Here is a 57,671-nt window from a genome sequence, read left to right as displayed (position 1 = left end):
GCATATGCATCGCGAGCACGACTACCCGTTAAAATCAGATCAGGAGCAGTAGTACTGAGTTTTTCGTAGTTTGGTTCAAACAGGCCACCTTCGTTGATGTACTCATTTTCGTTGGTGTATTTCTCTAGAAATTTAGGTAAGTGGACGTTTGTTTGTGGTAGGCCAACAACAGGTACGCCAAGAGCATCAACAATATCAAGTGTTTCCATGTTCATCACAACCACTTTTTGTGGATGAGCAGGGATCTCAGTGGTGCCTTGAGCATGTTCGATAGTGAGAGTTTGTTTCTCTGTGGATTGCGTTGTTGAGGTATCTTGTGCGTTATCACAACCTGCGATAACCAGAGAAGACAGCAATAAGAACAGTGGGCTTAATGATTTTTTAAACATTCTCTTTCCCATATTGTTGCGATATGAAATAGCACAGTTTACTAGCTGTGACCTAATAATGAGCTTCACAAAGGAAACAATGATTATACCAAAAAACTAAAGAGTAATGATACTAATTCACATTCTCACAATAATAAAGGATTAACTTATATTATTGTGCTGAATCTTTGCATCAGATCATGTGAAGAGAAGAATGGACAAATTTTGTAACGCGAAACAATGCTAAAGATTTTTTGCTTAATTTGTGAAGAGGGTCAATACGCTAGGTCAATCAGAGACAATTATGAGTCAGTAAAAAATATCGTTAGTGAGTATCATTGCGTATACTTTATTCAATCAGAAACAATCTTAATTGCTAAATTTTACTTTAATTCTGTACTGACATCTTAATCAATGCACATGAGAAAGTAGCATTATCTCTAGGGCAGAGTGTGGCCAATTTGAGAGGGTTTTATGCAAAAGAAATATATTTATCTATTTTGTTCTGCTGGCATGTCAACATCTCTGTTAGTGACAAAAATGCGTGCACAAGCAGAAAAATATGATGTACCCGTTATTATTGAAGCTTTTCCAGAAACATTAGCAGAGCAAAAAGGCCAAGAAGCGGATGTCGTTTTATTGGGGCCACAAATTGGTTGGATGCTCGCTGATATTCAAAAATTATTACCCAATAAACCTGTCGAAGTCATTGATTCATTGTTATATGGGAAAGTGGATGGATTAGGTGTATTAAAAGCAGCAGTAGCCGCCATTAAGAAAGCATCAGCAACAACTAATTAATTTTTTTATTGTTATTTTTATTTATTCCAGTCAAAGAGTGAATTTTTCAGCTAGCCGAGCAATTAGCGGCATTTTAAGGGTATTTTTCTATGAGTAAGGTCATTGGTTCACTTGAAAAGGTACTCCTTCCTTTTGCGGTTAAAATTGGAAAGCAACCTCATGTTAATGCGATAAAAAATGGTTTTATCCGTTTAATGCCATTAACACTCGCCGGGGCAATGTTTGTACTTATCAATAATGTTTTTCTCAGTTTTGGTGAGGGCTCCTTTTTTTACTCTCTTGGTATTCGTTTAGATGCTTCAACAATTGAAACACTTAATGGTTTCAAAGCCATAGGTGGTAATGTTTATAACGGTACGTTGGGAATAATGTCATTGATGGCGCCGTTCTTTATTGGTATGGCGCTGGCGGAAGAGAGAAAAGTCGATCCTATTGCGGCAGGATTACTTTCTATCGCCGCCTTTATGACGGTAACACCTTATGACGCTGGTGGCGCTTATGCTGTGGGGGCGAACTGGTTAGGAGGTGCCAATATTATCTCAGGGATTATTATTGGCCTAGTGGTTGCCGAAATGTTTACCTTTATAGTGCGTCGTAATTGGGTTATCCGTTTGCCCGATAGTGTACCTGCCTCCGTTTCGCGCTCTTTTTCTGCCTTAATTCCTGGTTTTATTATTTTATCAATTATGGGAATTATCTCTTGGGGATTAGCGCATTACGGTACACATTTCCATCAAATCATTTTAGATTCTATTTCAACGCCATTGGCTTCGTTAGGATCGGTTGTTGGGTGGGCTTACGTTATTTTTACCTCTTTGCTGTGGTTCTTTGGTATTCATGGTTCACTGGCGCTAGCGGCACTTGATAGCGGTATTATGACCCCTTGGGCATTAGAAAACGTCTCTATTTATACCGAGTATGGTTCAGTTGAAGCGGCACTTGCAGCAGGCAAAACGTTCCATCTTTGGGCAAAACCGATGCTAGATTCGTTTATCTTCTTAGGAGGAACAGGGGCGACATTAGGTCTGATATTAGCTATCTTTATTGCATCGCGTCGAGCAGATCACCGTCAAGTGGCGAAGTTAGCATTACCTGCGGGTCTATTCCAAATTAATGAACCTATTATTTTTGGTTTACCTGTGATTATGAATCCAGTGATGTTTATTCCTTTTATTCTTATTCAGCCAATCCTTGCTGCTATTACCGTAACCGCTTATTACCTTGGGATTATTCCGCCGGTCACAAATATTGCACCTTGGACGATGCCAACAGGGTTAGGGGCATTTTTTAATACCAATGGCAGTATTGCTGCACTGTTATTAGCACTCTTTAACTTAGCTGTTGCAACACTGATTTATCTGCCTTTTGTGATTATTTCTAATAAAGCACAAACCGAAATTGATAAAGAAGAAAGTGAAGAAGATATTGCTAATGCATTGAAATTTTAACGAATAGACAATGGCTGTGCAGCGCTTATTTTGCACAGCTAAGCACCAAAGAGGGGAAATGATGTTAGATATTGAGAATTGCGTTGATAGCTCAGCGACAGATGATGAATTTGAAGAAATTATCATGGGGTTAATTATTAATTCAGGGCAAGCACGAAGTATCGCTTATGCAGCGTTACAAAAAGCGAAGCAAGGTGATTTTGCACAAGCCAAGAAAATGATGGAACAATCTCGAGTAGCATTAAATGAAGCTCATAAAATACAGACCCGCTTAATTGGTGATGATCAAGGATTGGGTAAAACGAAAGTGAGCTTGGTTCTGGTGCATGCTCAAGATCATTTAATGACATCTATGTTAGCCAGAGAGCTTGTCACAGAGCTTATCGAGTTACATGAAAAAATAAAGTAAGGCGAATGATGATGCACTCATTAAAAGCGCAAGCTGAAATACGCATGGTATATGAAAACCAATTATTTAATGGTAAGAATTTTCATGTGTTTATTTATAACAAAACAGAAAGCGTCAGTGGGTTGCATCAGCATGATTATTATGAATTTACTATTGTTTTAACAGGGCGCTATTATCAAGAAATTAACGGTAAAAAGGTGTTATTAGAGCGTGGTGATTTTGTCTTTATTCCTATTGGCTCGCATCATCAAAGTTTTTATGACTTTGGTGTAACTCGTATTTTAAATGTGGGAATAAGCAAAGCTTTTTTTGATAAACATTATCTTCCTTTATTGCCCGCTTATTTTGTTGCTTCTCAAGTTTATGCATTAAAAAATGAGTTTCTTTCTTATATTGAATCCGTGATTAGCTCATTAAATTTCAGACATACAGAATTTAATGAATTTATTGAAATTGTCACCTTTAATGTGGTGAATAGATTACGACATTATAGAGATGATGGTATTGAAGATGATATTCCCTTATGGCTAAAAGACGCCATTGATGGAATGCATGATAAAAGCCGATTTGGGGAGAATGCATTGGCAAATATGGTGCAATTATCAGGAAAATCGCAAGAGTATTTAACTCGAGCAACTCGCCGTTATTATGATAAAACGCCGATGCAAATTATTCATGATATTCGAATTAATTTTGCTAAAAAACAATTAGAAATCACGAATTACTCCGTTACCGATATTGCTTTTGATGCGGGTTATAGTAGCCCGAGCTTATTTATTAAGACTTTTAAGAAGATAACATCGCTGACACCAAATAGTTATAGAAAGAATTTATACAGTATTAAAGAGACTAACTAATTTATAATTAAGCGTAAAAAGTAATCAATAATATCAATTGATTTTTATTAAATAGAGAGAGAAAGAAGAAAATAACGTTATTTTCTTTAGGGATTTTTACGCCTTAATTTTGCCATTAATAGACAAATAACAGCATGATTGTGCTGTATGGGAGTATTTTATGAGTCATAAGTTAAAAGTGGTCACCATTGGTGGAGGAAGTAGTTATACACCTGAATTATTAGAAGGATTTATTAAACGTTATCATGAATTGCCGATCACGGAATTATGGTTGGTTGATGTTGAAGAAGGCAAAGAAAAACTGGATATTATTTTTGCGCTTTGCCAGCGTATGATAAAAAAAGCGGGTATCCCTTTAACCATTTATAAAACACTTGATCGTCGTGAGGCATTAAAAGAGGCTGATTTCGTCACTACACAGTTGCGAGTTGGTCAATTAAAAGCAAGAGAATTGGATGAAGCCATTCCGTTAAGCCATGGTTATTTAGGCCAAGAAACCAATGGTGCCGGTGGGCTATTTAAAGGATTACGTACTATTCCGGTTATTTTTGACATTATTAAAGATGTTGAAGAAATTTGCCCTAATGCGTGGATCATAAACTTTACTAACCCTGCAGGTATGGTGACGGAAGCGGTTTATCGCCATACCAATTTTAAGAAGTTTATTGGTGTTTGTAATATTCCTATCGGTATGAAAATGTTTATTACTGATGTGCTTAAGCTAACGGAGCAAGATACGCTTTCTATAGATCTGTTTGGCTTAAATCATATGGTGTTTATTAAAGATGTGATTGTTAACGGTCAATCTCGTTTCCCTGAATTATTAGAAGGAGTCGCTTCGGGGACGTTAACCGCAGGATCGGTGAAAAATATTTTTGATTTACCTTTTAGTGAGGGGTTAATTCGTTCTCTTAATCTGTTGCCATGCTCTTATTTACTCTACTACTTTAAACAAAAAGAGATGTTAGCCATTGAAATGGGGGAATACTATAAAGGTGGCGCTAGGGCTAAGGTTGTTCAGCAAGTCGAAAAACAACTGTTTGAATTGTATAAAGATCCACATTTAAATATTAAACCTAAAGAGTTGGAATTACGTGGAGGGGCTTATTATTCTGATGCCGCTTGTGAAGTGATTAATGCGATTTATAACGATAAACAGGCGGAACATTACGTCAATATTCCTCATCACGGCCATATTGATAATATCCCTGCAGACTGGGCAATTGAAGTGACGGCTATTTTAGGTAAAGACGGAGCCAAACCACATCCACGTTTAACCCATTTTGATGAAAAAGTGCTGGGGCTTATTCATACTATCAAAGGGTTTGAGATCGCAGCCAGTCAAGCGGCTATTAGTGGTGAGTTTAATGATGCATTACTTGCGATGAATTTAACGCCGCTGGTACTTTCCGATAAAGATGCTGAAGTACTGACTCGTGAGATGTTATTAGCACACAAAGCGCACTTACCTAATTTTGCTCATGCGATTGCACAATTAGCAGCATCAAACTAAGTGATTTAGACTCAATAAATCATAAAAAGGAGACAGAATGGCACATTTGTTAATTGTCAATGCCGATGATTTTGGGCTGAGTAGAGGGCAAAATTATGGCATTGTTGAATGTCATCGTCATGGCATAGTGACATCAACGACAGCGTTGGTGAATGCTGAAGGTATTGAGCATGCTGCACAATTATGCAAGGAGCTACCTCATCTTGGTGTCGGGCTTCATTTTACATTGACTATGGGACAGCCGCTGTCTCCTATCCCTTCTTTAACGCGTAATGGGGTGTTAGGTAAATGGCTATGGCAAATGGCAGAGCAAGAGCAGTTACCTTTAGATGAGATACGAGTGGAGCTTAATGCACAATATCAGCGCTTTGTTGAGTTGTTTGGTTGTCCCCCCGACCATATAGACAGCCATCATCATGTGCATATGTTTAAACAAATTTTCCCCATCGTGGCAGAGTTTGCACAACAAAAAGCATTACCGATACGTGTTGATAGACTGTTGGCACAAAAAGAAAGTCTTAATACTCAAGGGGTTATTAGTAGTGATGGTTTTGATAGTCAATTCTATGGTGATGAAATCAGCCAAGCCTTGTTTTTAAAGACACTGGATGACGCTAAAGCACGTGGTGAACAATCGCTTGAAGTGATGACACATCCTGCTTTTATTGATAATCCTTTACGTGCGAGTGGTTACTGTTTCCAACGTTTAACGGAATTAGAGGTGTTGACGCAATCATCGTTAAAACAAGCGATTGCTGAGCGTGGATATCAATTAGGTACTTATCAAGATTTAATTTAATAATATTATCTCGTATTTTAAAAATATCCCAGAGTGTGTCTGTGAAATAATTTGCCTCTGTTATTGATAATGACAGAGGCTTTTTTTATAATTTAATTAAATCAATAATTAGAAGCTATAACCAATATTTGCAATAAAGCCATCAATAATTAATTTATTATCACTTAATTTATTCATTTTATAACGGCTGTTTTCATAGCCAACGGAAACAGAAAGCATATCGATAGGGTTAATGGTAACACCGGCTCCCCAGCTAAAAGCATTTTTCTTGAGTATACTTTCAGGCACTTGTCTAGTATCTAAACCTTTAAATTCGATTTGAGCCATACCTGCCACACCATATACACTAATATAGTCATTGAGGCGTAGGGTTGGCCCCGCCATCACTGAATAATAGCGGGCATCAACATCTTTTATTAATTGTTTTATAGGCTTATTAAAATCATATTCATTTTGCGCATAGGTAGCAATTGCCATAATACCTAGCTGTTGATTGAATTCTTGGCGTATAGAGAGATTACCACCGCGCATAATACCTGATTGGCCGGCAATTTTTATTTGTGCATAACCTGCAGAAATTGTTGTTTTATCTAATGAGGTATTTTCATGTGCTTGAACGGTAGAAATAGAAAATATTCCACTGATAAATAATGCTGATAATAGTTGTTTTTTCATTTTTAATATTCCATTTACTTACTATTTAGAATGGTGAATTATAGTAATGACAATTGTTTAAATTGGAATAAAAAAAGATAAGTGAGATGAAATAGGTTTTTTTTATACAAAAATAATAATTTATTGGCGTGTTTGTTTTTATAAATAAATAGCGTTTATATCAATATAAAACGCTATTTTTAATTTTATTTAATACCTAAATTATTTATTTGTTGTTAGGTTATCTTGTTTATTAGTCGTATTAGTTGTAGCTGTCATCGTTGAGGTAGAGTGAGTTGCGACAGCGGTCGCAGAAGTATCATTGATAGAAGGCGTTGTATTGATATCAAAACATCCTCTTAACCATGAGACTAAGGCAATTAAAACCAATAATAATACCAGTAACCAACGTAACCAACGGTGGCGAGTTTTTGGTGATATTTTTGCAAGCGCCGCTCCGGCAGCCGCTGCACTAGAGCCAGCAGTGACTTGTGCAACAGTCGGCGCTAAAGGTGTGGTACGAGGCCACCAAGTAATAATGGGTTTTCCATTAATGATATAGATGCTCTCTGCATCGGGTAGGGTTGAGGCGGTATCAAGCAGATGGCGCTCTTCATCGGTAATGCGTTGCTGTGCAGCAAGTAATGCCGTTTGCTCTTTAAGATTTTTTAAATCATCATCGAGAGCATCTCTTATCTCTTGGCGTTGTTGCTCTGACAATGCATTTAATGCCACTGGCTGACCGGATATTTCACCATACCATTCAATAGTATCTTCTGCGGTTTTTTGCGGGGTTGCAAACAAGGTGTGATATTTGGCAGGAAAGTGTTGTATCAGTAACTGTATTAATTGCTGTTGATGAGCTAAGGCAAAATCAGCACGAGTGGTATTGGTTGTTAATCGTGAAATGAGATCCATATGAGCGTGCCTTTATTGATAGCGAAAAGAAAATTATCAATCAATATGACTATCTAATCACTATAGCGCTTTTGTGTGCAAGAAGAAATCAAGGCCGCTATTTTTTATCCTTAATAAGAACGCTATTTGGGTGACGTAATAGCGGTTATCACGCTATCTGCGCAAATTGTTTCTAGATCTTCTCAATCGTCAGTATTAGCCTAAATTCTGTTTGCTTGGTATCTATTTTACACCTTACGATAACGCGTTTCGGTAAAAATCGATGTGAATCAACGAAAGCCAGCTTGCTTTTGGAGAGCTAAAAATCATTGATATAGCACATGGAGGATCTCGAAACTAAAAGGTAAGGTGGCTGACGAAGACACACAATCCCCTTCTTTTTCTCGTTTAGGGAATTTTTACCTCTCTTATGTTGATACAACAGCAGGTTTTTGATGACAAATAAAATCGATAATAACCAATTACTTCATGATGTGACCCGTTACTGGAATATCCGCGCTGAAAGCTATAGTGCTGCCAACCAGCAAGAGTTATTAAGTGAAAAACAGCAAAAATGGCGTCAGTTATTGTTAAGCCATGTCAAAGAAGGGGAGACATTAAAGGTTCTTGATATCGGTACGGGGCCGGGATTCTTTGCTATTTTATTAGCGTTGTCTGGCCACCAAGTCACTGCAATTGACGCCACGTCTGGGATGTTGCTTGCGGCTAAAAATAACGCCAGTCAACATAATGTTTCTATTAACTTTGTTTGTGGTGATGTGCAAGATCTTCCCTTTGGCGATGAACAATTTGATTTGGTCGTCAGCCGTAATGTGACATGGAATTTAAAATCACCCTGTGAGGCTTATCAAGAGTGGTTTCGCGTATTAAAACTAGGGGGAAGCTTAATTAATTTTGATGCCAATTGGTATTTACATCTGTTTGATGATGAATATTGGCAAGGTTTTCTTGCTGATAGAGAGCGAGCGGCGCAAAAGCAAGTTGCTGATCACTATGTTAATACCGATACAAAAGAGATGGAAAGAATTGCTCGCCAATTACCATTAAGCCAAGTTAAGCGTCCACAGTGGGATATTAATACACTACTAGATATCGGTTTTATTCGTTATAGCGTGGATATTCGTATTGGTGATCACGTTTGGGATGAAGAAGAAAAAATTAATTACGGCTCAACCCCTATGTTTATGATCCATGCTCAGAAAAATAATCGATGAGAATGATAAAAGGAAAATAATGTGAAACCTCTATTTACAGTTATTCCTACACTATTATTAACATTGGCGTGCGTATTTCCTGCTTTTGCCAATCAAAGTAATAATATATTGGATTATGCCAGTACAAAAGATATCCGTGATATTAACCCCCATCTTTATTCCGGTGAAATGGCCGCACAAAACATGGTATTTGAACCTTTGGTTTTAAATACCGATAAGGGGGTTGCACCTTATTTAGCACAACTCTGGGAAATTTCTCCGGATGGTAAAAGTTATACCTTTTTCTTGCGCCAAGACGTTACATTTAGTGATGGCGAACCTTTTAATGCGCAAGCGGTAAAACTTAATATTGAGGCTGTATTAGATAATTATCAGCGTCATGCATGGCTAGAATTGGTACGTCAAATCGACAGTGTCGAGGTTATCGATCAGTATACTGTTAAGCTAAATTTAAAAAATCCCTATTATCCAACCTTAACTGAACTTGGCTTAACTCGCCCATTTCGTTTTATTTCACCTAAATCATTTATTAACGGTAAAACTAAAACAGGGGTGAGTCATTATATTGGTACGGGGCCTTGGGTGCTCACGGAACATAAGAAAGATCAATATGCTGAATTTAAGGTTAACCCTCATTACTGGGGGCAAAAACCAGCATTAACTGGGGTGATGTGGCGAGTGATCCCCGATAGACAAACAATGCTATTATCCTTACAAAAAGGAGATATTCAGCTAATTTTTGGTGCAGATGGCGACATGTTAGATATGGACTCTTTTGACGCATTAATGGTATCCGATAAATTTAAAACACAAATGAGTGCACCTATTGCTTCTCGTGCTATTGTGCTCAACAGTAGTCGCCCTATTACTTCAAGCCAAAAAGTACGCCAAGCATTAGAGTATGCCGTTGATAAAGAAGGGATTGCTCAAGGTATTTTAGCGGGAAGTGAAAAAGTCGCTGATACATTAATGGCAAGAAGTGTACCTTATTGCGATTTCGATTCACCAACTTATATTTATCAACCGGAAAAAGCTGCCTCGTTATTAGAAGAGGAGGGCTGGCTATTACCTGCGGGTAAAACGGTGCGTGAAAAACAGGGAAAACCGTTGCAGTTATTGCTCTCTTATAATGTGAATAATGCGGTTGAAAAAGAGATCGCCGAACTATTGCAAGATGATTTTAAGAAAATTGGCGTGGCACTGACGGTATTAGGGGAAGAGAAACAGGCCTTTTTAGATAGACAGAAAAGTGGTGATTTTGATTTACAGTATTCTCTTTCGTGGGGAACGCCTTACGATCCCGCCTCTTTTGTCTCATCCTTTAGAATTCCAGCTCATGCTGATTACCAGGGACAGAAAGGGTTAGCCAATAAAGCACAATTAGATGCGATGATTGGCGAGTTGTTGATTACGCCAGATGAACATCGCCGTCAGGCATTATATCAACGCTTATTTACCTCATTAGCGGAGCAAGCCGTCTATATACCATTAACCTATTCGCGCACTAAAGCGATTTACCGTAGTGAATTGGAAAACGTTGGTTTTAATCCATCTCAATATGAAATACCTTTTGAAAAGATGCGTTTTAAATCCGAATAACCGATTAATTTAAGAGGTTACTTCAATATGGCACTGATCCGGTGCCATATTGGTTAAAGCAGATGTTACGTTATCTATGTTGGCGCCTATTGGCGATATTGCCGCTAGTGTTGATTATTTCGTTTATTGCCTTTGTTTTGCTGAATTTAGCACCATCTGATCCGGCAGAAGTGGCTTTGCGTGTTAACGAAATTGTGCCGACGCCCGAAGCGATTGAAGGTATGCGCCGTGAGCTTGGTTTAGATAAGCCCTTTTTCACACGCTACTTTTTATGGCTTGTAGCGGGATTTCAACTGGATTTTGGCACCTCTTTTTTGACCCGAAAACCGGTGATACAAGAGATGTTAACTGCTCTCCCCCCCACGCTTTGGTTAGCGGCTACCGCATTATTATTTACACTTATTATCGCGTTACCTTTAGCCTTATGGTGTGTGGCAAAACCACATAGCTTGATAGACAAAAGTATTCGGTTGATTGTTTTTGTGTTAACCGCAATTCCTAATTATTGGTTAGGGTTGTTGTTAATTTGGGCGGTGGCGGTTCATTTAGATTGGTTACCTGTCAGTGGTATGTTGACACCACAATCGGTCATTTTACCGGCATTTGCACTCTCTTTAGGTTATATCGGTACTTATTTACGTTTGTTACGGGGCGCAATGCTTAATCAATGGCATCAGCCTTATGTATTTTATGCCCGAACAAGAGGATTACCTGATAAGCTGATTTTGCGTCGCCATATATTACGTAATTCACTCGCTTCTGCGCTGACGGCGCTAGGAATGAGTATTCCGAAACTTATCGCGGGCACGGTCGTGATCGAGAATATTTTTGCATGGCCTGGGGTGGGGCGACTGTGTATTAGTGCCATATTTGGACGCGATTATCCGATGATACAAGCTTATATTTTAATGATGTCATTGTTATTTCTCTTTTTTAATTTTCTGATAGATATCATTCAGATGAAAGTCGATCCTCGTCTAAGGCGGTAACAATGTGGCGGTTATTCTGGCAACGACTTGCGCAAGATAAAAGTGCACAACTTTGTTTATTGGTGATAGTGATGATTACCATCGCCGGAATAGGCGCACCTTGGTTTGCACCTCATGATCCCACTTTAACATCGATACGCTTAAAATTTCAGCCAATCAGCTTTCACTATCCATTGGGTACAGACAATTTAGGACGTTGTGTATTTTCACGTTTACTCTTTGGTATTCGAACCACCGTTTTTTATGCCATTTATGCGATGAGCATAACACTGCTGATCGGTTGGCTAATGGGGATGTTGGCGGGCTATTTTCACGGTAAAACGGATACAGTGATTATGCGTTTATGTGATGTGGTATTGTCATTTCCTGCGGAAATTATGATCTTAGCCTTAGTGGGCATAATGGGGCCTGGAATAGGTAACATCTTGATTGCGGTGATCTTGGTTAAATGGGCTTGGTACGCCAGAATGATACGAGGCATTGTTCGACAATATTCACATCGTCACTATATTGCTTATGCTCAAGTGATTGGCGCACCACCAACACATATTTTACGACGCCATTTATTACCCGTGACATTAGCTGAAACTATCGTTTTAGCCTCAAGTGATATTGGTAGTGTTATTTTAATGATCTCTGCTCTTTCATTTCTGGGGTTAGGGGTACAGCCACCCACCCCAGAATGGGGCAATATGCTGAGTGAAGCAAAAAATGTCATGGTATTACATCCCGAACAAATGCTACCTGCGGGGATAGCGATTACGGTTGTTGTTACTGCATTTAACTTTTGGGGCGATTTTTTACGCGATGTGTTCGATCCCGATAATCGTCAATCAGTCGGGGATAAATATGAACAATTTACTGACGCTTAATCAAGTCTCAATCTATGATCCTCACAGCGAAAAAAAGCGGGTAGATAATCTCTCCTTTAGCCTTAAACAGGGGCGAACGTTAGCTATTGTCGGTGAGAGTGGTAGTGGTAAAAGCTTAATCAGTAAAGCCATTATTGGCTTACTTCCAAGTACACTTGCACTATCGGGAGAAATATTTTTTGATGAAAAGCCCCTTCATTTATATTCAGAGCAACAACGGCGTACCCTATTAGGGACATCGCTAGGTATGATTGTGCAAAACGGTATGAGTGCTTTTGATCCGTTGATAAAAATAGGCAAGCAAGTTAGCCAAACCTTAATTTACCATTTTTCTTATACTAAATTGCAAGCATTCAATGCTACTAAACAAGCATTGGATGAGGTGTTTGAGCATCAATCTTTAATGATTATGCAGGCATTTCCTCACCAATTAAGTGGGGGGCAATTACAACGTGTGATGATTGCCATGGCTTTGGCGTTATCACCAAGGTTATTAATTGCTGATGAACCTACTACCGCATTAGACGCTCCCTTGCGCAGAGAAATATTACAGCTATTGCAACGTATCACGATATCTAAAAACACCACCTTAATTTTTATCTCTCATGATCTAGGATTAGTCAGTCAGATTGCTGATGATATTTTAGTGATGAAAGAGGGAAAATTAATTGAGTTTGGTGACAAAAACAGCGTATTAGATACACCGAAGCAAGCCTATACCCGTTATTTAATTGAGGCTAGAGCTAAGCTTTCCCAACGTTTTGCACAGGTGCTTTATGCTCGGTGATCAGCATGAAACGGCGATAAACAACAAGAGGATCGAATGCTATTACGAGTAGACAACGTCAGTAAATATTATTATCAAAAAGGGGCGCGCTTTTTTAAAGAAAAAGTGACTATTCTCGATGCGCTCTCTTTTAATATACAAAAGGGTGAAGCTTTCGGGTTAGTTGGAGAAAGTGGCAGTGGAAAAAGTACCCTTGCACGGTTAATCAGTGGCTTAGAATTACCTGATCAAGGGGCTATTTATTTAAATGATAAGCCAGTGACGAAACGATGTTATCGACAAGGTGTAATAAGTATTGTGTTTCAGGATCATATCGCTTCAGTCAATCCCACTTTTACAGTGGGTGAAATGATTGCTGAACCTATTAAACTGATTCATCCGACTCTTCGTCATAACGAGTTAGAAACAATTATTTTTTCTTTTTTAGAGAAGGTGCAATTACCTAAAAGTTGTTATCAGCGTTATATTTTTGAATTGTCTGGTGGGCAAGCTCAACGAGTTTGCTTATGTCGTGCGTTAGCATCTTACCCACAACTAATTATTTTAGATGAGGCAATAAGCTCTCTCGATATACCTACACAAGTTGAAATATTGGATTTATTAAAATTATTAAAAGAGGAACTCCAATTATCCTATCTTTTTATTAGTCATGATATTCAAACAGTGACTTATTTTTGCGATAAAGTCATGTTCATTTTACAAGGTCAACAAATTGAATTATGCGAGATAAATAAATTAAGTACTGTTACTCATCCTTATGCTAAAAAACTAATTCAATCTGTTATTTAATCAACAAGCAATAATGTATTATCGCATCATTGCTTGCTGTATTTACTCTATTTAGAGATTATTCATTAAATGCGTTTGAATAGCGTTGGCATCATTTGCAGCATTAAAATCAATACCAAAATTCAGTGTCCCATCTTTAAGTTCAATACTACGAGGTGACGCTTTAGAGCAGGTAATATTCTGTATTTTCTCTTTTACGGTTTCTTGTGCTATTTTCGAGCTTTCACAGGTATTAATGACACCTTTTAACCCTTCACTGCAATAACCATCAATACCTGTTGTTTTTAGATCCTCAACAGTAAATGCCGACCAATCAAACGCGACTTTTATATTAGCATCACAACTTTTATTTAAGTCAACAACACGAGATTGAATATTTTCTTCAAATTTCTGTTGTAATTCTCTTTCTGCCAGTGTGGCTGAAAAAGCCGAAGAAGTGATAAGAAGTAAAGAAAGACTGATAGCAATATTTTTCAACATAATTTAATACTCCAAAAATGAATATATAAATAAAGATTAGTCTATTAAAAATAAAATGATTGAATATGATAAAAATAGAAAAATGGTTTTTTTTAACATATTACTCTTTTTAAAAATAAATTTTACTATTAGTTAGGTATATTTTAATAACATCCTATATTGATAGTGATATTAATATGTTAACCACGGTTTTTACTCTCATTGATAGTTAAATGTTCGTTTGTTTTATAACGAACATAATCGTTTCAGTTCGCTATTAAAATGGTGAACAAAGTGAAATAAATAAATTTCTTTCTAAATCAATGTATTAAATTATTGATGTAGATCTGTATCACAAACCAATCCTATTGTGATTGTTTTTTCTCCATGCTCGAATTAACTTGCTAACTCGAAGTAGCAAAAATTAGCATAGCGTTAGCAAATGATGAGGGTTCGCATGGAACAACAATATTTTATTGGCGTTGATGTTGGCTCAGCCAGTGTCCGTGCAGCAGTATTTGATAGCTTTGGAAAGCGTTTGGGCTTTTCAGTGCGTCCAATTGCACAATTTCGTCCGAAAACGGATTTTGTCGAGCAATCTTCCGCTGATATTTGGCAACAAGTATGCACCACTGTAAAAGAGTCGGTGAAATTATCAGCCATCAATCCTCTCCATGTGAAGTCTATTGGTTTTGATGCCACCTGCTCTTTAGTGGCCGTTGGTAAAGAAGGGCAAGCACTTTCGGTTTCACCCAGTAATAAACCTGAGCAGGATATTATTATGTGGATGGATCACCGGGCAGTACAAGAAACAGTGACCATTAATCTGACTAACGATCCTGTTTTGCGGTATGTCGGGGGCGAAGTGAGCATTGAAATGGAATTGCCTAAAATTCTATGGTTAAAAAATCACTATCCGGAGCGTTATAAACATGTCTGGCGATTCTTTGACTTAGCTGATTTTTTAGTGTGGAAAGCAACCACTGCTGATGTTGCCAGTATCTGTACATTAACGTGTAAATGGAACTATTTGGCCCACCAAGGGCATTTTAGTGAAAGCTTGTTAGCTGATGTAGGTTTGGATGAATTATTAGAAAAAGTACCACAAACCATTTTGGCTTTAGGTGAATCGGCCGGATGTTTAACGACCTCTGTGGCTGAGGCTTTTGGATTACATACTGGTGTCATAGTTGCTAGTGGCATTATTGATGCTCATGCGGGTGGGGTGGCGTTAACCGCATCACAACCTGAGGGAAGTTTGGCCATCATCAGTGGTACATCTAACTGCCATATGATTGTCAGCCAATACCCGATTATGGTGCCCGGTGTGTGGGGGCCTTACTTTGGCGCAATGTTACCAGAGTTATGGCTAAATGAAGGGGGACAAAGTGCTGCCGGTGCGCTCGTTGAATGGTCTATCCGCCGCCATGAGTCATGGGCTGAGTTAGAACAAGAAGCGAAAGAAAAAAGTGTTAGTTACTATACCTTATTAAACCAAGCTGTCGCTGAATTGGAAGAAAATGAACCTTATCCAACAGCACAATTTCATGTTTTAGCTGACCATCATGGCAATCGCTCTCCACGTGCTAATCCTGCCGCCAAGGGAATGGTCAGCGGATTAACCCTTGAAAGTGGTCGGGTTGCCTTGGCTCGTTATTATCTTGCGACATTGCAGTCTATTGCCTATGGCACTCGCCATATTATTGACACCCTTGAAGATGCTGGGCACCAAATTAATCGCCTTGTTATGTGTGGGGGAGCGACCAAAAATCCACTGTGGTTACGTGAATATGCCAATGCAACAGGTCGTGAGATCCATTTAGCGCAAGAAGAAGATGCGGTGAATCTAGGAGCTGCTTTATTAGGTGCCGTGGCATGTAAAGCCTTTAATAACTTTTCTCAAGCAGCAAATACCATGGTACGAGAAGGCGGCGTTATTACACCCGATAGTGACACCTTTGCTTTCCATCAAGCGAAATACCAAGTTTATTTACAGATGTATCAAGATCAGCAGCGCTATAACGACATGATGGCAGATTGCTGACCATAAATTTTTCCGATTATGAATCGAGTTTACCTTACCAGGGATATCTTATGTTGAACTTAAATCTACCAAAATTACCGGACGTTATCAGTGCAGAAGCTAATGAGATCCTGATGGTTACTAATGCAGACTTACGTGAGCCTGCAAACGTAACATGCTGGCCTGTACAGAAAAAATTTGAAGATAAGCTAGCCGCTGCATTAAAAGCACAAGGTTACACCATGAAACGTGCACATAAAATTGATGAAGCACGAGGCCATGGTTTTATCAGTAGTCAGCGTGAAGGTTGCGATATGTTTGCGGCTATCGATCCTGATGCACCCGTTATTGTGCTATTAACCGCATGGCAATACTCACACCATATTGCCTCTTCATTAGCGCATCATCGCGGGCCAATTCTGTTGCTGGCTAATTTTGATGGTACATGGCCGGGGCTAGTTGGCATGTTGTGTTTAGCGGGGACGTTAACCAGTTTAGGTAAAAATTATTCACGCTTATGGTCAGAAAATTTTGACGATACATTTTTTATTGATGGCTTAGCAACATGGTTGAAATATGGCTATGTAAATCATCAGCTTAGCTATCTTAAAGAAGTTGCGCCAACACACAGGGTAATGGCGACAGAAGCTGGCGAAGTGGGTCGAAAAGTCGGCGAATATATAATTAAAAATAAAGAAATAATAGGTTTGTTCGATACATTCTGTATGGGAATGATTAATGGGGTCTTCCCACAACAGGCAATGATCGATATTGGTATGCCCATTGAATCACTCTCTCAATCTGCATTATTGGTCGAAATGGCAAAAGTACCTGATGCATTAAGAGAAGAGTGTGTGCAATGGTACGAAAATAATGGCATGACGTTTAAGTTTGGTACAGATGATAAAACTGAACTGACTCGTGAACAGGTGAAAGAGCAGTGTGCCATGATGATTGCAATGGCGCGTTTCGTTAAACGCTTTGGCTTAACCGCTGTAGGCGTGCAATATCAGCAAGGATTAAAAGATTGTTGTCCTGCCTCTGATTTTGCCGAAGGTGCAATTGGGTCAACGGCACGCTTCCCGTTACCGGATGAAAATGGCGACATTATCAGCCCTAACACACCGATCCCTTGTATCAACGAAGTCGATATGGGTACAGCTATTCCACAAACGATGTTATGGCGTTTATTAACCTCGTTAGGCTTGCCTGCAGAAACAACATTACACGATATTCGTTGGGGGAGTGAGTATCAGGGAACCTTCTACTGGGATATGGAAATTTCCGGCTCTGTGCCTTTTGAACACCTTAAAGGTGGGATCAAAGGCGCAACAGGTTACCGTCAGCCACCTATGTTTTTCCCTAAAGGGGGATCAACTATAGCGGGTCAAGGTAAAGCAGGGCGTTTGTTATGGGCACGTGCACACTATCAAGGTACAGATGTGATTATGCATATTGGTACAGGTATGGCGGTGGAATTACCGGAGGCAGAGTTTGAACGTCGCCGTCGAGCCACTAACTACGAATGGCCATTACTCAACTGTACTTTAGATGGTGTAACTCGTGATGATCTTATGGCGGGACATCAAAGTAACCATATTACAGTGGCTTATGTTGATGACGATAAATTGGCGTTTGTGCTACAAGCCTTTGTTGCTCAAGCACTGACTCAAGGTATTCAAGTGAAAGTGGCAGGTGATGCCATTAACTTACTGTAAGGAATTTATAATGAGTCAGCAAAAATACGTTGGTGTTTGGCCTGTGATGCTCACTCCTTTTGATACTAAAGGAGAGATTGATTGGGCGTCATTAGAGCGCCTTGTCGATTGGTATATCGATGCAGGCGTACATGGGTTATTTGCCGCCTGCCAATCAAGCGAAATGTTTTATTTGAGTGATGAAGAAACACAAGCACTCACCCGTTTTATCGTTGAAAAAGCAGATGGAAGAGTACCTGTTGTTGCTTCTGGCCATACGGCAACGGCCTTAAGCCAGCAAAAAGAACAACTGCAGGCAATGGCGAGTACCGGCGTTGATGGCGTTATTATGATCAGTAATCGCTTAGCGCAAGTGGGTGAGTCTGATGATAAGGCGCTGGAAACACTACAATCCTTAACCCATGCTGTACCTAAAGAGATTGATTTGGGTATTTATGAATGCCCTTATCCTTACAAACGCTTGTTATCTGAAGAGATAGTAGAGTGGTGCGCACAAAGTAATCGCTTTACTTTTATTAAAGATACTTGCTGTTCTCTTCCTCTCATAGAACGTCGCTTAGCATTATCAAAAGGAAGTCGTTTGCATCTAGCCAATGCTAATAGTCAAACCTTATTAGCGTCATTTCAAGCAGGATGCCAAGCATATAGTGGTGTTATGGCTAACTTCCACCCCGAACTTTATGTCTGGCTGTATGAAAATTGGCAGGATAAACCAGAGCAAGCTGCGCTATTAGCTGATTATTTATCAACAGCTGCGATGACTGAAACGCTGGATTATCCTGCCTGCGCTAAATATCATCAGCGCCTGATCGGCAATTTCGCGACACTGGTTTGCCGCTCTCGTAATAGTAGTCAGTTTGAAAACTCATTTTTCCCTTCTGCTGTTAATAGCATGACGGCATTGGGTGAAAATATGAAGAAGTGGCTTTCGTTAAATTAATTTAGGACACAGGAGTAGGAATATGCCTTTCGTGATGAAGGAAACCCAGTTTGTGCTGGATAATGCACATTCACTTTTTAATCACTGCCATGCTTCAACGATTGTGCGTGTGCCTAACTCTGAGCGTTTATTAACCGCTTTTTTTGCTGGCGATAAAGAGGGTAGCGGTAATACCGCTATCTGGTTGGCGATAAAAGAGGGAAATGATTGGCAATCCGCTCAACCTGTGGTTAAAAATCCAGGTGTTGCGCACTGGAATCCAGTTTTACATGTTGACCCATCAACAGGTAATATCTGGCTGTTTTATAAAACGGGTCCTGATGTACATAGTTGGACGACCCAATACGTTATCTCGAAGGATGGCGGAAATAGCTGGAGTTTACCAAGTGAATTGGTTTCGGGTGATGTAACACCTAGAGGTCCTGTGAAAAACAAAGTATTAGTGATGTCAAACGGCGAGTGGTTAGCTCCGGGATCGGTGGAGGATGATCGATACTGGGATGCGTTTGTCGATATTTCTAGCGACAATGGTCAACACTGGCAGCGAGTGGATATTCCGATTGCCCATCATCAAGGAGGGCAAGCGGAGCATGAAATCTGGCAAGGGCTAAAGGACGATGCCTTGTGGGAAACTGATCTACAACGTGTTTTTCAATGGGATGGCGTGATACAACCAACACTATGGGGATCTCAGCCTGGACATGTGCATGCCATGATGCGCAGTACGCGCGGTAAAATTTATCGTAGCGATTCAACGGATTATGGGCGCAGTTGGTGTCCGGCTTATGCAACAACCTTACCAAATAATAATAGCGGCATTGATGTCGTCTCCTTCGCAGATGGTCTGTTGGCATTGGTATATAACCCGAATTCAGGCAACTGGAGTCGTCGTTATCCTATCTCTGTCAGTCTTTCATCCGATAATGGCAGTACTTGGTCTGAACCATTCGATTTACTCGATGGGGAAGGCGAATTTTCATATCCGGCTATTATTGCTGAAAACAATACCCTACATGTGACTTTTACTTGGAACAGAAAAAACATTGTTTATCAGCAGTTAATAGCTACTCAATAAAAATGTGGAGAAAGGGTTTTATGAAAAAGAGTCTACTCGCAGCGTTGGCGCTTACGATGACATTGGGCATGGGGAATGCTGTAGCCCAACAGTTAACGTATCCTACTAAAAATATTGATGTGGTTATCCCAAAAAACCCGGGGGGAGGTACTGATACTTCTGCACGGACTATCATTGAATTTGCTAAAGATGTGATGCCAGCAGGGCGTATCTTTGTACCGGTTAATAAACCCGCAGGTAATGGTTTAACTGGGTTAATTGAAGTGGCAAATGCGCGTCCTGATGGTACTAAATTAGTCATGACGACTGTTGAATTAGCGATGTTCCCACATCAAGGTAAGTCACCCGTGACCTATAAAGACTTTACCCCGATTGCGACAACGATTGCTGATCCGGTTGTGCTCGTGGTGAATGCTAATTCACCTTATAAAACATTGGAAGAATTTATTGCCGGGGCAAAAGCGAACCCCGGTAAATTAAAGATTGGTAACTCAGGTATGGGGGCTATTTATCACCTCGCGGGGGTGAATATCGAACGTACTACGGGAACTAAGTTTAATCATATTCCTTATAACGAAGGTACAGGCCCCTCTATTGCTGCATTAGTGGGCGATCATATCGATGGCGTATTAACCACACCCGGTGCGGTTAAATCACAAGTTGATGCGGGTATTTTGCGCATTCTCGGTGTGATGGATGAACGTCGCTTCCCACTTATTCCGGATGTTCCAACCTTTAAAGAAGCCTTAAATCTCGATACCAACGTGAAAATGCGCGCATGGGCTGTATTAGCCACAACAGCAGGTGTGCCTGATAACGTTAAAAATGAGTTAGTGGGGGCATTTTCAGAAGTGGTTCAAAAACCAGAATATCAAGAAGCATTGAAAAAACAAGGTATTATGCCAGTATTTATCGTCGGTGACGATGCGTATCAAATGATGAAAGAAGATCATGAGATGTATGCTGAATTAATCTCAGCCACCCTGAAAAAATAACCTTTCTATAATAAACCACCCTATCCGCAAGTCGGATAGGGTCGGGGAGATCCCGACATGACTAAAATCAATACAATCATCGGTGCGATTTCAGTAGCTTTTGGGCTACTTATTATCTATCTCTCCCGTGATATGAGTATGTTTGATGAATATGGTGTACCTGGGGAGCGTTTTTGGCCTTACGGTTTAGCCATCTTATTTATTTTACTGGGGATTTTTCAATGGATAGGTGTCGTGGTTGATAAAATTAAACATGTACACCAGTCCGTAGATTTAAGTTCGACCGCAGTTAAGCGTGCTTATGGCTTAGGCATTTTTATGCTGCTATATGCAACAGGTTTATATCTATTTGGCTTTATTGTTCCATCATTGCTTCTTATCCCAATCATTATGTGGTTGATGAATGAGAGGAAACCTATTGCCATGGTGGTGATCCCGATTGTGATTGTAGCCGCGGTTTATGTTTTCTTTGACATTATTTTTAATTCACCTCTGCCAACCTCTGTCTTTTTTGAGTAAGCGGTAAAGGAGCCTTGGTATGGAAATTTTAGATGCTTTAATGGTCGTTTTTAGTTTAGAAACGATAACAATGATCCTGTTAGGGGTTTTCGCGGGGATTATTATCGGCGCATTACCGGGTTTAACAGTGAATATGGGCATTGCACTGTTACTCCCACTGACTTACTCTTTTCAAGGAATGACGGGGATCTTATTATTATTGGGAATGTATTGTGGGGCTGTTTATGGTGGCTCCATTACCGCGATATTAATTAGTACACCGGGTACACCTGCATCTGCAGCCACCGTCTTAGATGGCTATCCGATGGCTAAAAAAGGTGAAGCAGGGCGAGCATTAGGCCTATCAACCATGGGGTCGATGTTTGGTGGTGTATTTAGTACTATCGCTTTAATTGTTATTGCTCCTCAATTGGCAAAAGTGGCGACGGGATTCTCTGCCGCTGAATATTTTGCTCTTGCGGTATTTGGCATAAGTATTATTACCAGTGTATCATCGCAATCGATTGTGAAAGGATTAATGGGGGGCGCGATTGGTCTTGCAATTGCCACTATCGGGCTTGATCCTATGACAGCAGGGCCACGTTTTACGTTTGATACCGTGTATCTTATGGGGGGCGTCTCGTTTATTCCAATCCTCGTGGGACTCTTTGCATTTTCTCAAGGCTTGATTAGCTTTGAAGAAGAGTATCGTGAGCGCAAGCAGAAGAAAAGCGAGAAAATTAATGCCCGTATTCATCGTGTATTACCTACGTGGCTCGATTTTAAACGTGTTTTACCTACCTATTTTCGTTCATCAGCGATAGGAACGGCTATTGGTGCTATTCCTGGGACTGGGGGAGATATTTCATCTTTTATCTCGTATAACGAAGCCAAACGTTGGTCAAAACACCCTGAAGAATTTGGAAAAGGATCACCCGAAGGGGTTTCAGCACCGGAAGCGGGGGCTAACTCGGTGACGGGTGGCACCATGGTACCTCTAATGACTTTAGGTATTCCCGGTGATGGCGCAACGGCGATTATTATGGGGGCTTTTATGGTGCAAGGATTAGCGCTAGGGCCACAGTTATTTACGGATAATCCCGTTGAAGTGAACAGTATTTTTATCGGCTTAATGATGGCGAATATTTTTCTCGGTATCTTAGGCTTCTTGTGTATGAAACTGTTTGTACGTGTGATGGATGTACCACGAAGAGTATTAGTACCCATTATCTTTGTGTTGTGTAGTGTGGGGGCTTATTCAGTTAACCATAGCATCATTGATGTTTTTGTGATGATGGGGGCAGGATTACTGGCTTATATTATGATTAAGCTCGATTTTTCGATGTCTCCGGTGGTGATAGGTATTATCCTTGGGCCGATGGCAGAGTCTAACTTACGCCGTGCTTTAATGATGTCTCAAGGGGATGTATCGATTCTCTATACACGACCTATTACTGCGACATTCCTCGCTATTGCACTATTAACACTGCTGTTACCTATTGTCGGACCTGGGTTAAAATCAATGTGGAAAAAATGGCGTAGTCAATCTGCTTAATAAAGGTTAATCCGCCCTCATTGTTAGCAAAATGAGGGCAATATCAATGACGGAACATTAATGGCAAAAACAGTTGAACAAATTGCAAATGATCTGAATTTATCTATCACCACAGTACGATTAGTACTCAATGGTAAAGGTGATCAATATCGGATCAGTGCAAAAACCCAGAAAAAAATTGCTGATTATGTCGAAGTTTTTGGTTATACCGTTAACCATGCGGCAAGAAGCTTAAAACTCAATAAAACAGATACCTATGGTCTGGTTATTCCTCGGCTGTCCAACCCCTTCTTTGCTGCTTTAGCGGAAAAGTTAGAGATGCATTGTCACCAGATTGGTTGCCAGCTGATGATAAGTTGTACCTATGGTGATATTAAAAATGAAAATAAGCTCGTAAAGTCTATGGATGAGCGTAATGTTGATGGGATTTTTATTGTTTCAGCAAGTCGAAAAAATCAGCAACATCACGTTAAACATCGTCAAAAGCCTTTAGTGTTCTTAGATAGAGATTTTTCTGTTAGTAATGCAATTTGCGTGGCGTCTGATAACTGTGATAGTGGTGCACAATTAACGAAAGCGATGATACAGCAAGATGCGCCAATCCACTTTTTTGCCGGTGATGCTCTTCTTCCTACTATTGCAGCTCGTTTGCGCGGTTATGTTCAGGCGATCAAAGCCCATTATGGTGATGAAAGCCATGTAACCGTTTCCTATGCAGAACATAACACCACCAAAGATGGTGAACAGATGATGAAGCAATATCTTGAACAACATCGGCAGATCCCCAGTCATTTTATTGCCTCATCACTGCCCATTTTAGAAGGCGTATTAAGTGCTATTCGCCAAACAGAAGGTGTTATTCCCGCACATATCAATATAGGTACTTTTGATGATCACGTTATGTTAAGTTTTTTACCTAATAATGTCTGGTCAATGAAGCAAGATGAAACCTTATTGGTAGAAAAAGCCTTTGAAATCATGACTGCTAAGATAGCAGGTAACGTAGTGAAAGCACCTCCATTAATTAAAACACAACTTATCAAACGCCTAATTGCAGGAGCATGAGTCAAATATCGTGATTATTCGCCTCACTTTGTGAGTAGAATAAGCTTTCTATTCGCCTCATTGGAGGGATGTATGTGGTTAATGGCTACCCATTCTCTTCTGATATGATGAATGTTATATCATCAGATATGCGACTTTAATGTAGGCTATGTATGAAAAAATATTTTCTTTTTTTTAAAAGACCTTAAACAATCTTTAATATTAAGCATTATTGCTATTTTTTTGTTCTTTATAGTGTTTTGATTGTTCGGTTTTTTCCCTATTTCTATGGTCGAATACTATTAGTATCATTTGTGATTATTTGCTTAATATTTTCCTTTCTTCCTATAAAGAAAGAAGGAAAGAGAAAATAATTATTTAGTCCGCGCTAGTGATCAGAAAATAAAAGAGAACTTAATGTAAATTTCGTGATCGAGTCGTTTTGATAATCAGTACAATGTATTGAGCGCCTTTGGCGCTGGTGGACGTAGTGTAAGATATATTTTGCAAGATTAAATTTTTTATTATTGCAGCGATAATGGCCATTTTAATTTATGCGCTTTATGATCATTCTTTTGTATGGCTTGTCACGGTGTCATATTCTATTAAATCCCTAATGAAAATAGGGGCTCTTGATTATCTCTGGTTAGAGGCTCATAATTTAAGCAGATAGCTCCATTTTATTAATATAAAAGGATATTAAAGAAAGATGAACGATGATGTTGACCGATGTCCTGAGTGTCAAGTAAGGGCATACTATACGGATGATTTTGTCCGTGTTTACCAAGCCTATTCTACTACTATCGCTCAGAGCGCAGTCGCAAATGGTACTTTTGTTTCTCCCCCTTTTAGTATGACCCGTATGACTTGGGTAAAACCCTCCTTTCTTTGGATGATGTATCGCTCAGGGTGGGGGCGCAAAGATCCCAATCAAGCGTCTATTTTGGCTGTTGATATTACCCATGAAGGCTTTCAACAGATGCTAACACAAGGTGTGGTCAGTCATTTCGATCCCGACCACTATGTGAGTGCCAAAGAATGGCAAGAAGCAACAGAAACCAGTGATATTCGTATTCAGTGGGATCCTGAACGAGATATTTATCTTAATCGCTTAAGTTATCGCACCATTCAAATAGGGCTACGTAATCAAGCAGTAGAAAAATATTGCAATGAGTGGATTGTTAATATTACCGATATTACTGATAAAGTGCGTAAAATAGATACTTGTATTACTAATGGCGATCTAGATACTGCATATAGCTTACTTCCTATCGAGCAACCTTATCATTTTGCAAAATAATCTCGCCTAGAAAAACCCCGCCAATAGACTATGGGCGGGGTGATAAGACTAAACCTTCGCAAGCTGTGGGCGAACACCTAATGTATGGCAAATGGCGTAGGTCAATTCAGAGCGGTTAAGAGTGTAAAAATGGAAATCTTTCACGCCCTCACGGCTTAAAATTTTCACCATATCAATAGCGATAGAAGCACCAACCAGTGCGCGAGTTTCTGGATCGTTGTCTAAGCCATCAAACATTTTATGCATCCAACCGGGGATCTTCACATTGGTTAATCCGGCAAAACGTTTTAACTGTTTAAAATTGGTGACAGGTAAAATACCCGGAACAATTTCTACATCAATACCCGTTGAAACACAGCGATCACGAAAGCGTAAGTAACTTTCTACATCAAAGAAAAATTGTGTAATGGCTCGATTAGCGCCCGCATCCACTTTCTTTTTTAAATTAATAAGATCAGCCTGTGCGCTTTTAGCTTCGGGATGCACTTCTGGATAAGCAGCAACCGAAATATCAAAATCTCCTACATCTTTCAGTAAATGAACCAGATCAACGGCATACATATCTGGCTTCTGGCTGTTATCAGGTAAATCTCCCCGTAGCGCCACAATATGACGAATGCCACTTTGCCAATAGTCTTGGGCTATATGCTGTAATTCTTCACGACAGGCATCAATGCAGGTTAAATGTGGTGCCGCCTCAAGGCCTGTACGCTCTTTTATATCTTTAATAATGGCATGTGTTCTATCTCGTTCACCTGAATTTGCACCATAAGTGACCGAAACAAAGCTAGGTTTTAAGGTATTTAAACGAGCCAGTGATTGCCAGAGTGTATTTTCCATCTCTTGTGTGCGAGGAGGAAAAAACTCAAAAGAAACTTGGATCTGGCCATCTAATTCAGCAAGATTTTGATTAAGCGCTTCATGCTGGCTTGCGTGATAAAAGCTCATACCTATACCTCATCAATCGTTGTGTCACATGTTGTTATTGTTATTCCGTTAAGTATCGCTACTTATTTACCCATCTAACCATTTAGACGTCTAGATGCAGATTCTCTTAATTCGGTTATTTAGTCAACAGTTATTCACCTTAGTTTCAATGAGGATAATTCAATCGGAAGAGGAGAAAATTTCATGTTGCACGATGACAACCTTAAATAACGTAAAGTCGCAGAAGGGATACGTTTGAAGATTTTCTTCTATAATAAAATTAACTCATTGATTGAATGGGAGTAGAAATGATCACTTGTAAACGTGTCTATGATGATAAAGACGGTAAGCATGAAGGTTATCGTGTATTAGTGGATAGATTATGGCCTAGAGGGGTGAAAAAGAGCGATTTTCATTATGATGAATGGAATAAAGCACTCGCGCCTTCTACTGAATTAAGAAAATGGTTTCATGAAAATGGCGATTTCACACAATTTACGGCTCGCTATATAAAAGAATTAGAAGCAATACCGGAAAGTTGGCAACCACTATTGAAGGTAGCCAAAGAAAAACCATTAGTATTACTGTATTCCGCTAAAGATGAAAAACAGAATAATGCTGTGGTTTTAATGGAATTTTTGCAAAAACAGTGCAAAACCAGCTGAAGCAATTATCGATGGGTTTGTCAGGTGTAATGTCAATAGCATCATATGCGGCAATAAAAAAAGTGGCGCTATTATCGCGCCACAAAAATTGCTAATAAGAACATTGAACAGAGTCAGAGAATATTTTACTGCATTATGCTGTGTGCGTATTTGCCTCTAACCATTGCGTAATACGTTGTTTTTGTTCATCATTAAGCCACATACCAAGTTTGGTACGACGCCAAATAGCATCATCAAGCTCAATCACCCACTCATGTTTAACTAAATAACGTAATTCAGCTTCGTAAAGATTATGACCGAAATTTTCGCCCATTCCGGCTAAATCAGTAATTCCTTCTAGCAACACTTCAGTATTGCTACCATAAGTGCGAGCAAAACGTAGTGCTAATGCTTCTGGTAACCAAGGATGACGTTGGCGAATAAGGCGTGAATAGCCATCACGATCGTAACCTTCTAAGTTCCCCCCCGGTAATTGACCCTCTTTTGTCCACGCTTGACCCATATTAGGGAAATAAGCATTTAGCTTATCAACCGCGTGTTCACCGAGTTTACGATAAGTCGTTAATTTACCACCAAACACAGAGAGTAGTGGTGTTTTACCATTATCATCATGTACATCTAAGGTATAGTCACGAGTGATAGCTTGTGGCGAATCGGATTCGTCATCACATAATGGACGCACCCCTGAATAATTCCAGACGATATCGTCTTTGGTCAGTTGTTTCTTAAAGTGGTCGTTATAGACTTTTAATAAGTACTCAACTTCATTGTTATCAATAGCCACATCTTTTGGATCACCTTTGTATTCAACATCAGTGGTACCAATAATAGAGAACTCATCCATCCAAGGGATCACGAATACAATGCGATTATCTTCATTTTGTAAGATATAGGCTTGGGGTTCATCGTGAGCACGTGGGATCACAATATGGCTACCTTTGATTAAGCGAATACCATAAGGTGATTTTAATTTTAACCCTTCATCGAATAATGTTTTAACCCAAGGACCGGCTGCATTCACTAATGCTTTTGCTTGGTAGCGAGAAGTTTCACCGGTGCGTAAATCTTGTGCTTCCACCATCCATAAATCGTTTTCACGCCAAGCGCGCGTCACTTTGGTACGAGTACGAACTTCACCGCCACGACGAACGATCTCTTGCGCATTTAATACTACTAAACGAGCATCATCTACCCAACAGTCGGAATATTCAAAACCACGAGTTAATTCAGGTTTTAAGACAGAGTTAGCCCCGAATTTAATACTTTTACTGCCCGGTAAACTGACACGTTTGCCTAGGTGATCATAGAGGAATAAACCAATGCGGATCATCCATGCTGGGCGTAGATGGGGTTGATGCGGTAAACGGAAACGCATCGGAAATGCGATATGAGGCGCCAAACGCAATAAAACTTCACGTTCAGCCAATGCTTCACTGACTAAACGGAATTCGTAATGCTCTAAATAGCGTAAGCCACCATGAATTAATTTTGAGCTAGCGGAAGATGTTGCACTGGCTAAGTCTTGAGCTTCCAGCATTAATACTGAAAGGCCTCGGCCTGCTGCATCCGCCGCAATTCCAGCGCCGTTTATTCCGCCGCCGATGACAATCAAGTCTTTAGTTTCCATAACATCCTCCTAAGAATGCGCGAAACAATTCTTTAATGTTCGTTTTCGCTCATAATTGTAATGAATTTTGTTGGAAATGCCAACTATATAACCGATAAAAAACATTACTGCGTGATATAAATAACAATTTATTATCATATCCCTACATTTAATGTGCTTATTAACTGAAAAGAACAAATGATGTTATTGATAAGAATAGGAAAGGGAATGGGGTTTGACAAAAGAATAAATAGGTAAAAAAGCGGAAGTTTATAGGAAAAAGTACCCCGAAAGGTACTTTTTAATAGAGGGTTATCCTAGCAAAGCTCAAGCTGAACGTTATGTTGTTCAATAATTTTTTGAATGCCAGATGGTGGCTCTTGGTCGGTGAAAAGGTAATCAATCAGATTCATATTACCAAGATTGACCATCGCGTTACGGCCAAATTTAGAGTGGTCGGTCACTAACATAACACAACGAGAATTTTCGATAATGGCACGTTTAGTGCGGACTTCATGGTAGTCAAATTCCAACAAAGATCCGTCCATATCAATACCACTTATCCCTAAGATGCCGTAATCAAGGCGGAATTGAGAGATAAAATCCAGGGTGGCTTCACCGACAATACCACCATCACGGGTACGCACTTCGCCACCCGCTAAGATCAAGCGAAAGTCTTCTTTATCCATCAATAAAGTGGCGACATTCAGATTATTAGTGACGATACGCAGATTTTTATGGTTAATCAGTGCATGGGCTACGGCTTCAGGGGTAGTACCAATATCAATAAATAGTGTTGCACCATCAGGAATTAAGCTAGCAACACGTTGGGCAATACGTGATTTTTCATCAGACCACATGATCTTACGGTCGTGGTAAGCGGCATTAACAGAGCTAGAGGGTAATGCAGCGCCTCCATGATGACGTTGGATTTTGTTCTTTTCCGCTAATTCATTTAAATCACGTCGGATAGTCTGTGGGCTGACCTCAAAATGTTCCACCAATTCTTCGGTGCTGACATAGCCTTGTAAGCGTACCAGTTCGATGATGGCATCATGCCGTTGTGTTTGCTTCACAGGTGTCCCCTAAAGTTAAAAATATCATGTTAATTTTATTATGATTGACGAGATAATTGATGTCGATTATCCCACAAAGCCATCAATAAGCCGATAAGGAAGCCGGCAAAATGTGCAGCATTTCCGATAGAATCACCTAAAACGCCCATATAACCCGCGATTATCCATAATATGGAAAAAACAATTAAGCCGGTAGGAACACCGATCCCTTTTTCTGGAGCCCGCAAACCTGTTAAGCCAACATAGCTAATTAGCGCGTAAACAACACCAGAAAGTCCACCAAAGTTGGATTCTGCAAACAGTGATTGTGCCCAATTACTAAATAGCGCAGAAATGAGCATAATGACAAATAATTTGCCTGTACCCAGTTGTTTTTCTGTTTGGCTGGCTAAATACCACCACATCGCTAAATTAAAGGCGATATGCATGAGCGAAAAGTGAACAAATGCTGGGGTGATATAACGCCATAGTTCAAAATCGAGACTAGCATCGTATGGCCATGCAAGGTGTAACATGACATTGTAATCGCCCACTATTTGCTGCCAGATAAAGACGAGCACACATAAGATTATGGTCAAAACCGTTAAAGGGCCTGATTGTTGCACCATGCTTTTGATTGAAAAAGCCGGGCGATATTGTAGACCCGTACGTTGAGGCGTACCTGTTTGCCAACTTGCCGCTTGGTAACGAGGGTGAAAAGGTTCACGAAGAAAGGTTTTTAGCTCACTTTCAACCTGATTGAGTTGTTGTTCGTTTTCCAACCAAAGGCTGACTTGTTGATTTTCTGTTTTTGCGTGGATCCGAACACCTTTTGTCGCCATATAATTGACGAACATATCAGCAAGTTGCGGGTTAGATAGTGTGATAATGTGGATCATTGAGAAACTCATCTGTAATTATTGCAGAGAAGTTATCGCTTGAGGAAACTCTCTTAGCCATGCTTCAAAACCGCCATTAATACTATATACGGTTTCAAAGCCCATATTGACCAGATATTGTGCTGCGCCTTGGCTACTATGACCGTGATAACACATCACCATCACAGGAACATCAAAATCAGCATCTTGTAGAAATTGGTTAAGCGTATCATTTGTTAAATGAAAAGCGCCAGTGGCATGACCAAGACGATAACTTTGCGGATCTCTTACATCAACTAAAATAGCCGATTGAGATACCCAAAATTGATAGGCTTGTTCAACACTAAGAAATTGAAAACTATCCATAATTGTCTTATTTATTATATTGTTAATTACATTTTTATGTTCTGAGCGAGAGAACGATATCACTATAATAACGTCAAATCAGTAAAGATGGCGTTACCTTTTGTAAATGATAATGGCATATACACAAATCCCCTAGGATATCTGTGCAGGTGAATATCAAAGGGGATTTGTAATAGAGGATCAGTAGTAGGAGTGATCACCACGTTGGTGTTCGGTTAAATCTTTCACGCCTTTTAACTCTTCTGGGAACAGGTTAAGTAGCTCTTTTTCGATACCATCTTTTAAAGTGACATCAATCATGGAGCAGCCATTACAACCACCACCGAATTGTAAGATAGCATAGCCATCTTCAGTGATTTCCATCAAGCTTACGCGGCCACCGTGACTCGCTAACTGTGGATTGATTTGTGATTGCAGTACATATTCAACACGTTCAATTAAAGGCGCATCGTCAGCCACTTTACGCATTTTTGCATTAGGTGCTTTTAATGTTAATTGTGAGCCTAATTGGTCTGTGACAAAGTCAATTTCTGCATCTTCTAAGAAAGGTGCACTGATGTCATCAACATAAGCAGAAAGTTTTTCAAATTTAATTTCTGTGTCGTTCGGCTCTACTGCATCGGGTGGACAGTAAGAAACGCCACACTCAGCGTTAGGTGTTCCTGGGTTAATGACAAAAACACGGATTTGAGTATTGGGTTCTTGATTAGCCAATAGTTTGGCGAAGTGTGCCTGTGCGGCATCAGTAATAGTAATCATATCGTCTTGCTCAATAGTTGACTGTTCTGGTTGGTTATCATACGCCCAATTGACGGTTAACTACAAGGTTCGGCAAATAGCCCATACCTCAATAGAGCGTGCTCCAGCACGAAATAGCAAAGGTACAATAGCATTGAGCGTCGCGCTTGTGGTGATAACATCATCAATCAGTGCCAGATCCTTGCCTGCCACTGACACTGTGCGATTTACGATAAAGGCATTATCTAAATTTTGTTGCCTTTGTTTGGCATTAAGATGTGTTTGTGCCAGTGTAGCACGAGTTCTTATCAAGGTATTAGGGTGATAAGAACAATTTAACCATCTTGCCAAAGGTTTAGCGATAGCCTCAACTTGGTCGAAGCCTCTACGCCAACGACGATGTCGATGTAGCGGTACGCTAATAATTTGCTCTGGCTTGCGAACTAAATTCTCGCGACGATGAGCAAGCCACCGTAATAAAAAAAGTTTCGCAAGACATAATGCTATCTGAGGGCGAGGATGATATTTATAAAGGTGTAATAATTTATTAAGCGGTGGGCGATAGTCAGTGACTGTCAACATCTGTTTCCAGCGTGGTGGTGATCGCAAACACCGTCCACACAATATCATTGAGTGGGTAGAGGGATACAAACATCCCGGACAACGATTATTTTGTTGTGGCAGATGACGAATACAACTTGAACAAATGCTGTGGTTACCATAACGCAATGGTTGACGACATAACCAGCAATATCCTGCTATTGTTATCAGCATAGTGAACATCCCTGTAAAATAAGAGAAGAGAGCATAACAATGAATAAATTGTATTGGCAGACTTTAGGTGAAGGAAAAACGCATCTTGTGCTGTTGCACGGATGGGGCTTGAATGCTCAGGTTTGGCAATCAATCATCACGCGATTAAGCTCGCATTTTACCCTGCATCTGGTTGATTTGCCGGGATACGGCAGAAGCCAAGGTTTTCCTGTGCTAACGCTTAAAGAGATGGCTGATATTGTTTTTTCACAGGCACCTGAAAAAAAAGCCATTTGGCTAGGATGGTCATTAGGGGGATTAGTGGCAAGCCGTATTGCACTTGATAATCCTAATAATGTACGGGCGTTAATTACCGTTGCCTCTTCCCCCTGTTTTGCTGCTCATGAAACATGGCCAGGAATTAAGCCAGACGTGTTAAAAGGTTTCGAGCAACAATTGAGTGATAACTTTCATCGAACGGTTGAGCGCTTTTTAGCCTTGCAAACACTCGGTACTCAAAGTGCTCGTGAAGATACTAAGGCCTTGAAAGCGGTCGTGTTGGCACAACCTTTGCCTTCCGTTGAAACATTAAACGGCGGGCTGGAAATTTTACGTACAGAAGATTTGCGAGAACAGCTTACTACCTTATGTTGTCCTTTTATTCGGCTTTATGGTTATTTAGATGGTTTAGTGCCAAGAAAAGTCGCAGCTTTATTAGATGCTCGTTATCCTGACTCTCCTTCGGTTATTTTTCGCCATGCCGCACATGCTCCCTTTATTTCTCATCCGGATGAATTTAGTGAGACCTTGTTAAAGCAGTGTGAGGCCTTATCAATTCTGGCATGAATGAAGAGGTTATAACGCTAATAGACTATTCAAGATGATATAGCGTTTCGCATTCTGGTGGGTTGGTTATGGTATCTAATATAGGGCAGGTTCGTTCAATAAAGGCGATAAAAGCTTCTATTTCTGTTTTACTATTATCTGCTTGGATATAGAAATGCGTCGTTATCTTACTAAAGCCGATTTTAGCCTGTTTATTCTTTCCCATAAAGCCATCGATATCTAGCTCGCCTTTTACCTCAATACGAATATTATGGAGATTAATATGGTGTAGGCGGGCGAAGCTCTTAGCAACAATGCATTTACAAGCACCGAGTGTGCCAAGTAGCGCTTCAACGGGGGTCATCGCGGTATCGTTTCCACCCAATGAAATAGGCTCATCAAGTAATAATTGAAATTGGCGAGAAGCACATTGCATCTGCAACCCACCTTGTGTACCCGTAGAGATAATGGATGAGAATTCAGTAATCGGCATAATTTATTATCCTAATTAAGGTAAATGTATATAATTTCATTTTGGACATTTAGATGTCTTTATGGCTATTTAAGGATTGGATTATGCGCAGGTGATGGGAAAAGTAAAATGAAGAATAACCAGCAAAAGTTGAAAAAAATTCATTTTGATTATCAGAAAAACCCCCTGTGAGATAGCAGGGGGATATGGAAGGTATGTGTTTAAAAGAGACAGTGAGTTAGGAGCGTAATTGATAAACTTTAGTCTGACATGCGGTGGCTTCAGGGCAGCTTTTACAGCTACCCACCAAGCACTCTTCTACATCGACCTCTTGTAATTTACCCATTAACGTAAGCCGCTCTAACATCGCTTTTACCATAGGTTCAGGTATATTAAGCTGATGGCTGACAAGACGAGCATCAGCCCGACCGTTAAGCGCGACACAATCACGAACTTGCATCAAACTTGCCATCTTATTTTTCCTTTTGTGACTTAGTGACAGCTACCTTGTTTACCACAGCACTGTTTCGCTAATGAGCGTTTGTTACTTAAATTAAAACTGAGACGATGACGAGATTTACGTAATAGTACAAAGATAATTAAGTTAAATATCAATACAGCAGCAATGGTGATGGTACTACTTTGTGGATGTTCGCTAAATGTCGCTGTTTGGTAGAATAAAGCGGCAAGTGAGTAAGCAATATTTAATCCCCAAAGAATAGAGAATGTCATCCAACCACGACTGGTTTCACGAGCAATAGCCCCCATTACAGAGACACAAGGCACATATAGTAGAACGAAAATTAAGTAGCTATAGGCCGCTATTGCACTACCAAATTTGCTACCCATGGTACCCATAGTCCCCGTATCCATTTCACCATCACCTTTACTTGCCTCAATAGGATTGGAAAGTGCGGCGAATGTAAAGGTTTCTTTTAAGCTATCCCAAGTTTCAGCAAAGGCGTCACCAATTTCGCCCCATAGATCAAACTCTTCAGGAACGAAAGGTTCATTAACAATACTTTCTGCGGTGTACAGTGTATTTAATGTTCCTACAACCACTTCTTTTGCCATTGCCCCAGTGACTAAACCAACGGTAGCTTGCCAGTTATCGCTATGCACACCAATAGGTTGCAATAACGGAGTGATCACTTTACTGACGGAAGCGAGGGCAGAATCATTAATACTATCAGCCGCTTTACCGGAAAAAGTGAAGCTATTTAATGCACCAATAAACATACTGGCGATGATAATCACTTTACCCGCGCGGATAACAAAGCCTTTTAAACGTTGCCAAGTTTGTATTAATAAAGTTTTGATATGGGGAACGTGATAAACCGGCAACTCCATGACAAAAGGAGAAGCTTCACCTCGCATAATGGTATGTTTGAGTAGTAAACCCGTCAAAATAGCAACAAGGATCCCTAATAAATAAAGTGAAAAAACCACGCTGGCGCCATTTTTACCAAAGAATGCGGCAGCAAAAACAGCAAATATGGCTAAACGTGCACCACAAGACATAAAGGGAGCCATTAAGATAGTAATTAATCGCTCTCTTGGGGCGTCTAGAGTACGTGCCCCCATAATGGATGGGACGTTACAACCAAATCCAACAATCAGCGGTACAAAGGATTTACCGGGCAATCCTAGCGCTTGCATTAATCTATCCATCACGAAAGCAGCACGTGCCATATAGCCAGAGTCTTCAAGGATAGATAAAAAGAGATACATCATGCCGATTTGTGGTACCAGAGGGAGTACAGTATTAATACCACCACCAACACCTTGAGCAAGGAAAATAGTTAACCATTCAGGGAAATTGAATGTTGCACCTAGCCATTGGATCCCATGTATAAAGATAGCTTCAGAGCCACCTTCAAAAGCAGGCTGCAATGCTCCACCAATATTGATGGCAAGTACAAACATTAAATACATGACAAACAAGAAGATAGGAACACCTAACCAGCGATTTAATATCACTTTATCGATATTTTGTGTGAGCTGATTGGGCTTAATGGACTCCATATTAATGACTGCATGGCAAATACGCTCAATGTTTTGATAACGCGCATCGGCAATCACTAATTCTGGCTCATTACTATGCTCAGTTTGAATGCGCTGACGAATGGCTTTTATCTCTTGTGAGGTAATTTCAGCACGTTGATGAGTATAGATATCCCCTTCTAAACATTGTAATGCCATCCAACGGCGTTGCTGTAAATTGAATTCATCGTGATTAATTTTTTCAGCTAAAGATTCAACTTCGTTTAATAACCATGTTGGATAAGAAGTTAGTAACTCTTCGGGTTTTCTTTTGGTGGCAGGAAAACTATCAATAGTGTCTTTCAGTTTATCAATCCCTGATGCCTTGGTTGATACCATAGGGATCACCGGACAACCGAGTTGTTCAGAAAGCGCTTGAATATCAATTTGCATATTTTGGTGTTCAGCAATATCAAGCATATTCAGTGCCACGATACAGGGAATACCGAGTTCAAGCAGTTGTAATGTGAGATAAAGATTACGTTCAAGATTGGAAGCATCTACAACGTTAATCAACATATCCGCTTCATTACTTAAGATGAAGTGACAAGCAATTTGCTCATCAAGAGAGGTCTGTTCTGAAATTGTTGTTAAAGAATAAGTGCCCGGTAAGTCAACTAATTCAATTTTATGATTTTTGGTTGTAAAGCGACCTACCTTACGTTCAACAGTAACACCTGCCCAGTTACCGACACGTTGACGAGAGCCTGTTAACTGATTAAAGAGCGTTGTTTTACCCGCATTAGGATTACCGATAAGACCAATAGTAAGAGGAGTCATAATAGTGATGCCAGTAGTTGTATTGCCTGAGTAGTTGATAAATAAGCTGTTATTTTTCGTTATGAGCGATTTCGCTAAGATTTATCAAAGCGAGATCTTTTTTACGCAAAATTAAAGAGACCCGATGAGTTTCAATTTGGATAGGATCACCTAAAGGTGCGATACGGATCACATTGAAAATAGCGCCTGGCAGCATCCCTAATGATAATAGCTTCTGCCGATAGGCAGGGCTAATTTGCGGGGAATAGCTGAGGATCTTGTAGCTATGGTTTGGAATGAGAGACATAAAACGTCCTTCCACTAATTATATTGATACAAAAAATAATGATACTGATAATTATTAACGCATTTAAAAAGAAAACGCACAAGAAAAATAGGGTGATTAGGTAAATATTTAATGCAAATGAGAATTATAACCATCTTTATTGAGTATAATTTAGCCCACAATGGCTATGTGTTCTCTTGATGTACATCAATTTAATTTATAATAATGGTCGAAAAGCTATCAGATAAATGCAGTGAAGGCTGTACTGTTATTCATCAAAAAACAAACTGTAACAGTTAGAGATAATTGCGCATCATTAGTGTAACAATCAGTGAATGCTATTAACGGGATCTATCATCAAGGTCATACTGACAGATCCCGTTGCAGAGAATAGTGCTACTTAATTAGTGGGATTAGTGAGTCTGCTGGTGGCTAAAAAGTTGATAAATCGTATTAGGGGTATAACTATAACCTTCATAAGAGATAACCCAATCAGTGATGAACGCAATATCAATGGGATAAATGCCACCTTCTTCCATTTCTTGTACATAGAATGGTACGTTAAGTAACTTAGCATAAATTCGGTCACCTTCTCGAGACTGAGGGATAAACCACATGTGCTCAAGCTCTTTTTCTTCCTTATCACCATAAGGAATACCAAACTTAATCATAAATTGCCATGGGCTCTCAGTTTCTTCATTGCTCTCTTTACTACCTAATAATTTTGCCAAGAAACCGGTTTTTTTCTCTACGGGGGGCTGATGGTAGTTATCAAACATGGAGAGAAAATATTGCCAACGCCTTTTGGCCTTTTCTGCCATTTCGTAGGTTTCTTCGTTACTGCGTAGTAGCATCATGGCTTGTTGTTCTTCATAACCTTTAAAGAAAGTTTCTAAAATAGGGTTTTCTTCATTAGTTCTAAATAACATCGATGATGGGTGCTGATGATATTCGTCTCTATCAGCCATATCGCCCAGAAATACGCCATGTGGTGCCCCTTGAGTGTTATAACGCATCTCTTCTAATGGTCTAAGACTATCTAAAGGTGTGGACTGATTAACGTGACGTATACCTTCTTCAAAGGGTAGCGCGACTAAATATTCTAATCCTGACGAAGTTTGTCCACAAAGCATCGGCTCGCCAAATTCAATTTGGTGGTTGTTAATACTGTTATTGACAAAACAACGGAAAAGATCAGGAATACCGTAGTAAGATTCCAACATGCTTGGGATCACTAAATCAACTTCAGTTAAGCCACAACGTTGCAAGCCATGGGTATGAAACCAGAACATGGTTGGTGGATCATTTTCTGTATCGTAAACTGCATGAATAACATACAAACTTTCTACTTCAGGATAGAGATCGGGTGTCTCCAATTGAAAGCGTATCCATTCGGGAGTTAATCCTTTACCTGCGGCAGATTCATCCAGTGCGAGGATCATTTCTGGCGCAATTATGTTCAGTAGATTGAGCTGATGGCGATAACTCGCTAAAGGATGTAGGGTGTCAGAGAACATCGTTTCTAATAAGATGTCTTGAGTGGTGGCATTGGCATGGGCTAATAGCTCAGGAGTCATCTCATCTGTCGCATACATAGGACGTATTTGATAATCTTCTGATCGTGGTAGCAGGCAGATAAAAAAGTGGAGCTCATCATCGCCATGTTGGCAATGATAGAAAAAACCTTCATCAAGATCATCACTAAGATAGCTTATCTCACCATCTGTGTATTCGGTCTGTTCCACTAGGCGTTGTTCTATCAATGCATAGTTTAGTGGCTGTGCAGGGAATGCCACCATACGAGAGGGCTCTTTTTTTCCTTGCCCTGCGGCGATATCTAAATAGTGTTGTTTATTATCCATACTTATTATTACTCGTATATTAAAAGAAGAAAAATAGAATATCAGGGTTATTTAATAAGAAATAGATAGAGTTGTCTGAGCTTTTATTTAAAAAATAAATTTAAATAAAAAATCATAATTTCTAATTATGACTATTTAAAATAGAGGGAAAGGGAATGAACAGATACCAATATATATTTGGTATCTGTCAGATTAAGATAGAGTAACGATAAATTACTTACCTTTTAATAACTGCATAATATCTTCTGTTTTTTCTTCATCGTCATCTTCTTCAAACTCAATGCCTAATTCCGCCATTAACGCATCGATGCGATCAAGGGTTTTTTCAGTATAAGCTTGCTCTTCTGGATTGAGTTTACCCCCTTCTTCCAGACGAGAGAGTAATTCATCTAAACGAGTATCATTCTCTAAGAGTGCTAACTCTTCTTCTAACGATAAGCGCATAGGCTCCATTTTTGCTGGCGCGGATTTTTTCTTATCTACTTTAGGCGCCTGATTATCCACGATGAGTGGGATGGGTTTTTTACTACCAATACGTGGATCTTTCTGTTCATTGGTTTGCGCTTGCTCTTTTTTCATCGCTTCCTGCTGACGGTTACCAGCAGGATTGCCACGATGCTTTTTCTGGCGCTTACGTTCACGTCCTTCTGCATTTAGCTCTTCACGTGTTTTTTTACGCGTTTTAGCTGCGGGTTTTCTTTTAATCATATTCATAATGGTAACTCGATTTGTGATCTTATTGGTTGCGCAATCTATCAGAAACTATTTTGCGATAAAAGCACGAATTTAAGACAATTTAATATTTACTCACGTACAATGTAGCGCTCGGTTTACTATACTTTACTGTATTGTGATAGCAATTAACTATAAATTTAAACTAATTAACTTAACATTCTGTTTATTATGACATTATCATTTGCTCGATTACGCAAACCAGTTTATTGGTGGATAATTGGTTATGCGGTTTTATGGATTATCGTCAGCTATTTATTTGATCCCACCGTACCTTATGATGCCGTAGAAGCGGTTAACTGGGGTACTAATGGCGGTTGGGGCTCACCTAAAAACCCTTGGTTTGTTGGTTTTATTATGTGGCCAGCCATTTATGGTGGTATTGATTTTAGCTTTTATTGGTATTTTATCCACTTTGTGATGATAGCCATCGGCTTATTAGGTGTTTGGAATTTAGCCTATAAGTTAACCAACAATTATCACCTAGCTTGGTTTGCCATGTTAGGTTTAAATTTATCAGGAATTATTAATTTCGATATCATTCCTTATAACGATAATTATATTTTAGTAGGTTGCTGGCCTTGGGCGCTCTATTTCTTTTTATGCGCTATCAATGACAACCCCAAATATTGGTGTGGATTCGCTGCAGTGATGGGGGTGGCTACTATGGGGAAATACTCCTCATTAGCCCTGATTGGTGCGGTATTCTTATTAAGCGTATTAGTACCTAAAGTTCGTCAAAGTTATCGCTCCCCTTATTTTTACCTTGCGATAGCTATCTGGTTGGCGTTTGTCATACCTAATTTTATTTGGTTGTGGCAAAACGACTTTGCCGCCTTTAAATGGGTCGACTCACAAATAGAAGCACGTTTTAATTTACGTACGTTACGTGCCGCTTTAACGGTTTTCTATCCAGTGCTGCTAATGTGGGGAATTGTACGTCTTTATGGTGGGCGAGTTAGTTGGCGTACTTCTCAAGATAGTCAATTATTGAATTTTATTTTGCTATTCCCATTAGCGATTATTTTTATTTGGTTTAGTTTCCATGAAGGGGGACGTATCACTGAGTGGTTACAACCTTTTATGTCAGTGGCTACCGCTCTTTTTGTCGGCTCAATTAGTGTCATACCTAAGCGTTCATTACGTGGTGTGTTATATGGTTTAGCGGTTTTTGGTATGTTAGTGGTATCTGGTTATACGGTAGTACAAGCTGCTAATGTGCGTAATGCGGGTCAAAAGTTTATTGGTGTTAAAACCTTTGTACAAGATGTCGAGAATGCTTGGCATCAGCATTATCATCAGCCTTTATCTTATGTAGGGGGTGAGTATATGCATGAGTGGGTCACTTTTTATGGCAAAGATAGACCGCTATCAGCCCAACCCTGGATTGTCGAGAAAGATGTTCAGCCCCCTAATATTTATAACCGTCATATTACGTTGGCGCAATTAGAGGACAAAGGTGTCTTATTGATTGGCCCGGTGGGGTATTACTGTGATAAAGCCCATTTTGATGCGGGATTACAATATTGGCCGAGTTTAAAAATAGCAGATACTCAAGAGATCATGTTTCGCTCTGAGCCTGATGCACTGGCAGAGCCGGTATGTATCGCTTTTGTCTCGCCTAAACAGCAATAAGAGAAGTTGCAAAATGCGTTATGCTGATATTCGTATTGAAACAGAGCGATTATTATTACGCTCTTTTGCCATGAAGGATGCTCAAGAGTGGTTCCAGATTATGAGCTCTCCTGAGGTTACTCGTTATTGGAGCCATCTTCCTTGGCAAAATATACAACAAGCGAAGGAAGATATTATTCAGGATATTACGCATATGGAGCGTAAGGAATATCTGCGTTTAGCCATTATTGATAAAGCAACAGATAAACTTATTGGCATGTGTGTATTCTTCAATCATCATCTCCATTCTTGCCGTGGTGAAATTGGTTATTGTCTTGATAACGCCTTTCAAGGAAAAGGGTTGATGTATGAGGCAATGATTGCTTTTATTGATTATTTAAGAACACATCTATCAATACGCCGTTTAGAAGCGGATATACATCCCGATAACCAAGCCTCTAGGGCATTATTAACCAAGCTTGGTTTTGAGCAAGAAGGCTATTTAAAGCAACGCTGGATTGTTGGTGATGAAGTGTCTGATTCCGCTATTTTTGGTTTGTTGCTACCAACTTATATCAAGTAATTTAAGATAATAAAAAGCACCAGTGATGAATATTATTGGTGCTTTTTTATCATCAGTAAATTAATTTATTAAATATTAAAATAAATTATTTAAATCAATGACGTGAGTATCAATTAATAATATTTTTAGAATAAATAACAGTGAAACGATCACCACACAGAGATTAATTTCTTTCCAGCGTAGAGTACCCACTTTCATCACACAATAGGCGATAAAGCCAAGGGCGATACCTTCGGTGATAGAAAAGCTAAATGGCATCATCACGGCGGTAATAAACGCTGGTACGGATTCAGTTAAATCATCCCATTTTACGCGCGTTAAGCTGGAGGTCATCAGCACCCCGACGTAAATTAATGCCCCTGCGGTAGCGTAGCTTGGCACCATGCCAGCCAGTGGTGATAAGAAAATGGCGAGTAAGAAAAGAATACCGACCACAACTGCAGTTAATCCGGTACGACCACCAACAGAAACACCAGAGGTACTTTCAATAAATGCGGTAACAGATGATGTCCCCATGGCGGAGCCTGCGACAGAGCTTAAACTATCTACATAGAGCGCTTGTTTCATTCGTGGGAATTTACCTTTATCGTCTGTTAAACCTGCCTTATCAGTGACACCAATTAATGTACCGGATGAGTCAAATAAGTTAACCAACATAAAAGCAAAGATAACCCCAGACAAGCCAATATCTAATGCGCCAACAATATCAACCTGCCCTACAACGGGAGCAATAGAAGGGGGGATATCAAAGATACCTTGATATTGAACATCCCCTAATAACAGGCCAATCACCGTAGTGATAATAATCGATATTAAGATTGCCGCATGAATATTACGAGCCGCAAGGATGGCGATAATAAAAAAGCCTAGAGCACCTAATAACACATTGTGGGAGGCAAAATTACCGATAGTCACAATGGTGTCGTTGTTAGGAATAATGATCCCAGAGTTTTTTAGGCCCATCATGGCAATAAACAGACCGATACCGCTGGTGATCCCAACACGCAAACTAAGCGGAATATGCGCTATTATCCAATAGCGTATACGAAAGAGAGTAAGCAAAAAGAGACCTACTGCGCCCCAAAAAATAGCGCCCATGGCCACTTGCCATGAATACCCCATCGCTCCTACTACGACAAAGGCAAAAAAGGCATTTAGACCCATCGCGGGTGCGACGGCGATAGGTAGATTAGCCACCAGCCCCATTAAAATACTACCGAACGCGGCAATTAAGCAGGTAGTAACAAACACTGCTTTAATATCCATATGGGCTGCAGCAAGAATCTGTGGGTTAACAAAGATAATGTAAACCATGGTTAAAAAAGTGGTGACACCGGCGATCAGTTCTGTGCGAACCGTGGTGCCGTGTTCCTGAAGTTTAAACAGGCGTTGGAGCAAACTCTGCGGAGCAGAATTTGGTGATGACATGCTCATAGACAAAAGATCCCAAAAAAAATGTTTTTCGCTTTATCCTACACAAATAAATTAGAAACTGCACCTAAAAAGTAATCGATTGCGTTTTAAGACGAACATATCACGAAAAAGTGTTGTAGAGATAAAGGAGGTATAGGTTTTAATTAAGCATTAATACCTATAGTAATAAGTCTTGTTATTAGAAATAAAATGATATCTCTATTGGTATTATTTTTATCAGAGTAATTATTTATATTGTTTTCATTTTATTTAGTTCGGGATCTAATTAATTATGAATATGCTTTCCTATTGCCAAATAAATATATTTCTCTAAAGTTAACTCACCAGTAAATTTCAATCGATTTTTTGTTTTATATTTTATTTGTCACCTGTTAGTGCTTAATAGATCTTTTAAATAAAGAGAGATTTTATTATTTAATTAACTTTTTTGCTTAATATAAGGTAATTATAATGAATAGGAAAAAAATTGTTTCTTTTAAAATTAATTTATTAGTTTTCTCTGTATTATCAACATTAAATATGGCGACAGTAGTACAGGCGGATCCGTCTGCTCATATTGTTGTGCAACAACAGCAAAAAAATAGTAGTGTTGATATTCTTAATATTGCCGCAGCGATTAATGGCTATTCCAGTAATTCATTAACCAGTTTTGATGTTTCTGAAGCAGGGTTAATATTAAATAATAGTCCTGATGGTGCTGATACTCAATTATCGGGGCATATTGACGGTAATAGTAATTTATCTAGCGGTGCGGCAAAAGAGATTACTCTTGAGGTTAATGCTAAAAAAGCCATTACGTTAAATGGCCCTGTTGAGGTGGCCGGAACAAAAGCACGGGTTATTTTATCTAATCCTGCTGGAATTATTTGTAGTAGCTGTAACTTTCTTAGTGCTGACCGTGTTGTGTTGACTACTGGGAAAGTGAATACACAAAATGATACCGTTGATAGTTATAAAGTGGAAAAAGGGAATATTACTGTTAAAGGTAATGCCACTTTTGATAAAAGTGCGCAACAGATTGATTTAATTGCCCGCAATGTTTCCATTGAAACGCCTCTTGATGCATCTGGTATTAATGTGAATGTGATAACCGGCGCTAATGAAGTTAAAGCACAAGATAATACGGTGGTTGCACAAAAGCCAACAGGCGTTGCTAGTAAATATAGTTTGCAGATAGTCAAGAATGCAGGAGTGAGAAGCTCATCGCTAAAATTTATAGGTACTGAAGCTAACTCACCACTGAAAAATAATGGTAATGTTGAAACTGCTGGGGGAGGGATCGAGCTTATTCATAGCGGTGCACTTGATAATAATAAAGGTAACTTCTTATCTGAGGGGGATATCTATTTTGCTTTCGATAAAGGTGTTACAAATAGTACTGGTGAAATACAAAGTACTAAAACTATCTCAATAGAAACAAAAGAAGCGAAAGTTGATAATATCTCTGGTGGTAATATTTCTGCTGATGGAAATGTAACTATCAATAGTGGTGAATTTAAAAACAATGCCTCCTATATTGCAAGTAAAGATAAATTAGATATTCAGACAAACGGTAAACCAATAACGAATACTGCAACGGTCGGTGAAGGCGTCGGTATTTCTGCTACTAATGGTATTAAAATTAATAGTGGCTTATTTAATAATAAAGAGGGTCAAATCAATTCTAAAAGTGTCATTGATATTAATACTAACCTAAAAGACTTCAATAATATTGATGCTTATATTGATGCGTCAGGGGATATTAGTATTATTAGTGGCGCAATGAATAATACCCATAGCCGCCTACGCTCAGTTACTCGTGTTGAAATTGATACTAATGGTAAGGCGCTGAAAAATACCGGTATGACTGCAGATACTGCTAGCGATGATTCATTAGGTATTCTTAGTGGCCTGGATGGTATGACAGTTAATATTGCTGGACTGAATAATGACCAAGGGATTATTGCCACCGATGGCGATATGAACTTCACTAACAAAGGCGACATTACCAATAAATGGGGACATATAAAATCAGGGGGATACTTGACATTTAGTAGTGATAAGATCAAAAACCTCTATGGTGGCTTAGCATCTAAAACTGGTGCTAATGTGACTTTCTCCCAGACATTAGATAATAACTTTGGTGTTTTTTACTTAGAAGGCGATAGTGTCACCATCAGTGCGCCTTATATAAATAATAATAAAGGTGTTATTAAAGGAGACGCTATTTATTTTAAAACAGATAAATTTAATAACACATCAGGATTTGTGATCACTGAACAGAAATTAGAGATTGATACACCAGAACTGACGAATAACAGCAGTTTAGATTTCAAAACAGAAATGGGATTTTATCTGGGGCAACCTGATCAGAAAGGGGGATTAATTAGTAAAGGAGAAATGAAATTAAGTGGCAATAAATTAGTGAGTAATAAAGGACGTATTGTAACAGAAAATGGGGATATGGAGCTTAAATTCACCTCTGTTGATAATACCAGTGGTACTATTGCATCACATAAAAATGCCTCTGTAGTGACAAGCACCTTTACCAATTCACAAGGCACATTGTTTGGCCAGGATAAATTAACACTGCAAACCGATACACTGAAAAATAACAGTACAGGTTCGGTTGAAAGTAATACCTTAAAAGGTGTTATTGCGTCGAGTGGTGATACTGAAGTGACGGTTAATCGTGATTTTGAAAACAATGGCGTCATTTCTGGTGTAGAACATTTACGTGTAAATATAAATGGTAAATATACCAATGCCAGCAATAGTATTATGTCAGGTAAAAATAGTTTCGAATTAGGTGTGACAGGAAATATTATTAATCGCGGTATTCTTAATTCAATAAAAGACACGACTATTTCTGGTGAGAATATTACTAATGAAAAATCAGGTATTATTGTTGGTAGAGAAAGTATTACTATCGATAATAAAGGCACTTTTACTAATAAAGGTAAAGTTGTCGGGCCGTTAAATAAATAACATTTTAGCCTATCTATGAGCGATATTTTGTCGCTCATAGATCAAAGGATACACCATCTTGAGTATGAAATAATATGGGAATAGGAACTGATATTATAGAAATAAAAAAGGTGGCTATTGCAATATGTAGAAGTGGTGAACCGTTAACTCAGCGATTATTAACTGAATATGAAAGAAACAGTATCGGTAGAATTCATGAAAATTATCATCGTGTTGCAGGGTTTTGGGCTGCTAAAGAAGCCGCTGTAAAAGCAATAGGTACAGTATTTCGTTTGGGAATTTTATTTCATGATATTGAAATAAGGCATGATGAATATGGCGCACCTTGTTATTTTTTTACAGGCCATTTTTCTAATTTATTAAAGCAGAAAAAAATAACCCAATCATTATTAAGTATTTCTCATTGTGATCATTATGCTGTCGCTGTTGCAATTTTTAATTGATGCTTTTATAGGTGTTTTATTATGTTTATATATTCTGATCTAAAGAATAAGAATGTGATTGTTACAGGAGCTAATGGTGATATAGGTATTGCAATTTGCCAGAAATACCTTGAACAGCAGTGTCATGTTTATGCATTATATCACCAAAATAGAAATAACTTAGATAAGCTAAAAAAAGAGAGTGAATATTGTCAGCACTTATATATATTACAATGTGATATCAATAATGATAAATCAATTCATGATTTTTTAGATAAACTAAAGGCATATGCTAATGCTATTCATATATTAATCAACAATGCAGGTGTGATTAAAGATGAATTATTTTCTGCTATAAATATAAGTGAATTTGAATATGTTATTAAAACCAATTTATTAGGAACTTGTCAATTTACTAAACAGTTATTGCTTTTATTAAGATCGGCAGAAAAAGCGACCATTATTAATGTTGCTTCTATTGCAGGGATTGTTCCAAGTATTGGGCAAAGTAACTATAGCGCCGCTAAGGCTGGAATTATAGGTTTTACTCATACGTTGGCTGCAGAGTTGGCAGGTAAAGGAATTCGAGTCAATGCGGTGGCACCGGGTATGATTGAATCTGACATGGTCAAAAAAGTGTCACGCCAAGTCGTACGTCATATTAAATCGGTTATTCCATTACAACGATTGGGAGCAAGTGCTGAAGTTGCCAATACCATTGTATTTTTAAGCTCCGAGGCATCGAGCTATATTGTTGGGCAAACATTAATCGTTGATGGTGGGATGGTGATGCGATGAGAGGTAACCCTTATGAGTCTCTATAATCAATCGTTATTGCCTCCTACACTATTTTTAAAATTAGGCGCATGGCGACAACCGACCATTATGGTTGATAGGATAGTCGATTTTGTCCCTAGTGAAAAACCTATTATCAAAACGATTAAACATGTCACCTTTAATGATCCCTATTTATTAGGACATTTTCCAACCGATCCTGTTATGCCAGGGGTTATGGTGGCGGAAATCTTTGGTCAAACGAGTGAGTATTTATCTTTTATTGATGACTTTTGTTCAATTTATAAAATAGAACACAATATTGAATTAAATACATTTAAAGAAATAGCCAAAGCCCTCAATGAGCCGAGATCAGAACGAATTTTAATTCAGCATCGAAGAAAGGTTTCCGGTGTATTGGCCTCACAAAATTTAAGGTATAAAAATGCTGCTTACCCAGGGGATACCATAGAGATAACAAGCATTCTATTATTTTCTGATAAAAGCAATTTTAAACACTATTCTGTTGAGGCAAGAGTGGGAAAGAAAATCATTGCTAATGGCACCATAGTTAATTTCAGAGAATATAATCATTCTGAACAAAATAAAAATTAGGATATTAATAGTATGGAAAATGACGATAAGTTAAATGAAAAAATTGAACAAAGAAAAAAAATGTTAAAGCGAGTCAAAGAAGGGCTTATTGAACGACTCAATTTAAATAAGAGTATTAATCAAATTGATGATGATACTCCGTTATTTGGTAGTGGTTTAAAATTAGATTCTGTTGATGCCACTGAGATAATTGTCTTTCTTAATGATGAATTTAATATTCAAGTAACAGAAGGTGATGATCCCTCTTATATGAGAACAATAAATAGCCTAACAACCTTTATTTTAAATAAACAGCGAGAAAAACAAGAAAAAAATGAGAGTAATAATAATTAAGTTATATCATTTTTATTTATTGGAGATGTTATGAAATACTTTGAAATGGAAAATAAAGCGAATGTATTATTCGGTGAATATAATGGAGTGACACTTCCCAAACGTTATACTAATGAACATGAGGCTTATTTCTCGGTAAGAAATAGCATATTAATGACAGACTTTTCTCATTATGGCATGGTGAAAATTTCTGGTGAAGATGCTTGGCGGTTACTCAATTATCTTATTTCTGCAGACATTTCATCTATTCGTGATGAACAACTACTTTATACATTGTTGCTAGATAAAGAAGGGAAAATAATAAGTGATGCCTATGTACTATGTGATAATGAACACTATTTTTTTATTTCAGAGTGGATGAATAGTGATGCCATATGCCAGCAGATAAAAAAAGTATTAGATAAGCAAGATGAACGGGGTGAATGCTACCAAATTGATGCTATCGCTTCTCTTACTCCAGATTGGCGTATGATCTGTCTAGAAGGCCCCTATGCTTGGGAAATTTTATCTGAAATCGTCGGTATGGATATTATTGGATTACCTTTTCATGAGTTTATGTATGTTGATGAAGATGTCATTACTATGCGTGTTGGTAAACACGGTGAATATTGTTATCCCATTATGGGAGATGAAGAGAAGTTAATGTCTATTTGGCGACATTTATGCACTTTATCTGAGAAATTTGATTTAAAGATTGGCGGGGTTGATGATTTAAAAAATATACGACTAGAAAATCCTTGTTGGGAGCCTCAAGTGATTAATCCTTTTAGTCGCTGTCCTATTGAGTTACAGATGCAATGGGCGATTAGTTACGATAAAGATGCATTTATTGGTCAAGATGCAATAAAACAACGTGCCGATAATGGGGTAGATCAGAAAATAGTGGGCGCAAGAATAATTAATATGCCTCAGAATGCTGCAATTTTACAAGGCGATGCAATCTATTACCAAAATGAACAAATAGGCGTAGTTATTCAAGTGGGATACTCTTTTATATTAAAAGAACACATTGCCAGAATATTATTAAAACGAGAATTTGCTTACGTTGATATTGATGACTATAAAATAAAAACGGCTTATGGTGATATTGATTTTATCACAACGAGTATTCCCTTTGTTAATAATTTAAGTTTAATAATTAATCCAACCGAAGATAGTTATCTTGAAAGACATCAATAATGAAAGATTAAATTTATAGCAAAGATATTTATTAAACATAATAAATATTATATAGGAATTAACATGAATAGTAGACGCCGTCGGGTTGTAATAACCGGAATGGGGGTTTTATCATCTTTAGCTAAAGATGTGCCTCAATTTAAACAGGTTCTTTTTAATAGACAATGTAATATTAAGCCCAGCCAACGTTATTTAAAATGGTTTAAAAATGCCAATGCATCTGAGATTGAGATGGCATTAGATTATTCAGATATACCGTAGCATATCGCTCGATCACTAGACAATGCGGCATTATGGGCATATCGAGTCTGCAATGAGGCATTACAACAAGCAAACTTAATAGATAATCAGTCTATTTTAGATAATACCGCGATGATCGTGGGCGTCTCTTCAGCAGGAACGGAAGCCTTTCTGCCATTATTTGAACAACATATTGATGATTTTTCGATAAAAAAAGCCATTTTATCCGGTGGATTTTCATCATGTTGTTCGAGTGTATCAAGTCTACTTGGCTTACGTGGTGGCCTTGAATTAGTGGCGACGGCCTGTACCGCAAGCCCTAACGCGATAGGTATGGGGTATGATTATATCCAAAATGGCAAAAATCCTGTTGTGCTAGCGGTCGGAACAGAACCTATTTATCTTCCTACCTTTGCGGGTTTTTATGCCCTTAATGTGATGAAAACAACACCAACTTCCCCATTTTCAGGTACTCCTGGTATGTCTATTGGTGAAGGTGCTGGGGCGTTAGTATTAGAAGATTATCAACATGCGGTTGAACGTGGTGCGACAATATATGGTGAAATTGTCTCTTACGCGACATCTTGTGATGCTTACCATGAAACTAGCCCTGATCCTCGAGGAAATGGTGCAGTGCAAGTTATGTATAAAGCACTGGATAATGCGGGTATTACTCCTAATGATATTGATTATATAAATGTGCATGGTACAGGTACTGAAGCAAATGATCGCATTGAAACCATGTCGATGAAAAAAGTGTTTCCTAATATTTATCATATCCCATTAAGTTCAACAAAATCTTATGTTGGTCATAATATTGGTGCTGCGGGTATTGTTGAAATCATCGCGTGTTTTATTTGTTTAGCAGAAGACAAACTTCCCCCTACATTAAATTTCACTCAGCCAAGGCATAGCTGTGATTTAAATTATGTACCGAATTTCTTTCAAGATAAAAAAGTAAAATTTTTTATGAAGAATAATTATGCTTTTGGAGGAAATAACTGCTCTATTATCGCAAGCCCTTATATTACAGATAAAACACCGACGGAATATAAAGCTAAAAAAGTGGTTATTACCGGAGTGGGGGCGATTACATCTATTGGCAATAATGTAATGGAGATAATAACAGCGATTTCGGCAGGAGATAAAACAGGTACATTAAAACCTATCGTATTTGCGAGTGATGTGCAGAAAGATATCGACAACTTGATGTCTGTTGTCATAAAAGATAATGATTTTGAGCAATCGTTAGGACATCCTTATTTTGATCTCGACATTGATCATCGCTTAAAAAATAACGCCTGTTATCATGCTATCACTGACGTTAATCCGAAAAAAACATTACGTTATTATGATCCAAGAAAAGCTATTCCTAGCGGGACTTATGCCTTATTCGCTTTAAATGAAGCACTTGCTAATGCTGGACGCAAAATTAAACGTGATGGTGATAACTTAGGTTTTATTGTTGGAATGTCAAAAGGGCCACAAAGTACCGTTAATCGTTATTTACAAAGTTTAATTCCTGATCCGCAAAAAGTAAGAACATCAGAATTTCCTGGTACTTTAATGAATGCAGTACCGACATTTTGTGCCATCACAGAGGGAATAAAAGGTTATACCACGACATTGGCAACAGGGGTTAATGCTGCATTAGGGGCGTTAACTTATGGTTATGAAATTATCAGGCAAGATCTACAACCTCAGGTAATTGTCGGAGGGGCAGATGAGCACTTCAGTTCTATTTCACTCTATTTTCAAGCGATGAGTAAGAAAGTTAATCTGACCAAGAATGCGACAGATTATCAGGTTTATTCTAATGCAAGTGCCGGCTATATCCCCGGAGAAGGGGCAGGGATGTTATTTCTTGAAGATAAAGAGTATGCCAAGCAACGAGGCGCTAAAATTTATGCTGAAATTATTGGCTACGGTAAAGCGAATGATAATACTTTTTTAGTAGACGAAAATATTACTGATAGAGTGGCCGCCTTATGTAAGGCTATCCAACAAGCATTATCTGAGGCGCAACTCAGTTGCCAAGATATTGATATTATCTGTGGTACCAGTGATGGTAATAAAGAGAATGATGAAGTTGAAATCCGTGCGATTCGGCAACTATTTTATCAAGCGGCAAATCATGTACCAGTAGTTAATTACAATGCCTTTTTTGGTTTAGTTGAATCATGCGCTGGGATATTGGCGATCTCTTTAGTGATTCATATGATGGAAAGCAACACGATAATACCTATTCCTTATACAAAAAGTTTTATAGCTGATGATATTCATTTTGTTACCCAACCGATTAATAAGCAGATAGAAACTGCTTTAGTTCTTGGTTCATCAGAAGGATGTAACCACTATGCAATTATCATCAGGAAACCGTTATGAAAAATGTTGCGATAAGTGGATGGGAACTTAATTTACCTTCAATAGTAAATTTTGAACAACTTTCTGAACAACTCTTATTAAAAAGAACAATTAAAACAGAGAAATACTTCTCTGATGATTATTTTGTAGAATATTTTAAATTTAATCATAATCCGGCGGTGATCGCCTATCAAAATATTCCCAATGATCATTTTGAAATATTAACGCGATTAATTCATAACAGTTTAAAACGGGCTAATATCACCCTAGAAAAGCTTCGCGCTTCACGTACCATAATGTATCTTGCAGGTCACGGGCCTAGAGCTGATTTTATGGATTACCAAGGGTTTTATGATAAAAACGATGCCGAAGATGTTCAATATTCTCCGCAGATAAAATCACTCCATGCGGCCTCTTTTGCACAGGATGAATTAGCGAATAAATTGTGGGCTGAATATCAGTTAGATTTTCCACCTATTCCTATCTATTGTGCCAGTAATTCTGCGTTAATGGCTGTGCATATAGGACATAATGAAATAAGCCAAGATATGGCGGATATTGTAATAGTATTATCGTGGAATAGCTTACTTTTACAAGATATAGCCTTTATGGATAGCCAAGGCATGTTAGTTGAAGCGCACGCTCAACCTTTGAGTAAATACAGCGATGGGGTCACCTTATCAGACGGTTATGCCGTGATGATTTTAGAAAGCCAACAACAGATAAACTCGAGACAATATCTTGCACCTGCTTATATCTATCATTCCGTTTTTATGCAAAGTAATGCTGAACGGACAATGGGAGGCACATTATTTAACTTTTATACGATATCAAAAGTGATTTCTCAGCTTCTCGATCTTAGTCATTATTTACCAAGTGATATTGGTGCTATTTTTATTCATGGTAATGGTTCGATTATTAGTGATAAAGCTGAGACGGTAGCTATTACTAACATCTTTAAACAACCCATTCCTATTATTAGCTATAAAGGGCAGATAGGTTATATTTCTAATTGCTCTGGCATTATTGATTTAATGATTATAGCTGATTCATTAAAAAATAATCGATTGATCCCCTCGACTACACATTATCCAATAGATGATGGGATGGAGGTTAATTTCCTCACTAATCAAGAGTGTGTGAACTATAGCGCTAAACCTATTTTAAAAATCGGCTTAGGTATGGATGGCTCTATTATTGCCATGTTATTAATCGCAAATGGAGAGCAAGGATGAGGCGATTATTACCCACTGGTGCTATTAATTTAGCCGCTTATGCTTTTTTTGAGCCACAGGAGCCACTGATCCCTTTTATTCCTTCATGGTATAACGTATGGGAATCTCATATGTTACGTTTAGCGGGTAAAAAAAGCGCAGGAAAAAGTTGGAGTTTTCAACGCTATGGGGTCAATCATGATATGTATCTACGTGAAGGAATAAGAAAAACAAATTGTCGTCCTTACCTATCTGCAATAGAGCATGTGGTCGATCATGCTGTTGGTCAATTAGATACAAAATCACAATTCCTCTTAAAAAAAGAGCGAAATGGACTGATTTATATTGATGCATGGGGAGAGCTAACTGCTTTCGAGCAGATAGATAGTTTAAGAGATGTGTTCACTCTTAATATTATTCCTAGAAATATCGTAAAAAAATACAGTATAAAAAATTTCTCTTGCAAAATAAGAGGCGAACGTAATGGTATGATGTCGGCACTATTATTAGCACAAAAGCTCATTAATAGTGATTTACTTGATAATGTATTTATTTGTGGTGGTTTTCGGGCTGTACCAATTTTATCTTTTAGTGAAATAGAAAGACAACCGATAACCCTTTTTTTCAAGCCTAATACATTGGAAAATATAAATATTATTGAAAGAGTCGCCTGCATCATTATCAATAAAAAACAGTGTTCAGATATTTCGATTTCTATCAATCATTATTTTTCTATGAGTCAAAATAGAAAAAAGGCAATAAAGCAATTAGTTAAAAATTGGCACCGTTGTATTAATAAACAGACGGGTTCAATTTATATAACTGCGTTACTGACTTATAAATATATTTCTATACTTGAAACCGCATTCACAGCGTTACCTGTTAATCTTAATTGCTATTTTTTAAATCGTCTTTATGGTGATAGTGGGTTTATCACACCGGCTCTTATGTTCGATCATTTACAAAAAGCAGCAGATAGTGCCTCTCATTACCTTTTGAGTGCGTTTGATGGAGAAAATGGTGTTTGGCTGGTTGATTGTTGGAAACAATAATAAGGTATTTTATGTATGGAATAACAAAAGCACGCCAATTAGCACTATTTTCACTAACAAATATTAATAAATTTAATCATGATAAAAGTAACGCTGAAATAATTTTTAAAAATCTCACATTCGATATTAATAATGAGCATTTTACATTAATAAAATATCAACAAGAGAATGAAAAGAATGCATTGATTGATATTATTTCAGGAGTTGATATTCAATATGCTGGTTATACTTATTTTTTAGGTAATTATATAAATATTCTAGATGAAAAGCAGCGAGCTTTATTAAGGAATAGAATGATCGGTTTTGTTTTCAAAGAAAATTACTTTTTTAATCATTGTAATGTATTTGATAATATTTATTATTCAGTAGTCCATCATAAAGATAAAAAAAAGCTAAAGAATAATATTATAAATACACTTAAATCTATGGGCATAGAGAAACTCTATAATAAAACCCCAAAATCGTTATCAACAGATCAATTGCTAAAGGTTGCCTTTAGCAGAGCTTTAGTGAAAAAACCTAAGTGTATCATTGCTAATTATAATAATGATTATTTCAGTCAGAATAACTTTGATTATTTTATCCAATTATTATCACAAGTACATAAAGATTTATCTATACCAATATTATTAATCACTAATTGTAATCATCTAAACATGACTGTAGATAAAATTATAACGCTTAAACATGGAGAGTTATATGATGGGGAGAAAACTTAATTGTATCGGTATTATTTTAATAATAATTTCTCTATTGCTCTCGCAAGTAGAGAGTAAAATAGACATTAAAAATAGTGATAAACGTTTTTTATTATTTATATCACTGAATACATTTACTGCCAGTGATAAATTGATCTCATTAATTTCAGAGTTAGAATACAGTATAAAACAAGGTGATCATCCATTTGATAAAATCATTTATGGTTATGTCAGTGTATTTTTATCCGCTTATTATCATAAAAATAAAGCTTATTCTCAGGCTGCACAGACAATAAAAAAGGCCTTTTTTTATCTTGATGAAGTTGTTGAACAAAATCCAACTAATTGGCGGTTGATCTATCTAAGATTAAGAATGGATGCTTTTACACCTCGTTATTTAGGGCGCTGTGTGGTGGCTAAAAAAGACAGTCAGCAATTACTTGAGAATATTAATATCAATAGTGAACTTATACCCATGATTAACTATATGTATGCGCGTGCATTATTTAGTTGTGAGCAAGTGACACAAGCAAAAAAGATCATGGCTCAATTACTTCAAGAAAATGAGGCGAGTAAAAAAATTGCTCGATATAGTTTCACTAGCGTTCCTCCTTGGTTATCTATTGAAAAGACCGCGGTTATTCAACCAATAACATTAGAGAGTGATTAATGGAAAATATTATTATATTCATCTCAATATTTATTTTGATAGTATTACTTTCTAGTTCATTATCTTGGTTTTATATCAAATACACATTAGGGTTACTTTATATAACCCTTAGCCATTTTTATCGAAATTTATGTTTTATCGTTTTACTCTGTGTCGCCATCTCGATTTTGGAGGGTGTTTATCATCACCTCACGCTACTGCTCAAAGAGCAAGTAGCATATTCCAATTTAGGGCATATCGAAATTTATAAAACAGATAATAAACAGGATATTACTGATAAGAAAGATTATTTGGAAATAACCAATGCTGAAGAAATCATCCATTTATTAACTTATGATAAGCAGTTATTAGAAAAAATTCAGGTAATTTCACCACAAATTATTTTTTCAGGCATGATAGAAAATGTTATCAATAAAAAAACAGCATTGTTTTCTGGCCTAGCCATCGAGCCTAAGTCATTATTAACCATCGGAGCATACGATCTAACTGTTTCAGGGAGTGAATTGTCTCATGTCAGAAGAACTGAGATCACGATAGATAAGTTTATTGCTGATGCTATAAATATAAACTATGGGGATTTAGTTAATGTTGTATTTATTCATAATAATGAAAAAATGGTATTACCAACTTATGTACGTGGTATTTTTAACACACAAATAAATAGTTATCCTTATGCCATGATCAAAGTTCCATTAGAAACACTACAATATATAAAAAAAAGTAAAAGTGTCTCAAAAATAAATATTCTATTAAAAAATGTGCATGATATGGATAGCGTAATAGCTAAAATAACAAGGATTAATAAAGAAAAATCTTTAAATTTGCAAGTGATCCCTGTAATTGAGAGACAAAGTTATATTATTTCTATTGTGACATTCTTTAAGTGGTCAATGCTATTATTGTATAGCATTATTGCTATTTATTATTATTTTTTAGTGAATAAAATCATTATCATCACGATCAAAAAAGCTATTGGTGATCTGTTCGAATTTAATCGATTAGGTATTTGGCAAGGGAGTTTTTCTCGATTATTTATTTTATTGGCTATTTTTATGACTATAACAATTTCTATAACGATATTATTAATTAATCAGTTATTATCTTGGTTGATTAATTTGAAACAAATCAATATTTCTTTATCTGATAATAATAGCTATTCATTGATGATCCCTTGGCTATGGCAATATGATGCTATGTTTAAAATCTCTCTATTATTATTTTTTTCCGCAACAATCGCTTCGTGTAACTCTATTTTTAAAGTTAGCCACTATTTAAAGAATTATCAAAAAAATAATATTACTATTTAGGAGTATGGTCTATGCCATTGAGAGAGAAAAAGTATTACCAAAATCAAGAGAGCATTTTATTTTTTCCAGGTCAGGGTAGGCCTTATTTAGGTATGGGAAATAGGGTATATCGTGACGTTCCATCAATAAAAGAAGTATGGAATTGTGCGAGTGAAATAGCAGGGTTCGATGTAAGGACGGTTTGTTTAAAAGGGCCCATGAATAAATTGGTACAAACCTGTTATCAGCAAGTGGCGTTAACAACTATCAATATTGCTTCTCTTTATTTACTGCGTGAGCATTGTTATGTGAATGAGGCGGGTTATTCAGGGCACAGCGCTGGAGAATATTCAGCGTTATTTGCGGCGAACGTACTGGAACTTGAATCTGTCTTTAAGTTAATTAGTTATCGCGCATCTATCATGCAACAGCTCGCTAAGAATAACAAAGGGGTAATGTATGTTGTTAAAAATTGCTCTTATCAGACGTTATCAACATTGATTGACCAGCAAGATCTCGCAACAAAGGTGAATATTTGCTGTGATAACAGTGAACTTCACCAAGTTATTGGGGGGGAGTATGCAAGTGTACGTAAGATTGTTAATCAATTAGCTAATATGAAAATAGAAACGAAT

55 protein-coding genes and 1 pseudogene (2 of these 56 cut by a window edge) are annotated in these 57,671 nt (G+C 38.2%); 38 read left to right on the top strand and 18 right to left on the bottom strand.

Annotated elements, in window-relative coordinates; translation table 11 throughout:
- Positions 1-389 carry the 5' portion of a siderophore ABC transporter substrate-binding protein gene (locus GWI58_RS06015; RefSeq protein WP_004249039.1) on the bottom strand. The gene continues 571 nt to the left of window position 1, outside the view, so only the first 389 of its 960 coding nucleotides appear in the window; it begins with the start codon at positions 387-389; the stop codon falls past the left edge of the window.
- A 453-nt stretch (positions 390-842) separates the two neighbouring features.
- On the opposite strand from GWI58_RS06015, the gene GWI58_RS06010 reads away from it, so the two are divergent.
- The 6 genes from GWI58_RS06010 (at position 843) to chbG (ending at position 6,195) form a co-directional block, all read left to right on the top strand.
- On the top strand, positions 843-1,169 hold the full coding sequence (locus GWI58_RS06010) for a PTS sugar transporter subunit IIB (RefSeq protein ID WP_004246718.1): 327 nt from the start codon (positions 843-845) through the stop codon (positions 1,167-1,169).
- A gap of 89 nt (positions 1,170-1,258) precedes the next feature.
- Entirely contained in the window at positions 1,259-2,617 is a 1,359-nt protein-coding gene (chbC, locus tag GWI58_RS06005) for a PTS N,N'-diacetylchitobiose transporter subunit IIC (protein ID WP_012368566.1), read from the top strand.
- Between the two features lie 61 nt (positions 2,618-2,678).
- Positions 2,679-3,026 (top strand): PTS N,N'-diacetylchitobiose transporter subunit IIA, encoded by a 348-nt coding sequence (gene chbA / locus GWI58_RS06000; protein ID WP_161768997.1) that lies wholly within the window; start codon positions 2,679-2,681, stop codon positions 3,024-3,026.
- Between the two features lie 8 nt (positions 3,027-3,034).
- Positions 3,035-3,883: a transcriptional regulator ChbR gene (gene chbR / locus GWI58_RS05995; protein WP_004246722.1), complete on the top strand. Its 849-nt coding sequence runs from the start codon at positions 3,035-3,037 to the stop codon at positions 3,881-3,883.
- Between the two features lie 160 nt (positions 3,884-4,043).
- On the top strand, positions 4,044-5,396 hold the full coding sequence (locus GWI58_RS05990; protein ID WP_004246723.1) for a 6-phospho-beta-glucosidase: 1,353 nt from the start codon (positions 4,044-4,046) through the stop codon (positions 5,394-5,396).
- A 37-nt stretch (positions 5,397-5,433) separates the two neighbouring features.
- Positions 5,434-6,195, top strand: a complete 762-nt coding sequence (gene chbG, locus GWI58_RS05985; RefSeq protein ID WP_004246724.1) for a chitin disaccharide deacetylase — start codon at positions 5,434-5,436, stop codon at positions 6,193-6,195.
- 108 nt (positions 6,196-6,303) lie between these two features.
- On the opposite strand, the gene GWI58_RS05980 is transcribed toward chbG, so the two are convergent.
- Together GWI58_RS05980 and GWI58_RS05975 are read right to left on the bottom strand one after the other, a co-directional pair.
- Positions 6,304-6,870, bottom strand: a complete 567-nt coding sequence (locus tag GWI58_RS05980; protein ID WP_094959538.1) for an Ail/Lom family outer membrane beta-barrel protein — start codon at positions 6,868-6,870, stop codon at positions 6,304-6,306.
- Positions 6,871-7,071: 201 nt separating this feature from the next.
- Positions 7,072-7,767 (bottom strand): hypothetical protein, encoded by a 696-nt coding sequence (locus tag GWI58_RS05975; protein ID WP_161768996.1) that lies wholly within the window; start codon positions 7,765-7,767, stop codon positions 7,072-7,074.
- Positions 7,768-8,201: 434 nt separating this feature from the next.
- Between GWI58_RS05975 and GWI58_RS05970 the strand changes: the two genes are divergently transcribed.
- From GWI58_RS05970 to GWI58_RS05945, 6 genes are all read left to right on the top strand, one after another.
- The gene (locus tag GWI58_RS05970) at positions 8,202-8,981 is read left to right on the top strand and encodes a class I SAM-dependent methyltransferase (RefSeq protein WP_161768995.1); all 780 of its coding nucleotides are present in this window, start codon (positions 8,202-8,204) and stop codon (positions 8,979-8,981) included.
- A 21-nt stretch (positions 8,982-9,002) separates the two neighbouring features.
- Complete coding sequence (nikA, locus tag GWI58_RS05965; protein ID WP_161768994.1) at positions 9,003-10,580, top strand: nickel ABC transporter substrate-binding protein; 1,578 nt, start codon at positions 9,003-9,005, stop codon at positions 10,578-10,580.
- Positions 10,581-10,642: 62 nt separating this feature from the next.
- Positions 10,643-11,569: a nickel/cobalt ABC transporter permease gene (opp1B, locus tag GWI58_RS05960; RefSeq protein WP_004249045.1), complete on the top strand. Its 927-nt coding sequence runs from the start codon at positions 10,643-10,645 to the stop codon at positions 11,567-11,569.
- Between the two features lie 2 nt (positions 11,570-11,571).
- Entirely contained in the window at positions 11,572-12,441 is an 870-nt protein-coding gene (gene opp1C / locus GWI58_RS05955; protein WP_004249047.1) for a nickel/cobalt ABC transporter permease, read from the top strand.
- The gene (locus tag GWI58_RS05950) at positions 12,419-13,228 is read left to right on the top strand and encodes an ABC transporter ATP-binding protein (protein ID WP_036972115.1); all 810 of its coding nucleotides are present in this window, start codon (positions 12,419-12,421) and stop codon (positions 13,226-13,228) included. The genes opp1C and GWI58_RS05950 overlap by 23 nt, the downstream gene beginning before the upstream one ends.
- Before the next feature lie 36 nt (positions 13,229-13,264).
- On the top strand, positions 13,265-14,017 hold the full coding sequence (locus tag GWI58_RS05945) for an ABC transporter ATP-binding protein (protein ID WP_161768993.1): 753 nt from the start codon (positions 13,265-13,267) through the stop codon (positions 14,015-14,017).
- Between the two features lie 51 nt (positions 14,018-14,068).
- Here GWI58_RS05945 and GWI58_RS05940 read toward each other — a convergent pair whose 3' ends face one another.
- Positions 14,069-14,497, bottom strand: coding sequence for a hypothetical protein (locus GWI58_RS05940; RefSeq protein ID WP_004249048.1), 429 nt, complete (start codon positions 14,495-14,497; stop codon positions 14,069-14,071).
- Positions 14,498-14,933: 436 nt separating this feature from the next.
- Here GWI58_RS05940 and GWI58_RS05935 point away from each other — a divergent pair, with 436 nt between their 5' ends.
- The 9 genes from GWI58_RS05935 (at position 14,934) to GWI58_RS05895 (ending at position 25,624) form a co-directional block, all read left to right on the top strand.
- The gene (locus tag GWI58_RS05935) at positions 14,934-16,520 is read left to right on the top strand and encodes an FGGY-family carbohydrate kinase (RefSeq protein WP_161768992.1); all 1,587 of its coding nucleotides are present in this window, start codon (positions 14,934-14,936) and stop codon (positions 16,518-16,520) included.
- Positions 16,521-16,570: 50 nt separating this feature from the next.
- Positions 16,571-18,217 (top strand): signal transduction protein, encoded by a 1,647-nt coding sequence (locus GWI58_RS05930; RefSeq protein WP_004249051.1) that lies wholly within the window; start codon positions 16,571-16,573, stop codon positions 18,215-18,217.
- 10 nt (positions 18,218-18,227) lie between these two features.
- Entirely contained in the window at positions 18,228-19,157 is a 930-nt protein-coding gene (locus tag GWI58_RS05925) for a dihydrodipicolinate synthase family protein (RefSeq protein ID WP_004249052.1), read from the top strand.
- Positions 19,158-19,179: 22 nt separating this feature from the next.
- Complete coding sequence (locus GWI58_RS05920) at positions 19,180-20,232, top strand: sialidase family protein (RefSeq protein WP_094959545.1); 1,053 nt, start codon at positions 19,180-19,182, stop codon at positions 20,230-20,232.
- Between the two features lie 20 nt (positions 20,233-20,252).
- Positions 20,253-21,227, top strand: coding sequence for a tripartite tricarboxylate transporter substrate binding protein (locus tag GWI58_RS05915; RefSeq protein ID WP_223293382.1), 975 nt, complete (start codon positions 20,253-20,255; stop codon positions 21,225-21,227).
- A 57-nt stretch (positions 21,228-21,284) separates the two neighbouring features.
- On the top strand, positions 21,285-21,746 hold the full coding sequence (locus tag GWI58_RS05910) for a tripartite tricarboxylate transporter TctB family protein (RefSeq protein WP_004246739.1): 462 nt from the start codon (positions 21,285-21,287) through the stop codon (positions 21,744-21,746).
- Between the two features lie 19 nt (positions 21,747-21,765).
- The gene (locus tag GWI58_RS05905) at positions 21,766-23,280 is read left to right on the top strand and encodes a tripartite tricarboxylate transporter permease (RefSeq protein WP_161768991.1); all 1,515 of its coding nucleotides are present in this window, start codon (positions 21,766-21,768) and stop codon (positions 23,278-23,280) included.
- A 60-nt stretch (positions 23,281-23,340) separates the two neighbouring features.
- A complete protein-coding gene (locus tag GWI58_RS05900; protein ID WP_004249055.1) occupies positions 23,341-24,345 on the top strand; it encodes a LacI family DNA-binding transcriptional regulator in 1,005 nt (334 codons plus the stop codon).
- A gap of 688 nt (positions 24,346-25,033) precedes the next feature.
- On the top strand, positions 25,034-25,624 hold the full coding sequence (locus GWI58_RS05895; RefSeq protein WP_004246743.1) for a DUF4291 domain-containing protein: 591 nt from the start codon (positions 25,034-25,036) through the stop codon (positions 25,622-25,624).
- A gap of 48 nt (positions 25,625-25,672) precedes the next feature.
- Here GWI58_RS05895 and metF read toward each other — a convergent pair whose 3' ends face one another.
- Positions 25,673-26,572 (bottom strand): methylenetetrahydrofolate reductase, encoded by a 900-nt coding sequence (metF, locus tag GWI58_RS05890; protein ID WP_004246744.1) that lies wholly within the window; start codon positions 26,570-26,572, stop codon positions 25,673-25,675.
- 287 nt (positions 26,573-26,859) lie between these two features.
- Between metF and GWI58_RS05885 the strand changes: the two genes are divergently transcribed.
- Entirely contained in the window at positions 26,860-27,216 is a 357-nt protein-coding gene (locus tag GWI58_RS05885) for a DUF488 domain-containing protein (RefSeq protein WP_004249056.1), read from the top strand.
- Between the two features lie 133 nt (positions 27,217-27,349).
- Here GWI58_RS05885 and glpD read toward each other — a convergent pair whose 3' ends face one another.
- The 6 genes from glpD to GWI58_RS05855 all read right to left on the bottom strand — a co-directional run bounded on the left by glpD (position 27,350) and on the right by GWI58_RS05855 (position 32,633).
- Positions 27,350-28,843, bottom strand: coding sequence for a glycerol-3-phosphate dehydrogenase (gene glpD, locus GWI58_RS05880; protein ID WP_004246748.1), 1,494 nt, complete (start codon positions 28,841-28,843; stop codon positions 27,350-27,352).
- Positions 28,844-29,139: 296 nt separating this feature from the next.
- Positions 29,140-29,898: a DeoR/GlpR family transcriptional regulator gene (locus tag GWI58_RS05875; RefSeq protein ID WP_004246753.1), complete on the bottom strand. Its 759-nt coding sequence runs from the start codon at positions 29,896-29,898 to the stop codon at positions 29,140-29,142.
- Positions 29,899-29,936: 38 nt separating this feature from the next.
- A complete protein-coding gene (glpG, locus tag GWI58_RS05870; protein ID WP_004246754.1) occupies positions 29,937-30,776 on the bottom strand; it encodes a rhomboid family intramembrane serine protease GlpG in 840 nt (279 codons plus the stop codon).
- A gap of 18 nt (positions 30,777-30,794) precedes the next feature.
- A complete protein-coding gene (gene glpE / locus GWI58_RS05865) occupies positions 30,795-31,121 on the bottom strand; it encodes a thiosulfate sulfurtransferase GlpE (RefSeq protein WP_004249057.1) in 327 nt (108 codons plus the stop codon).
- 180 nt (positions 31,122-31,301) lie between these two features.
- The gene (nfuA, locus tag GWI58_RS05860; protein ID WP_004246756.1) at positions 31,302-31,880 is read right to left on the bottom strand and encodes a Fe-S biogenesis protein NfuA; all 579 of its coding nucleotides are present in this window, start codon (positions 31,878-31,880) and stop codon (positions 31,302-31,304) included.
- A 60-nt stretch (positions 31,881-31,940) separates the two neighbouring features.
- Complete coding sequence (locus GWI58_RS05855; protein ID WP_223852263.1) at positions 31,941-32,633, bottom strand: DNA utilization protein GntX; 693 nt, start codon at positions 32,631-32,633, stop codon at positions 31,941-31,943.
- Between the two features lie 39 nt (positions 32,634-32,672).
- On the opposite strand from GWI58_RS05855, the gene bioH reads away from it, so the two are divergent.
- Positions 32,673-33,458: a pimeloyl-ACP methyl ester esterase BioH gene (gene bioH / locus GWI58_RS05850; protein ID WP_036919306.1), complete on the top strand. Its 786-nt coding sequence runs from the start codon at positions 32,673-32,675 to the stop codon at positions 33,456-33,458.
- 25 nt (positions 33,459-33,483) lie between these two features.
- Here the strand turns inward: bioH and GWI58_RS05845 are convergent, their stop codons facing one another.
- From GWI58_RS05845 to yihI, 6 genes are all read right to left on the bottom strand, one after another.
- Positions 33,484-33,930, bottom strand: a complete 447-nt coding sequence (locus tag GWI58_RS05845) for an OsmC family protein (RefSeq protein ID WP_004246759.1) — start codon at positions 33,928-33,930, stop codon at positions 33,484-33,486.
- Between the two features lie 217 nt (positions 33,931-34,147).
- Positions 34,148-34,381, bottom strand: coding sequence for a FeoC-like transcriptional regulator (locus GWI58_RS05840; protein ID WP_004250034.1), 234 nt, complete (start codon positions 34,379-34,381; stop codon positions 34,148-34,150).
- A gap of 20 nt (positions 34,382-34,401) precedes the next feature.
- Positions 34,402-36,732, bottom strand: coding sequence for a Fe(2+) transporter permease subunit FeoB (gene feoB / locus GWI58_RS05835; RefSeq protein ID WP_020946418.1), 2,331 nt, complete (start codon positions 36,730-36,732; stop codon positions 34,402-34,404).
- Positions 36,733-36,781: 49 nt separating this feature from the next.
- Positions 36,782-37,018 carry a ferrous iron transporter A gene (gene feoA / locus GWI58_RS05830; protein ID WP_004246763.1) on the bottom strand — a complete coding sequence of 79 codons (237 nt, stop codon included), beginning with the start codon at positions 37,016-37,018 and terminating at the stop codon, positions 36,782-36,784.
- Positions 37,019-37,410: 392 nt separating this feature from the next.
- The gene (locus GWI58_RS05825; RefSeq protein ID WP_161768990.1) at positions 37,411-38,859 is read right to left on the bottom strand and encodes a DUF4026 domain-containing protein; all 1,449 of its coding nucleotides are present in this window, start codon (positions 38,857-38,859) and stop codon (positions 37,411-37,413) included.
- 213 nt (positions 38,860-39,072) lie between these two features.
- The gene (gene yihI, locus GWI58_RS05820) at positions 39,073-39,573 is read right to left on the bottom strand and encodes a Der GTPase-activating protein YihI (protein WP_004246765.1); all 501 of its coding nucleotides are present in this window, start codon (positions 39,571-39,573) and stop codon (positions 39,073-39,075) included.
- A gap of 189 nt (positions 39,574-39,762) precedes the next feature.
- Between yihI and GWI58_RS05815 the strand changes: the two genes are divergently transcribed.
- Together GWI58_RS05815 and GWI58_RS05810 are read left to right on the top strand one after the other, a co-directional pair.
- Positions 39,763-41,226 (top strand): glycosyltransferase family 39 protein, encoded by a 1,464-nt coding sequence (locus tag GWI58_RS05815; RefSeq protein ID WP_161768989.1) that lies wholly within the window; start codon positions 39,763-39,765, stop codon positions 41,224-41,226.
- A gap of 13 nt (positions 41,227-41,239) precedes the next feature.
- On the top strand, positions 41,240-41,788 hold the full coding sequence (locus tag GWI58_RS05810; protein ID WP_004246767.1) for a GNAT family N-acetyltransferase: 549 nt from the start codon (positions 41,240-41,242) through the stop codon (positions 41,786-41,788).
- A 75-nt stretch (positions 41,789-41,863) separates the two neighbouring features.
- Here GWI58_RS05810 and GWI58_RS05805 read toward each other — a convergent pair whose 3' ends face one another.
- On the bottom strand, positions 41,864-43,222 hold the full coding sequence (locus GWI58_RS05805) for an NCS2 family permease (RefSeq protein ID WP_004249062.1): 1,359 nt from the start codon (positions 43,220-43,222) through the stop codon (positions 41,864-41,866).
- A 450-nt stretch (positions 43,223-43,672) separates the two neighbouring features.
- On the opposite strand from GWI58_RS05805, the gene GWI58_RS05800 reads away from it, so the two are divergent.
- The 13 genes and pseudogenes from GWI58_RS05800 to GWI58_RS05740 all read left to right on the top strand — a co-directional run.
- Entirely contained in the window at positions 43,673-46,189 is a 2,517-nt protein-coding gene (locus tag GWI58_RS05800) for a two-partner secretion domain-containing protein (protein ID WP_161768988.1), read from the top strand.
- A 74-nt stretch (positions 46,190-46,263) separates the two neighbouring features.
- Complete coding sequence (gene acpS, locus GWI58_RS05795; RefSeq protein ID WP_161768987.1) at positions 46,264-46,632, top strand: holo-ACP synthase; 369 nt, start codon at positions 46,264-46,266, stop codon at positions 46,630-46,632.
- 21 nt (positions 46,633-46,653) lie between these two features.
- Positions 46,654-47,409: an SDR family oxidoreductase gene (locus GWI58_RS05790; protein WP_041701383.1), complete on the top strand. Its 756-nt coding sequence runs from the start codon at positions 46,654-46,656 to the stop codon at positions 47,407-47,409.
- Positions 47,410-47,421: 12 nt separating this feature from the next.
- Positions 47,422-48,000: a 3-hydroxyacyl-ACP dehydratase FabZ family protein gene (locus tag GWI58_RS05785; protein WP_004246772.1), complete on the top strand. Its 579-nt coding sequence runs from the start codon at positions 47,422-47,424 to the stop codon at positions 47,998-48,000.
- Positions 48,001-48,012: 12 nt separating this feature from the next.
- Positions 48,013-48,333, top strand: coding sequence for an acyl carrier protein (locus tag GWI58_RS05780; protein ID WP_004246773.1), 321 nt, complete (start codon positions 48,013-48,015; stop codon positions 48,331-48,333).
- Positions 48,334-48,363: 30 nt separating this feature from the next.
- Positions 48,364-49,512, top strand: a complete 1,149-nt coding sequence (locus GWI58_RS05775; protein WP_161768986.1) for an aminomethyl transferase family protein — start codon at positions 48,364-48,366, stop codon at positions 49,510-49,512.
- A 63-nt stretch (positions 49,513-49,575) separates the two neighbouring features.
- A pseudogene (locus tag GWI58_RS05770) lies at positions 49,576-52,137 on the top strand (beta-ketoacyl synthase N-terminal-like domain-containing protein).
- Positions 52,134-53,351, top strand: a complete 1,218-nt coding sequence (locus GWI58_RS05765; RefSeq protein WP_161768985.1) for a beta-ketoacyl synthase N-terminal-like domain-containing protein — start codon at positions 52,134-52,136, stop codon at positions 53,349-53,351. Before GWI58_RS05770 ends, GWI58_RS05765 begins: the two are co-directional and overlap by 4 nt.
- The gene (locus GWI58_RS05760) at positions 53,348-54,382 is read left to right on the top strand and encodes an ATP-binding protein (RefSeq protein WP_161768984.1); all 1,035 of its coding nucleotides are present in this window, start codon (positions 53,348-53,350) and stop codon (positions 54,380-54,382) included. The genes GWI58_RS05765 and GWI58_RS05760 overlap by 4 nt, the downstream gene beginning before the upstream one ends.
- Positions 54,383-54,393: 11 nt before the next feature.
- The gene (locus tag GWI58_RS05755; protein WP_161768983.1) at positions 54,394-55,101 is read left to right on the top strand and encodes an ATP-binding cassette domain-containing protein; all 708 of its coding nucleotides are present in this window, start codon (positions 54,394-54,396) and stop codon (positions 55,099-55,101) included.
- Positions 55,082-55,750: a hypothetical protein gene (locus tag GWI58_RS05750; protein ID WP_161768982.1), complete on the top strand. Its 669-nt coding sequence runs from the start codon at positions 55,082-55,084 to the stop codon at positions 55,748-55,750. The genes GWI58_RS05755 and GWI58_RS05750 overlap by 20 nt, the downstream gene beginning before the upstream one ends.
- Positions 55,750-57,057 carry a hypothetical protein gene (locus GWI58_RS05745; RefSeq protein WP_161768981.1) on the top strand — a complete coding sequence of 436 codons (1,308 nt, stop codon included), beginning with the start codon at positions 55,750-55,752 and terminating at the stop codon, positions 57,055-57,057. Before GWI58_RS05750 ends, GWI58_RS05745 begins: the two co-directional genes overlap by 1 nt.
- An 11-nt stretch (positions 57,058-57,068) precedes the next feature.
- On the top strand, positions 57,069-57,671 hold the 5' portion of the coding sequence (locus GWI58_RS05740) for an ACP S-malonyltransferase (protein ID WP_110229575.1). 336 nt of this gene lie beyond the right edge of the window; the window shows 603 of its 939 coding nt (coding positions 1-603); the start codon lies at positions 57,069-57,071; its stop codon lies off the right edge, out of view.

The sequence above is a fragment of the Proteus sp. G2674 genome (genome assembly GCF_009915195.1).
In the GTDB taxonomy this organism is placed as follows: Bacteria; Pseudomonadota; Gammaproteobacteria; order Enterobacterales; family Enterobacteriaceae; genus Proteus; species Proteus mirabilis.
This window is presented reverse-complemented; position numbering and strand designations above follow the sequence as displayed.

Excerpts from the sequence above, each read along its gene's own strand:
- GWI58_RS06010 (WP_004246718.1), top strand. The coding sequence starts at position 843 with ATGCAAAAGAAATATATTTATCTATTTTGTTCTGCTGGCATGTCAACA.
- chbC (WP_012368566.1), top strand. The coding sequence starts at position 1,259 with ATGAGTAAGGTCATTGGTTCACTTGAAAAGGTACTCCTTCCTTTTGCG.
- chbA (WP_161768997.1), top strand. The coding sequence starts at position 2,679 with ATGTTAGATATTGAGAATTGCGTTGATAGCTCAGCGACAGATGATGAA.
- chbR (WP_004246722.1), top strand. The coding sequence starts at position 3,035 with ATGATGCACTCATTAAAAGCGCAAGCTGAAATACGCATGGTATATGAA.
- GWI58_RS05990 (WP_004246723.1), top strand. The coding sequence starts at position 4,044 with ATGAGTCATAAGTTAAAAGTGGTCACCATTGGTGGAGGAAGTAGTTAT.
- chbG (WP_004246724.1), top strand. The coding sequence starts at position 5,434 with ATGGCACATTTGTTAATTGTCAATGCCGATGATTTTGGGCTGAGTAGA.
- GWI58_RS05980 (WP_094959538.1), bottom strand. The coding sequence starts at position 6,870 with ATGAAAAAACAACTATTATCAGCATTATTTATCAGTGGAATATTTTCT.
- GWI58_RS05975 (WP_161768996.1), bottom strand. The coding sequence starts at position 7,767 with ATGGATCTCATTTCACGATTAACAACCAATACCACTCGTGCTGATTTT.
- GWI58_RS05970 (WP_161768995.1), top strand. The coding sequence starts at position 8,202 with ATGACAAATAAAATCGATAATAACCAATTACTTCATGATGTGACCCGT.
- opp1B (WP_004249045.1), top strand. The coding sequence starts at position 10,643 with ATGTTACGTTATCTATGTTGGCGCCTATTGGCGATATTGCCGCTAGTG.
- opp1C (WP_004249047.1), top strand. The coding sequence starts at position 11,572 with ATGTGGCGGTTATTCTGGCAACGACTTGCGCAAGATAAAAGTGCACAA.
- GWI58_RS05950 (WP_036972115.1), top strand. The coding sequence starts at position 12,419 with ATGAACAATTTACTGACGCTTAATCAAGTCTCAATCTATGATCCTCAC.
- GWI58_RS05945 (WP_161768993.1), top strand. The coding sequence starts at position 13,265 with ATGCTATTACGAGTAGACAACGTCAGTAAATATTATTATCAAAAAGGG.
- GWI58_RS05940 (WP_004249048.1), bottom strand. The coding sequence starts at position 14,497 with ATGTTGAAAAATATTGCTATCAGTCTTTCTTTACTTCTTATCACTTCT.
- GWI58_RS05935 (WP_161768992.1), top strand. The coding sequence starts at position 14,934 with ATGGAACAACAATATTTTATTGGCGTTGATGTTGGCTCAGCCAGTGTC.
- GWI58_RS05930 (WP_004249051.1), top strand. The coding sequence starts at position 16,571 with ATGTTGAACTTAAATCTACCAAAATTACCGGACGTTATCAGTGCAGAA.
- GWI58_RS05925 (WP_004249052.1), top strand. The coding sequence starts at position 18,228 with ATGAGTCAGCAAAAATACGTTGGTGTTTGGCCTGTGATGCTCACTCCT.
- GWI58_RS05920 (WP_094959545.1), top strand. The coding sequence starts at position 19,180 with ATGCCTTTCGTGATGAAGGAAACCCAGTTTGTGCTGGATAATGCACAT.
- GWI58_RS05915 (WP_223293382.1), top strand. The coding sequence starts at position 20,253 with ATGAAAAAGAGTCTACTCGCAGCGTTGGCGCTTACGATGACATTGGGC.
- GWI58_RS05910 (WP_004246739.1), top strand. The coding sequence starts at position 21,285 with ATGACTAAAATCAATACAATCATCGGTGCGATTTCAGTAGCTTTTGGG.
- GWI58_RS05905 (WP_161768991.1), top strand. The coding sequence starts at position 21,766 with ATGGAAATTTTAGATGCTTTAATGGTCGTTTTTAGTTTAGAAACGATA.
- GWI58_RS05900 (WP_004249055.1), top strand. The coding sequence starts at position 23,341 with ATGGCAAAAACAGTTGAACAAATTGCAAATGATCTGAATTTATCTATC.
- GWI58_RS05895 (WP_004246743.1), top strand. The coding sequence starts at position 25,034 with ATGAACGATGATGTTGACCGATGTCCTGAGTGTCAAGTAAGGGCATAC.
- metF (WP_004246744.1), bottom strand. The coding sequence starts at position 26,572 with ATGAGCTTTTATCACGCAAGCCAGCATGAAGCGCTTAATCAAAATCTT.
- GWI58_RS05885 (WP_004249056.1), top strand. The coding sequence starts at position 26,860 with ATGATCACTTGTAAACGTGTCTATGATGATAAAGACGGTAAGCATGAA.
- glpD (WP_004246748.1), bottom strand. The coding sequence starts at position 28,843 with ATGGAAACTAAAGACTTGATTGTCATCGGCGGCGGAATAAACGGCGCT.
- glpG (WP_004246754.1), bottom strand. The coding sequence starts at position 30,776 with ATGATCCACATTATCACACTATCTAACCCGCAACTTGCTGATATGTTC.
- glpE (WP_004249057.1), bottom strand. The coding sequence starts at position 31,121 with ATGGATAGTTTTCAATTTCTTAGTGTTGAACAAGCCTATCAATTTTGG.
- nfuA (WP_004246756.1), bottom strand. The coding sequence starts at position 31,880 with ATGATTACTATTACTGATGCCGCACAGGCACACTTCGCCAAACTATTG.
- GWI58_RS05855 (WP_223852263.1), bottom strand. The coding sequence starts at position 32,633 with ATGCTGATAACAATAGCAGGATATTGCTGGTTATGTCGTCAACCATTG.
- bioH (WP_036919306.1), top strand. The coding sequence starts at position 32,673 with ATGAATAAATTGTATTGGCAGACTTTAGGTGAAGGAAAAACGCATCTT.
- GWI58_RS05845 (WP_004246759.1), bottom strand. The coding sequence starts at position 33,930 with ATGCCGATTACTGAATTCTCATCCATTATCTCTACGGGTACACAAGGT.
- GWI58_RS05840 (WP_004250034.1), bottom strand. The coding sequence starts at position 34,381 with ATGGCAAGTTTGATGCAAGTTCGTGATTGTGTCGCGCTTAACGGTCGG.
- feoB (WP_020946418.1), bottom strand. The coding sequence starts at position 36,732 with ATGACTCCTCTTACTATTGGTCTTATCGGTAATCCTAATGCGGGTAAA.
- feoA (WP_004246763.1), bottom strand. The coding sequence starts at position 37,018 with ATGTCTCTCATTCCAAACCATAGCTACAAGATCCTCAGCTATTCCCCG.
- GWI58_RS05825 (WP_161768990.1), bottom strand. The coding sequence starts at position 38,859 with ATGGATAATAAACAACACTATTTAGATATCGCCGCAGGGCAAGGAAAA.
- yihI (WP_004246765.1), bottom strand. The coding sequence starts at position 39,573 with ATGAATATGATTAAAAGAAAACCCGCAGCTAAAACGCGTAAAAAAACA.
- GWI58_RS05815 (WP_161768989.1), top strand. The coding sequence starts at position 39,763 with ATGACATTATCATTTGCTCGATTACGCAAACCAGTTTATTGGTGGATA.
- GWI58_RS05810 (WP_004246767.1), top strand. The coding sequence starts at position 41,240 with ATGCGTTATGCTGATATTCGTATTGAAACAGAGCGATTATTATTACGC.
- GWI58_RS05805 (WP_004249062.1), bottom strand. The coding sequence starts at position 43,222 with ATGAGCATGTCATCACCAAATTCTGCTCCGCAGAGTTTGCTCCAACGC.
- GWI58_RS05800 (WP_161768988.1), top strand. The coding sequence starts at position 43,673 with ATGAATAGGAAAAAAATTGTTTCTTTTAAAATTAATTTATTAGTTTTC.
- acpS (WP_161768987.1), top strand. The coding sequence starts at position 46,264 with ATGGGAATAGGAACTGATATTATAGAAATAAAAAAGGTGGCTATTGCA.
- GWI58_RS05790 (WP_041701383.1), top strand. The coding sequence starts at position 46,654 with ATGTTTATATATTCTGATCTAAAGAATAAGAATGTGATTGTTACAGGA.
- GWI58_RS05785 (WP_004246772.1), top strand. The coding sequence starts at position 47,422 with ATGAGTCTCTATAATCAATCGTTATTGCCTCCTACACTATTTTTAAAA.
- GWI58_RS05780 (WP_004246773.1), top strand. The coding sequence starts at position 48,013 with ATGGAAAATGACGATAAGTTAAATGAAAAAATTGAACAAAGAAAAAAA.
- GWI58_RS05775 (WP_161768986.1), top strand. The coding sequence starts at position 48,364 with ATGAAATACTTTGAAATGGAAAATAAAGCGAATGTATTATTCGGTGAA.
- GWI58_RS05765 (WP_161768985.1), top strand. The coding sequence starts at position 52,134 with ATGAAAAATGTTGCGATAAGTGGATGGGAACTTAATTTACCTTCAATA.
- GWI58_RS05760 (WP_161768984.1), top strand. The coding sequence starts at position 53,348 with ATGAGGCGATTATTACCCACTGGTGCTATTAATTTAGCCGCTTATGCT.
- GWI58_RS05755 (WP_161768983.1), top strand. The coding sequence starts at position 54,394 with ATGTATGGAATAACAAAAGCACGCCAATTAGCACTATTTTCACTAACA.
- GWI58_RS05750 (WP_161768982.1), top strand. The coding sequence starts at position 55,082 with ATGATGGGGAGAAAACTTAATTGTATCGGTATTATTTTAATAATAATT.
- GWI58_RS05745 (WP_161768981.1), top strand. The coding sequence starts at position 55,750 with ATGGAAAATATTATTATATTCATCTCAATATTTATTTTGATAGTATTA.